58 protein-coding genes and 3 tRNA genes (2 of these 61 running past the window's edge) are annotated in these 55206 nt (G+C 64.2%); 21 read left to right on the plus strand and 40 right to left on the minus strand.

Going from position 1 to position 55206, the window contains the following annotated elements:
- The 3 genes from BA022_RS10540 to BA022_RS10550 form a co-directional block, all read left to right on the plus strand.
- Positions 1-661, plus strand: the 3' end of a protein-coding gene (locus BA022_RS10540; RefSeq protein WP_088887475.1) for an N-acetylmuramoyl-L-alanine amidase. The gene continues 791 nt to the left of window position 1, outside the view; the window shows 661 of its 1452 coding nt (coding positions 792-1452); its start codon lies off the left edge, out of view; its stop codon occupies positions 659-661.
- A gap of 34 nt (positions 662-695) precedes the next feature.
- Positions 696-1034, plus strand: a complete 339-nt coding sequence (locus BA022_RS10545) for a cupin domain-containing protein (protein WP_088887476.1) — start codon at positions 696-698, stop codon at positions 1032-1034.
- Positions 1035-1147: 113 nt separating this feature from the next.
- Entirely contained in the window at positions 1148-1378 is a 231-nt protein-coding gene (locus BA022_RS10550; RefSeq protein ID WP_015912630.1) for a glycine zipper domain-containing protein, read from the plus strand.
- Between the two features lie 108 nt (positions 1379-1486).
- Here BA022_RS10550 and BA022_RS10555 read toward each other — a convergent pair whose 3' ends face one another.
- Positions 1487-2149 (minus strand): DedA family protein, encoded by a 663-nt coding sequence (locus BA022_RS10555; RefSeq protein WP_015912629.1) that lies wholly within the window; start codon positions 2147-2149, stop codon positions 1487-1489.
- 213 nt (positions 2150-2362) lie between these two features.
- Between BA022_RS10555 and BA022_RS10560 the strand changes: the two genes are divergently transcribed.
- The 3 genes from BA022_RS10560 to gdhA all read left to right on the plus strand — a co-directional run bounded on the left by BA022_RS10560 (position 2363) and on the right by gdhA (position 6317).
- Positions 2363-2614 (plus strand): glycine zipper domain-containing protein, encoded by a 252-nt coding sequence (locus tag BA022_RS10560; protein ID WP_088887477.1) that lies wholly within the window; start codon positions 2363-2365, stop codon positions 2612-2614.
- 43 nt (positions 2615-2657) lie between these two features.
- Entirely contained in the window at positions 2658-4631 is a 1974-nt protein-coding gene (gene mutL, locus BA022_RS10565; protein ID WP_088887478.1) for a DNA mismatch repair endonuclease MutL, read from the plus strand.
- Positions 4632-4973: 342 nt separating this feature from the next.
- On the plus strand, positions 4974-6317 hold the full coding sequence (gene gdhA, locus BA022_RS10570; protein ID WP_088887479.1) for an NADP-specific glutamate dehydrogenase: 1344 nt from the start codon (positions 4974-4976) through the stop codon (positions 6315-6317).
- 66 nt (positions 6318-6383) lie between these two features.
- Here the strand turns inward: gdhA and BA022_RS10575 are convergent, their stop codons facing one another.
- Both BA022_RS10575 and BA022_RS10580 read right to left on the minus strand, forming a co-directional pair.
- The gene (locus BA022_RS10575; protein WP_088887480.1) at positions 6384-7013 is read right to left on the minus strand and encodes a LysE family translocator; all 630 of its coding nucleotides are present in this window, start codon (positions 7011-7013) and stop codon (positions 6384-6386) included.
- A 43-nt stretch (positions 7014-7056) separates the two neighbouring features.
- Positions 7057-7713, minus strand: coding sequence for an ABC transporter ATP-binding protein (locus BA022_RS10580; RefSeq protein WP_088887481.1), 657 nt, complete (start codon positions 7711-7713; stop codon positions 7057-7059).
- 48 nt (positions 7714-7761) lie between these two features.
- Between BA022_RS10580 and BA022_RS10585 the strand changes: the two genes are divergently transcribed.
- Positions 7762-8130, plus strand: a complete 369-nt coding sequence (locus BA022_RS10585) for a hypothetical protein (protein ID WP_088887482.1) — start codon at positions 7762-7764, stop codon at positions 8128-8130.
- A gap of 32 nt (positions 8131-8162) precedes the next feature.
- On the plus strand, positions 8163-9965 hold the full coding sequence (locus BA022_RS10590) for an ABC transporter transmembrane domain-containing protein (protein WP_088887483.1): 1803 nt from the start codon (positions 8163-8165) through the stop codon (positions 9963-9965).
- A 51-nt stretch (positions 9966-10016) separates the two neighbouring features.
- Here the strand turns inward: BA022_RS10590 and BA022_RS10595 are convergent, their stop codons facing one another.
- The 22 genes from BA022_RS10595 to rpsO all read right to left on the minus strand — a co-directional run bounded on the left by BA022_RS10595 (position 10017) and on the right by rpsO (position 30485).
- Positions 10017-10478, minus strand: a complete 462-nt coding sequence (locus BA022_RS10595; RefSeq protein ID WP_187305961.1) for a DUF1178 family protein — start codon at positions 10476-10478, stop codon at positions 10017-10019.
- 12 nt (positions 10479-10490) lie between these two features.
- On the minus strand, positions 10491-10814 hold the full coding sequence (locus tag BA022_RS10600; RefSeq protein ID WP_015912621.1) for a DUF2818 family protein: 324 nt from the start codon (positions 10812-10814) through the stop codon (positions 10491-10493).
- An 18-nt stretch (positions 10815-10832) separates the two neighbouring features.
- Positions 10833-12326: an NADH-quinone oxidoreductase subunit NuoN gene (gene nuoN / locus BA022_RS10605; RefSeq protein WP_015912620.1), complete on the minus strand. Its 1494-nt coding sequence runs from the start codon at positions 12324-12326 to the stop codon at positions 10833-10835.
- A gap of 24 nt (positions 12327-12350) precedes the next feature.
- The gene (locus tag BA022_RS10610; protein ID WP_088887485.1) at positions 12351-13826 is read right to left on the minus strand and encodes an NADH-quinone oxidoreductase subunit M; all 1476 of its coding nucleotides are present in this window, start codon (positions 13824-13826) and stop codon (positions 12351-12353) included.
- A gap of 13 nt (positions 13827-13839) precedes the next feature.
- Positions 13840-15855, minus strand: coding sequence for an NADH-quinone oxidoreductase subunit L (nuoL, locus tag BA022_RS10615; protein ID WP_015912618.1), 2016 nt, complete (start codon positions 15853-15855; stop codon positions 13840-13842).
- A 33-nt stretch (positions 15856-15888) separates the two neighbouring features.
- The gene (gene nuoK / locus BA022_RS10620; protein ID WP_015912617.1) at positions 15889-16197 is read right to left on the minus strand and encodes an NADH-quinone oxidoreductase subunit NuoK; all 309 of its coding nucleotides are present in this window, start codon (positions 16195-16197) and stop codon (positions 15889-15891) included.
- Complete coding sequence (locus tag BA022_RS10625) at positions 16194-16859, minus strand: NADH-quinone oxidoreductase subunit J (protein WP_015912616.1); 666 nt, start codon at positions 16857-16859, stop codon at positions 16194-16196. The genes nuoK and BA022_RS10625 overlap by 4 nt, the downstream gene beginning before the upstream one ends.
- Positions 16860-16903: 44 nt before the next feature.
- On the minus strand, positions 16904-17416 hold the full coding sequence (gene nuoI, locus BA022_RS10630; protein ID WP_015912615.1) for an NADH-quinone oxidoreductase subunit NuoI: 513 nt from the start codon (positions 17414-17416) through the stop codon (positions 16904-16906).
- Between the two features lie 12 nt (positions 17417-17428).
- Entirely contained in the window at positions 17429-18505 is a 1077-nt protein-coding gene (gene nuoH, locus BA022_RS10635) for an NADH-quinone oxidoreductase subunit NuoH (protein WP_088887486.1), read from the minus strand.
- Positions 18502-20634 carry an NADH-quinone oxidoreductase subunit NuoG gene (gene nuoG / locus BA022_RS10640; RefSeq protein WP_088887487.1) on the minus strand — a complete coding sequence of 711 codons (2133 nt, stop codon included), beginning with the start codon at positions 20632-20634 and terminating at the stop codon, positions 18502-18504. Before nuoG ends, nuoH begins: the two co-directional genes overlap by 4 nt.
- A 15-nt stretch (positions 20635-20649) precedes the next feature.
- Positions 20650-22011, minus strand: a complete 1362-nt coding sequence (gene nuoF, locus BA022_RS10645) for an NADH-quinone oxidoreductase subunit NuoF (protein WP_088887488.1) — start codon at positions 22009-22011, stop codon at positions 20650-20652.
- Positions 22008-22499 (minus strand): NADH-quinone oxidoreductase subunit NuoE, encoded by a 492-nt coding sequence (nuoE, locus tag BA022_RS10650; protein WP_011804402.1) that lies wholly within the window; start codon positions 22497-22499, stop codon positions 22008-22010. Before nuoE ends, nuoF begins: the two co-directional genes overlap by 4 nt.
- Complete coding sequence (locus BA022_RS10655) at positions 22496-23749, minus strand: NADH-quinone oxidoreductase subunit D (protein WP_011804401.1); 1254 nt, start codon at positions 23747-23749, stop codon at positions 22496-22498. Before BA022_RS10655 ends, nuoE begins: the two co-directional genes overlap by 4 nt.
- A gap of 26 nt (positions 23750-23775) precedes the next feature.
- Positions 23776-24384, minus strand: a complete 609-nt coding sequence (locus BA022_RS10660; protein ID WP_015912611.1) for an NADH-quinone oxidoreductase subunit C — start codon at positions 24382-24384, stop codon at positions 23776-23778.
- Between the two features lie 10 nt (positions 24385-24394).
- On the minus strand, positions 24395-24874 hold the full coding sequence (locus tag BA022_RS10665) for a NuoB/complex I 20 kDa subunit family protein (RefSeq protein WP_011804399.1): 480 nt from the start codon (positions 24872-24874) through the stop codon (positions 24395-24397).
- 24 nt (positions 24875-24898) lie between these two features.
- Complete coding sequence (locus BA022_RS10670; RefSeq protein WP_011804398.1) at positions 24899-25258, minus strand: NADH-quinone oxidoreductase subunit A; 360 nt, start codon at positions 25256-25258, stop codon at positions 24899-24901.
- 76 nt (positions 25259-25334) lie between these two features.
- Positions 25335-25419: transfer RNA gene (locus BA022_RS10675), tRNA-Leu, on the minus strand.
- Positions 25420-25547: 128 nt separating this feature from the next.
- A complete protein-coding gene (gene secG / locus BA022_RS10680; protein ID WP_015912609.1) occupies positions 25548-25928 on the minus strand; it encodes a preprotein translocase subunit SecG in 381 nt (126 codons plus the stop codon).
- A 38-nt stretch (positions 25929-25966) separates the two neighbouring features.
- Positions 25967-26728, minus strand: a complete 762-nt coding sequence (tpiA, locus tag BA022_RS10685; protein ID WP_418236084.1) for a triose-phosphate isomerase — start codon at positions 26726-26728, stop codon at positions 25967-25969.
- Positions 26716-27720: an NAD(P)H-quinone oxidoreductase gene (locus BA022_RS10690; protein ID WP_015912607.1), complete on the minus strand. Its 1005-nt coding sequence runs from the start codon at positions 27718-27720 to the stop codon at positions 26716-26718. Before BA022_RS10690 ends, tpiA begins: the two co-directional genes overlap by 13 nt.
- A gap of 99 nt (positions 27721-27819) precedes the next feature.
- Positions 27820-30003, minus strand: coding sequence for a polyribonucleotide nucleotidyltransferase (gene pnp / locus BA022_RS10695; protein WP_088887489.1), 2184 nt, complete (start codon positions 30001-30003; stop codon positions 27820-27822).
- 215 nt (positions 30004-30218) lie between these two features.
- Positions 30219-30485 (minus strand): 30S ribosomal protein S15, encoded by a 267-nt coding sequence (rpsO, locus tag BA022_RS10700; protein ID WP_011804393.1) that lies wholly within the window; start codon positions 30483-30485, stop codon positions 30219-30221.
- Between the two features lie 249 nt (positions 30486-30734).
- Here rpsO and BA022_RS10705 point away from each other — a divergent pair, with 249 nt between their 5' ends.
- The 3 genes from BA022_RS10705 to greB all read left to right on the plus strand — a co-directional run bounded on the left by BA022_RS10705 (position 30735) and on the right by greB (position 31864).
- Positions 30735-31007, plus strand: a complete 273-nt coding sequence (locus BA022_RS10705; RefSeq protein ID WP_088887490.1) for a hypothetical protein — start codon at positions 30735-30737, stop codon at positions 31005-31007.
- Between the two features lie 141 nt (positions 31008-31148).
- A tRNA-Arg gene (locus BA022_RS10710) sits at positions 31149-31225 on the plus strand.
- A gap of 78 nt (positions 31226-31303) precedes the next feature.
- A complete protein-coding gene (greB, locus tag BA022_RS10715; RefSeq protein ID WP_088887491.1) occupies positions 31304-31864 on the plus strand; it encodes a transcription elongation factor GreB in 561 nt (186 codons plus the stop codon).
- A 13-nt stretch (positions 31865-31877) separates the two neighbouring features.
- Here the strand turns inward: greB and BA022_RS10720 are convergent, their stop codons facing one another.
- The 4 genes from BA022_RS10720 to BA022_RS10735 form a co-directional block, all read right to left on the minus strand.
- Positions 31878-34142, minus strand: a complete 2265-nt coding sequence (locus BA022_RS10720) for a RelA/SpoT family protein (RefSeq protein WP_047350016.1) — start codon at positions 34140-34142, stop codon at positions 31878-31880.
- Between the two features lie 101 nt (positions 34143-34243).
- Positions 34244-34447, minus strand: coding sequence for a DNA-directed RNA polymerase subunit omega (gene rpoZ / locus BA022_RS10725; protein ID WP_011804389.1), 204 nt, complete (start codon positions 34445-34447; stop codon positions 34244-34246).
- Positions 34448-34462: 15 nt separating this feature from the next.
- On the minus strand, positions 34463-35083 hold the full coding sequence (gene gmk / locus BA022_RS10730; RefSeq protein ID WP_011804388.1) for a guanylate kinase: 621 nt from the start codon (positions 35081-35083) through the stop codon (positions 34463-34465).
- Positions 35084-35119: 36 nt separating this feature from the next.
- Positions 35120-36013 (minus strand): YicC/YloC family endoribonuclease, encoded by an 894-nt coding sequence (locus BA022_RS10735; protein ID WP_041835906.1) that lies wholly within the window; start codon positions 36011-36013, stop codon positions 35120-35122.
- Positions 36014-36109: 96 nt separating this feature from the next.
- Here BA022_RS10735 and BA022_RS10740 point away from each other — a divergent pair, with 96 nt between their 5' ends.
- The 5 genes from BA022_RS10740 (at position 36110) to hemW (ending at position 40836) form a co-directional block, all read left to right on the plus strand.
- Positions 36110-37126 carry a serine/threonine protein kinase gene (locus BA022_RS10740; RefSeq protein ID WP_015912601.1) on the plus strand — a complete coding sequence of 339 codons (1017 nt, stop codon included), beginning with the start codon at positions 36110-36112 and terminating at the stop codon, positions 37124-37126.
- Positions 37123-38025 carry a PP2C family protein-serine/threonine phosphatase gene (locus BA022_RS10745; RefSeq protein ID WP_011804365.1) on the plus strand — a complete coding sequence of 301 codons (903 nt, stop codon included), beginning with the start codon at positions 37123-37125 and terminating at the stop codon, positions 38023-38025. Before BA022_RS10740 ends, BA022_RS10745 begins: the two co-directional genes overlap by 4 nt.
- 76 nt (positions 38026-38101) lie before the next feature.
- Positions 38102-38836, plus strand: a complete 735-nt coding sequence (gene rph, locus BA022_RS10750; RefSeq protein WP_088887492.1) for a ribonuclease PH — start codon at positions 38102-38104, stop codon at positions 38834-38836.
- A gap of 45 nt (positions 38837-38881) precedes the next feature.
- On the plus strand, positions 38882-39499 hold the full coding sequence (gene rdgB, locus BA022_RS10755; protein ID WP_088887493.1) for an RdgB/HAM1 family non-canonical purine NTP pyrophosphatase: 618 nt from the start codon (positions 38882-38884) through the stop codon (positions 39497-39499).
- Between the two features lie 92 nt (positions 39500-39591).
- Positions 39592-40836 carry a radical SAM family heme chaperone HemW gene (gene hemW, locus BA022_RS10760; protein ID WP_088887494.1) on the plus strand — a complete coding sequence of 415 codons (1245 nt, stop codon included), beginning with the start codon at positions 39592-39594 and terminating at the stop codon, positions 40834-40836.
- Between the two features lie 80 nt (positions 40837-40916).
- Here the strand turns inward: hemW and BA022_RS10765 are convergent, their stop codons facing one another.
- The 6 genes from BA022_RS10765 to BA022_RS10790 form a co-directional block, all read right to left on the minus strand.
- Positions 40917-41249, minus strand: a complete 333-nt coding sequence (locus BA022_RS10765) for an I78 family peptidase inhibitor (RefSeq protein WP_088888594.1) — start codon at positions 41247-41249, stop codon at positions 40917-40919.
- Positions 41250-41338: 89 nt separating this feature from the next.
- The gene (locus tag BA022_RS10770; RefSeq protein ID WP_047350010.1) at positions 41339-41806 is read right to left on the minus strand and encodes a DUF421 domain-containing protein; all 468 of its coding nucleotides are present in this window, start codon (positions 41804-41806) and stop codon (positions 41339-41341) included.
- 18 nt (positions 41807-41824) lie between these two features.
- Positions 41825-42409: a cysteine hydrolase family protein gene (locus BA022_RS10775; protein WP_012655823.1), complete on the minus strand. Its 585-nt coding sequence runs from the start codon at positions 42407-42409 to the stop codon at positions 41825-41827.
- A gap of 9 nt (positions 42410-42418) precedes the next feature.
- On the minus strand, positions 42419-43027 hold the full coding sequence (locus tag BA022_RS10780) for a hypothetical protein (RefSeq protein WP_047350008.1): 609 nt from the start codon (positions 43025-43027) through the stop codon (positions 42419-42421).
- Positions 43028-43288: 261 nt separating this feature from the next.
- Entirely contained in the window at positions 43289-43912 is a 624-nt protein-coding gene (locus tag BA022_RS10785) for a YdeI/OmpD-associated family protein (protein WP_088887495.1), read from the minus strand.
- A gap of 129 nt (positions 43913-44041) precedes the next feature.
- The gene (locus BA022_RS10790; RefSeq protein ID WP_088887496.1) at positions 44042-44974 is read right to left on the minus strand and encodes a LysR family transcriptional regulator; all 933 of its coding nucleotides are present in this window, start codon (positions 44972-44974) and stop codon (positions 44042-44044) included.
- 111 nt (positions 44975-45085) lie between these two features.
- Between BA022_RS10790 and BA022_RS10795 the strand changes: the two genes are divergently transcribed.
- Positions 45086-45478: a Rid family hydrolase gene (locus BA022_RS10795; RefSeq protein ID WP_088887497.1), complete on the plus strand. Its 393-nt coding sequence runs from the start codon at positions 45086-45088 to the stop codon at positions 45476-45478.
- A gap of 276 nt (positions 45479-45754) precedes the next feature.
- Here the strand turns inward: BA022_RS10795 and BA022_RS10800 are convergent.
- A tRNA-Ile gene (locus BA022_RS10800) sits at positions 45755-45831 on the minus strand.
- Positions 45832-45882: 51 nt separating this feature from the next.
- A complete protein-coding gene (gene hrcA / locus BA022_RS10805; protein ID WP_088887498.1) occupies positions 45883-46887 on the minus strand; it encodes a heat-inducible transcriptional repressor HrcA in 1005 nt (334 codons plus the stop codon).
- Positions 46888-46915: 28 nt separating this feature from the next.
- On the opposite strand from hrcA, the gene BA022_RS10810 reads away from it, so the two are divergent.
- From BA022_RS10810 to rapZ, 3 genes are read left to right on the plus strand one after another with little or no spacing between them, the layout of a single operon-like run.
- Complete coding sequence (locus BA022_RS10810; RefSeq protein ID WP_012655803.1) at positions 46916-47812, plus strand: NAD kinase; 897 nt, start codon at positions 46916-46918, stop codon at positions 47810-47812.
- Positions 47813-47814: 2 nt separating this feature from the next.
- Entirely contained in the window at positions 47815-49479 is a 1665-nt protein-coding gene (gene recN / locus BA022_RS10815; protein ID WP_088887499.1) for a DNA repair protein RecN, read from the plus strand.
- Positions 49480-49482: 3 nt separating this feature from the next.
- The gene (gene rapZ / locus BA022_RS10820) at positions 49483-50346 is read left to right on the plus strand and encodes an RNase adapter RapZ (protein ID WP_088887500.1); all 864 of its coding nucleotides are present in this window, start codon (positions 49483-49485) and stop codon (positions 50344-50346) included.
- A 110-nt stretch (positions 50347-50456) separates the two neighbouring features.
- Here the strand turns inward: rapZ and mutY are convergent, their stop codons facing one another.
- The 3 genes from mutY to mutM form a co-directional block, all read right to left on the minus strand.
- Positions 50457-51530 (minus strand): A/G-specific adenine glycosylase, encoded by a 1074-nt coding sequence (gene mutY, locus BA022_RS10825; protein WP_088887501.1) that lies wholly within the window; start codon positions 51528-51530, stop codon positions 50457-50459.
- Positions 51527-53509: a dynamin family protein gene (locus BA022_RS10830; RefSeq protein ID WP_012655799.1), complete on the minus strand. Its 1983-nt coding sequence runs from the start codon at positions 53507-53509 to the stop codon at positions 51527-51529. Before BA022_RS10830 ends, mutY begins: the two co-directional genes overlap by 4 nt.
- A 93-nt stretch (positions 53510-53602) precedes the next feature.
- Positions 53603-54418 (minus strand): bifunctional DNA-formamidopyrimidine glycosylase/DNA-(apurinic or apyrimidinic site) lyase, encoded by an 816-nt coding sequence (mutM, locus tag BA022_RS10835; protein WP_088887502.1) that lies wholly within the window; start codon positions 54416-54418, stop codon positions 53603-53605.
- Positions 54419-54447: 29 nt separating this feature from the next.
- Between mutM and BA022_RS10840 the strand changes: the two genes are divergently transcribed.
- On the plus strand, positions 54448-55206 hold the 5' end (the start) of the coding sequence (locus BA022_RS10840) for a tetratricopeptide repeat protein (protein WP_088887503.1). It continues 1041 nt past the right edge of the window; the window shows 759 of its 1800 coding nt (coding positions 1-759); it begins with the start codon at positions 54448-54450; the stop codon falls past the right edge of the window.

Here is a 55206-nt window from a genome sequence, read left to right on the forward strand (position 1 = left end):
GCGCGGCACGCGCGAAAAGGACGTGGTGCTGAAAGTGGCGCACCTGCTGCGCGACCGCATCAATGCCACGCAGGTGGGCGGCAATCCCATGCGCGCCTTTCTCACGCGCGACGGTGACTTCTTCGTCCCGCTGGCGGCGCGCGTCGACAAGGCGCGGCGCGTGCAGGCAGACCTGTTCGTGTCCATCCACGCCGACGCCTTCACCACCCCGTCGGCACGCGGCGCCAGCGTGTTCGCGCTGAGCCAGGGCGGCGCGTCCAGCTCGGCCGCGCGCTGGCTGGCCAACAAGGAGAATGAGGCCGACCTGATCGGCGGCGTGAACCTGGGCGCACAACAGGACCGCCATGTGCAGCGCGCGCTGCTGGACATGAGCACCACGGCGCAGATCAACGACAGCCTGAAGCTCGGCAGCGTGCTGCTGGGCGAGATCGGCGGCATGGCCAAGCTGCACAAGCCGCGCGTGGAGCAGGCGGGCTTTGCCGTGCTCAAGGCGCCCGACATTCCCAGCGTGCTGGTGGAGACGGCCTTCATCAGCAACCCCGAGGAAGAGTCCAAGCTGCGGTCCGCCGGGTATCAAGAGCAGTTGGCCGACGCGCTGATGCGCGGCATCGTCCGATACTTCGCGAAAAACCCGCCGCTGGCGCGCAGCCGCACCGTCTGAGCAGCGCGGCCGTGCCGGCGGCCAGGAGACCGCCATGGCACTGCCCCACGCCCAGTCCTGCGAAGTCGTCAGCCTCCGGCCCCTGGGGCCGCGCCTGCACGACACCCCCACCAGCGCCCTCATCAAGGCCGGCCAGCTGGAAGTGATCCGCGTGGTGCTGCCCGCCGGTAAAGAGCAGCACCAGCACGACGCACCGGGCGAAATCACGCTGCTGTGCCTGGAGGGCGAGGTGCTTTTCCAGGCCGGCGCGCAGTCGCATACCCTGCGCGAAGGCGACTTCCTGCACCTGGTGCCGCGCATTCCGCATGTGCTGCGGGCGCTGCAGGACGCCTCGCTGCTGGTGACGATCTGTCTCGTGCCGGTTAGGGCCTAGGGCCGCCGCGTCCTACACGCGCCGGCAAGACGGGCCTACACCGGCGCCGGGCCTGCGGGGTGACAGTTGAGTCACGGCCCCACACCGGGGTCTGTTGACCATAAGGAGCCACCATGCAATACCGCCACCTTCTCTCCGCCGCCGCCTGCGCAGCCGCCCTGGGCCTGGTGGGCTGCTCGTCCAATCCCACCAACGCCCAGATCGGCACCGGTGTCGGCGCCGTGGCTGGCGGCGCACTCGGTAGCGCCGTGGGCGGCACGGCCGCCACCATTGGCGGCGCCGCTGCTGGCGCGCTGATCGGCCACGAACTGGGTGAGGACCGGGACCGCGATCGCCGCCGTTGACGGCCCGCCTGAGAGCCTCACCATGCAGAACGCCACCCTTCTCGCGAGGCGGTGGCGTTTTATATGGAATATGGCCTTAACGCGCTTCTAGCAAGCGCGACTAGCTATCTATTCAATAGCAACCGCAGTTCCCTGTGCCTTGCGCCCGGCGCGCCATGCGCCAAAGATGGCAATCAGGCCGGGGATGAAGATCATGGCCCAGATGATCTTGTCCAGATGCCGCTGCACCCAGGCCATGTTTCCAAAGAAGTACCCCGCCGTGCAGATGCCCACGACCCACAGTACTGCACCACCGACGTTGTAGGCCGTGAACTTGCCTCGCCCCATCGCCGCCACACCGCCCACGAAGGGAGCGAACGTGCGAATGAAGGGCATGAAGCGCGCCAGCACGATGGTGATGCCGCCATAGCGCTCGTAGAACGCATGGGCCTGGTCGAAGGCCTTCTTGTTGAACCAGCGCGAGCTTTCCCACTGGAATACCTTGGGTCCGAAATAGCGCCCGATGCTGTAGTTGCACTGGTCGCCCAGGATCGCCGCAGCCAGCAGAACCGCGCAGGCCAGCGGGAAGTTCATCAACCCTGCACCGCTGAGCGCCCCCACCACGAACAGCAGCGAGTCACCCGGCAGAAAGGGCATGACCACCACGCCCGTCTCCACGAACACGATGATGAACAGCAGCGCGTACACCCAGGGGCCATAGCTGGCCACGAAGGCGGCGAGATGCTTGTCCACATGCAGGATGAAATCGATCAGGAACGCAAAGACTTCCAAAACACAAACCTCCCGTTGGCGAAGTGCGCCGTAATGTACCCGCGCCCCCAATGCCCCTGGTTGCACCACACCACCATTGGCAATTGCTCACACTTGTTGGCAATTGGCAAACAAACCGCGGGGCACACTTCACACGGCCGCGCCATAGTGCACCCACGGCGTGCGCACCGCGCCGCACCTCATTACAAGACCATCTCCCCGAAAGGAACCGCCATGACCGTCCTCCGCCACAGCCGCCTGATCGCCACTGCCGCACTGCTCACGGGCGCCCTTGCACTGGGCGGCTGCGCCCACCGGCCCAGCAACGCACAGATCGGCACGGGCGTCGGCGCCGTGGCCGGCGGCCTGGTGGGCAGCGCGGTGTTCGGCTCCACGCTGGGTACCGTGGGCGCCGCCGCCGCCGGCGCGCTGATCGGTAACGAGGTCGGCCGCAACAACGACCGCGGCTACCGCCACCGCCACTGACCCTTACAGCACCCGCGGTCGCATCGCCACCTAAAATCCCCGCGTGACCGCACAGCCTTCCGACACCGCCCTCGCCCCCGCGCCCCGGCGCCCCATCCGCGACCTGCCCGATGAGCTCATCAGCCAGATCGCGGCGGGCGAAGTGGTGGAGCGCCCCGCGTCTGCCGTGCGCGAGCTGGTGGACAACGCCCTGGATGCGGGCGCCACCCAGATCACCGTGCGCCTGCTGGCCGGCGGCGTGCGCCTGATCGCCGTGGAGGACGACGGCAGCGGCATCCCGCAGGATGAGCTGCCGGTGGCCCTGCGCCGCCACGCCACGAGCAAGATCACCAACCTGCACGACCTGGAATCGGTCGCCACCATGGGTTTTCGCGGCGAGGCTCTGGCCGCCATCGCGTCGGTGTCCGAGATGGCGCTGCTGTCGCGCACCGCGCAGCAGGCCAGCGCCTTTCTGCTGGATGCGCGCAGCGGCGAACTGCGCCCCGCGGCACGCAGCCGTGGCACGACCGTGGAGGTCAAGGAGCTGTTCTTCTCCACCCCCGCGCGGCGCAAGTTCCTCAAGACCGACGCGACCGAGCTCGCCCACTGCATCGAGGCCGTGCGCCGCCATGCGCTGGCGCGGCCCGATGTGGGCTTTGCCATCTGGCACGAAGGCAAGCTGGTGGAGCAGTGGCGCGCCACACTGGCTCCCGCTGCCACAGCGGACGAGGGCAAACGCCAGCAGGCCCTGCAGCAGCGCCTGAGCGACGTGCTGGGCGAGGACTTCATTCGCGACTCCGTTCCTGTGCACCTGCGCCTGGGCGCGGTCACGGTGACGGGCCGCGCCGGGCTGCCCGATGCCGCCCGTTCGCGTGCAGACCAGCAGTTCTGCTACGTGAACGGCCGCTTCGTGCGCGACAAGGTGCTCACGCATGCCGCGCGCAGCGCCTACGAGGACGTGCTGCACGGCCACAAGCAGCCGGTATACGCGCTGTACGTACAGATCGACCCGCAGCGTGTGGACGTGAACGTGCACCCGACCAAGATCGAGGTGCGCTTTCGCGACAGCCGCGAGGTGCACCAGGCCGTGCGCCACGCGGTGGAGAACGCTCTGGCGGCGCCGCGCGCGCAGGCGCTGGTGGCTGCCGCCGCTTCAACTTCTGTAGCGCCTGCCGCTCCATCCGTGGGCGATTCAGATAGAAACCCGGCTCATCCCCCCTATTGGCAAGCGCAAGCAGCTATCAAATTTGAAGAGCGCGCAGGCCACAAGGTCTCTGACCTGCAAGCTCTATGGGGCACCTCCACGGCTGCGCCACAGCCCGGTATGCCGGCAACCGCCGCCATGGCACCGGTCGCTCCAGGCGCGCCCACGGCGCCGTCCTTCCCCCCCGCCAACGCGGCTGCACTGGCTGCCGTCGACATGGCGGCTGCGCCCGTCGAGGATGCTCACACCTGGCCGCTGGGCCGCGCCGTGGCGCAGGTCCATGGCGTGTATATCCTGGCCGAAAGCGCACAAGGCTTGGTGGTGGTGGACATGCATGCGGCGCACGAACGCATCGTGTACGAGCGGCTCAAGGCCCAGGTGGACCAAGGTGCACGCATCGCCAGCCAGCCACTGCTCATCCCCGCCACCTTTGCCGCCACCCCCGAAGAGGTGGCGACCGCCGAGGCGCATGCCGACACGTTGGCCCGGCTGGGACTGGAGGTCGTGCCGTTCTCGCCGCGCACCCTGGCCGTGCGCGCCGTGCCCACCACGCTGGCCCAGGGCAACCCCGTGGAGCTGGCGCGCAGCGTGCTGGCCGAGCTGGCCACCCATGACGCCAGCACCGTGGTGCAGCGCGCGCAGAGCGAGATCCTTGCCACCATGGCCTGCCATGGCGCCGTGCGGGCCAATCGCCGCCTGACGCTGGACGAGATGAACGCCCTGCTGCGCCAGATGGAAGTCACCGATCGCTCCGACCAGTGCAACCACGGCCGCCCCACCTGGCGCCAGCTCAGCATGAAAGAGCTGGACGCGCTGTTCCTGCGCGGGCGCTGAGCGCATCCACACACCCTCTCACGCCGCTACCACCCAGCGGCATTCCTTTCTCCCCTCCCTTCTCCCCCGACTGCCTTGCACTGCCAGCGCTGCCTTGGCGGTGCCCAGGGCGGCGCAGCCGTGCCCCTGTCAAACCGTTGCGCAATCCCGCGCAACAGGGCATTCGCCGCCGACTTCGCACCAAAAGCGCGCAAGAAAACGCACCAGCAACGCGCGACAACCCCGAAAACCTGTCCCATTGCGGGGCATCAAATCCAAAATGGTGCATAACCACATGTCTTTTTGACATAATTCGATGCTGCATTGCCGCATCGCTAAATTTCCCTTGAGCAGAAAGTCCTTATGAAGCACCAATCCGTGGGCCATTTCCTTGAACAGGTTGCACAGCGCAACCCCGGCCAGCCCGAATACCTGCAAGCCGTGACCGAGGTCATGGAAAGCCTGTGGCCGTTCATCGAAAAGAACCCGCGCTATGCCGAGCAAGGCCTGCTGGAGCGCCTGGTGGAGCCCGAGCGGGTGGTGATGTTCCGCGTGTCCTGGTTCGACGATCACGGCAATGTGCATATCAACCGCGGCTATCGCATCCAGCACAGCATGGCGATCGGCCCTTACAAGGGCGGCCTGCGCTTTCACCCCTCGGTAAACCTGTCGGTGCTGAAGTTCCTGGCCTTCGAGCAGACCTTCAAGAACGCGCTGACCACGCTGCCCATGGGCGGCGGCAAGGGTGGCTCGGACTTCGACCCCAAGGGCAAGAGCCCGGCCGAAGTCATGCGCTTTTGCCAGGCCTTCGTGACGGAGCTGTTCCGCCACGTGGGTCCCGACACCGACGTGCCTGCGGGTGATATCGGCGTGGGCGGCCGTGAGGTTGGTTTCATGGCGGGCATGTACAAGAAGCTGGCCAACAACGCCGCCAGCGTGTTCACGGGCAAGGGCCTGGCCTTCGGCGGCTCGCTGATCCGCCCCGAGGCCACCGGCTACGGCACGGTGTACTTCGCCGACGAGATGCTCAAGACCCGCGGCCGCAGCTTCGACGGCCTGCGCGTGTCCGTGTCCGGCTCGGGCAACGTGGCCCAGTACGCCGTGGAAAAAGCCATGCAACTCGGTGCCAAGGTCATCACCGTGTCGGACTCCAGCGGCACCATCATCGACGAAGACGGCTTCACCCCCGAGAAGCTGGCCATCCTGATGGACGTGAAGAACCACCATTACGGCCGCGTGAGCGACTACGCCGCCCGCACCGGCGTGAAGTTCGAAGCCGGCGTGCGTCCCTGGCATGTCAAGGTGGACGTGGCCCTGCCCTGCGCCACGCAAAACGAGCTGGACGAAAACGACGCCCGCACCCTCATCAAGAACGGCGTGCTGTGCGTGGCAGAAGGCGCCAACATGCCCTCGACCAACGAGGCAGCCAAGCTGTTCGAGCAGGCGGGCGTGCTGTACGCACCGGGCAAGGCCAGCAACGCCGGTGGCGTGGCCACCTCGGGCCTGGAAATGAGCCAGAACGCGATGCGTCTGTCGTGGACCCGCGACGAAGTGGATGCGCGCCTGCTCCAGATCATGCAGGGCATCCACGCCGCCTGCCTGCAATACGGCAAGCGCGCCGATGGCAGCGTGAGCTACATCAACGGTGCCAACGTGGCTGGCTTCGTGAAGGTGGCCGACGCCATGCTGGCGCAAGGCGTGGTCTGATACCCCTGCGCAGGCCCCGCGCCTGCGGCACACCGCGCAAGCCGGCCCCTGGGCCGGCTTTTTCTTTCAGCGGTTGGCCGTCAGCAACAAGCCGCCTGCTCCCATGAAGAAGCCACCTGTGGCACGGTTCAGCCGCACCACGCCGCGCTGCGTGCGAATCACGCGGCGGATCTGCCGCCCGCACGTGGCATACACCGCTGTGGCCACGAATTCCGCCATCAGGTAGATGCTGCCCAGTACCAGGAACTGCCGCGCCGCGGGCTGTGCCGGATCGATGAACTGCGGGAAGACGGCCGCAAAGAGGATGATGGCCTTCGGGTTGGTGATACCCAGCAGGAACTCCTGTGCCATCAGGGCGCGCACCGAGGCGCGCGCGGGTGCGGGTGCCTCATCTCCCTCGACCAGCGCCGGGCCACCGAACTCCCGGCTGCGCCATGCGCGCCAGCCAATCCAGAACAGATAAACGGCGCCGGCCCATTTGACGGCCGTGAATGCGGCCTCCGAAGCCAGCAGCATGGCCCCCAATCCCACGGCCGAGACACTGAGGAAAATGGCGAATGCGGCCACCCGCCCCACGGTCGCGATCAGCGCGGCTGCGACACCGGCGCGGATGCCGTTGTTGAGCCCGCAGAAATTGTTGGGGCCGGGCGTGAGCGCAATGGCAACGGCGGCGGGGGCAAACAGCAGGGCTTCCACGACAACTCCTTGCGCCAGCGGGCGCGGGAAAAGGTGCGCCAGTTTATTCCGGCAGTACCACCCGGTGGCGCCAGGGCAGATCGCCCAACGCATCGTAATGCGCCACCACCAACACGCGCCCAGAGGTGCGGGGTGCACTTGCCTCCCGCTGCAGCGCCTGCAGCAGGTAGGTGATGGACGCCTTGTCCAGGCCGGACAGCGGCTCATCCAGCAATGTCAGTGGGGCGCCGCTGGCCAGTGCGCCGGCCATCAGCACCTTGCGCTGGCTGCCTGCGGAAAGCTGGTGCATGGCCTTGTGCAAATGCCCGGCAATGCCCCAGCCCACGACGTGGGCGTGCCAGTCCTCCTCGGACCAGCGCGCATGGACCGTGCGCAGCCCGGCGGCCCAGTCCTGCGCCGTCATCGCCTGCGGCCACGGCGCGCGCGGGTCGCGCCAAAAGACCTGTGCCCGGTATTGCGCAGGCTGCTGCGTCGCGCTCGTGCCATGCAGCAGCATCCGCCCGGCCTGCGGCGCCCACTCTCCGGCCATCAGGCGCAACAGGCTGGTCTTGCCCGCCCCGTCCCCACCCTGCACCAGCACCAGGCCTGCGGGAAAATCCGCGCTCCAATGCTGGAACAAGGGCCGTTGCGCAAAGCCGAAGCAGATTCCCTCGGCCCGCAACGCGGGCGGGGATGCAATAGGCTCGGGGCACTTCAGCATGACGTCTCCTGAAGAAACAGCGCCCGCATCACAGGGCTGGGTTGTCGCATGACTTTGCATTTTCTGGATTTTGACTACAGCGAGGATGAGGAAGGCACGGGCACCTGGGATGCTATGGCCAGCGTGCCCACGGATCGCCTGCCCGAACTGCTGGCGGAGATTACGGCGCTTCTGGACTGGGCGCACGCCGAGTTCGGCGCACTGCGGGGCCCGGTCGAGACGGGAGGACTGTGGGACTACGACCTGCAGTGCGAGCGCGACGGGTTGCCCTTGCTGGCGCTGGCGTTCGACATCCACGAACGGCAAATTCATCCACGACCACAATCCCAGCCCCAGGCGTGGGTGACCTTGACGCTGACCCTCAGTGGTGGCCCGGCCTTTGCAGCGGCGTTCGTGGACCGCTTCGGCGCCGCGTAACCCAGCGACTCTTCCGCCCTACACTGGGGCGCATGGCAAGGACGACCAACGCCCAGAAAAGACCCCAGGACATGCGCCACCTGATGAGGGAACTGGCGCCGTTCCTGCGTCCCTACCGGATACACCTCGCTGGCGCGATGGCGTTTCTGCTGCTCGCCGCCTTGGCGACGCTGGCCTTTCCCACGGCCCTGCGTCAATTGATCGATGGCGCGATTAGCGCAGCCACCCCCGGGGGAAAAGGCGTCGGCGCACCCGCGTTGCGCACGCACTTTGCGGTGCTGTTCGCGGTCGCCGTGGCACTTGGATTGGCGTCGGCCGCACGCTACTACCTCATGAGCTGGCTGGGCGAACGCGTCACGGCAGATCTGCGCAACGCCGTCTACGCACACGTGCTGCGGCAGAGCCCGGAGTTCTTTGAAACCACGCAAACGGGGGAAGTGCTGTCGCGCCTCACGGCCGACACGACACTGGTGCAGACCGTCGTGGGCTCATCGCTGTCCATGGGGCTGCGCAATGCCGTGCTGGGCGCCGGGGCGCTGGGCATGCTGATCTGGAGCACACCCTACGTGATGGCGCTCGCCTTCGGGGCCATCGTCGCCATCGTGCTGCCGTCGATGTGGATCGGACGGCGTGTTCGGCGTCTGTCACGCGCAAGCCAGGACCGCGTGGCAGATGCCAGCGCCATCGCCGCAGAGGTGTTGGGCGCCATTCCCGTGGTGCAAAGCTACACCGCAGAAGCGCGCGAGGCCGCCCGCTTCGCGGCGGCTACGGAGAGTGCGCTGCGCGCAGCCCTGCGCCGCAGCGGCGCCCGTGCAGCGCTGATGGCCTTCATCATCATTGCCAGCGCCGCGCTGTTGCTGTGGGGGTTGTATCTCGGGGCCCAGGCGGTCCTTGCAGGGACGCTCTCGGCCGGGCAACTGGGGCAGACCATTCTCTATGCGATGTTTCTCGCGGGTGCCGTAGCCGTGCTGGGCGAGGTCTATGGCGACCTGTTGCGCGCCGCGGGTGCGATGGAGCGGCTGATGGAACTGCTCGCAACACGCCCCACGCTTGCCGCACCATCCCGGCCCGCCATGCCGCGGGCCACAGACCTTTCGATCGAGTTCACGGGCGTAGGCTTCTCCTATCCCTCGCGCCCCGTGCCACCCGCGCTGCGCCACTTCGACCTGCGCCTGCTGCCAGGAGAAACCGTTGCGTTGGTGGGCAGCAGCGGCGCCGGCAAGTCCACCGTCTTTCAATTGCTGCAACGCTTCTACGACGTGAGCGAGGGCCGCATCACGTTGGGTGGCGTGGATTTGCGCGACATGGACCCGCAGGTGCTGCGAAGCCACATTGGCGTGGTTCCGCAAGACGCCGAGATTTTTTCCGCATCGGCCCTGGACAATATCCGCTATGGCGATCCGCAGGCGAGCCGGCACGCGGTGGAAGCAGCGGCACGCGCCGCATTTGCCCATGAATTCATCGACGCGCTGCCGCAGGGGTACGACACCTTTCTCGGCGAGCATGGCGTGCGCCTCTCAGGAGGCCAACGCCAGCGCATTGCCATAGCCCGCGCGCTGCTGAAGAACGCCCCCGTACTGCTCCTGGACGAGGCCACAAGCGCCCTGGACGCGCACAGCGAGCGTGCCGTGCAGCTTGCGCTGGACACCGCGCTTCGCCAGCATTCCCGCCAACGTATTACCCTGGTCATCGCCCACCGGCTGGCCACCGTCCAGCATGCGGACCGCATTGTGGTCATGGACCATGGAAGCATGGTCGAGCAGGGGCGGCACGAGGACTTGCTGCATCAGGGCGGCGTCTATGCCCGCCTGGCAGCGCTGCAGTTCTCGCGTTGAAGGGTCATTGGGGGCGGCGCCGACGCGCTAGAGCCAGCCAAAGCCAGAACCCTAGTGCAGAGGCTCTTTCGCTGCCTGCGGCAACGCCAGCGGCAGCACTGCAATGCCCTCATCCAGCAGCTCGGCGGTTTCCTGAGGCGTCGCTTGGCCGCGTATGCCGCGCTCTTCCGTCTCGCCGTAGTGCATGCGGCGTGCCTCGGATGCGAAGCGGTCTCCCACGTCCTCGGTCTGCGCCATGACCCGGCGCGCCATGGCAAGCCATGCAGCCTGAAAGGCGGCAGATACCCCTTCTGGCGGAACGGGAGCGGGAGCCATCGCAGCGGCTTCCCGTGATGTGCAGGCCCCAGTGCTCAGGTTCAACCGGGGAGCGCTGACCCCCTTGCGCACCTGCGAGTCTCCGCACATCGGACACTGCACCAGGCCACGGGCCTGCTGGCTGTGAAAGTCGCCCTCACTCGCAAACCAGCCTTCAAACGTGTGGTCGAGCGAACACAGCAGGTCGAGTACTTTCAAGGCCAACCCTCATCAGTCCTCGGCGGCACTGCGGTCGCGGCGACGCATCAGGTAGCGGTAGACGAACCCCGGAAATGCCAGCGTCACGAACAGCGCCCCGGTGACCGCGTAGAACTCCCAGCCCTGGGGCGCAATCTGCCCCGCCCGTTTTTCGAGCGCCAACGCCAGACCACCGACCAGGAAGTACAGCAACACCAATTCCAGCGCGCGGACGAAGAAGGGTTTGCCTTCCCGGGCGCGCGCGCCGACGACCAGCCACCGGTCATTGATGAAAGGGAGATTGGCCGCCACAAGGGCGGCCAAAATTACCAGCCAGATGGCCCCCGTCTGGGTCATGGCAGCCGCGGCGCCCGGTCAGGTGGCGAGGGCGCGCACGATGGCGTCGGCGCACAGGGCCATCAGCCCACCCGGCAGCAGTCCCAGGACCAGGACCAGAGCGCCATTGATGGTCAGCACCACACGCACGTCCAACGGTGCGGACACGCTGGTAGCAGTCAATGGTGCGTCGAAGTACATCACCTTCACCACGCGCAGGTAGTAGAACGCGCCGATCAACGACATCATGACGGCGAATACCGCCAAGGCGATGTGCAGTACCTGCCCGGACGCGACCAGCGCTTGCAGCACGGCCAGCTTGGCATAGAAACCGACCAGCGGCGGAATGCCGGCCATCGAGAACAGACACACGGCCATCACGCCTGCGTACAGCGGGCTGCGCTGGTTCAGACCGGCCAGGTCGGAAATTTCTTCGCTTTCAAAACCTTCGCGCGCCAACAGCAGGATCACACCGAAGGCCGCCAACGTGGTGAGCACATAGGTCACCACGTAGAACATGGCGGAGCTGTAGGCGTTCTCCACAGCGGTGGCGTCCACGTTGCCATGCACCACACCCGACATCAGGCCCAGTAGCACGAATGCCATCTGCGAGATCGTCGAGTACGCCAGCATGCGCTTGAGATTGGTCTGCATGATCGCAGCCAGGTTACCCACCAGCAGCGACCCGATGGCCAGTACCGCGAGCATCTGCTGCCAGTCGATGGCCAGCGGCAACAGGCCGTCCACCAGCAGGCGGATGGTCATGGCGAACGCGGCCAGCTTGGGGGCGCTACCGATGAACAGCGTCACGGCCGTGGGCGCGCCCTGGTACACGTCAGGCACCCACATATGGAACGGAACCACGCCCATCTTGAAAGCCAGCCCGGCGACCACGAACACCAGACCGAACACCAGTACCTGGTGACGGATCTGCCCCGCGTTGATGGCCTTGAATACCTGGCCGATGTCCAGCGAACCGGTGGCGCCGTAGAGCATGGACAGGCCATACAGCAGGAAGCCGCTGGCCATAGCACCCAATACGAAATACTTCATCGCGGCCTCGGTGGCCGTGGTGTTGTCGCGCCGCAGGGCCACCAGGGCATAGCTGGAGAGAGTGAGCAGTTCCAGGCCCAGATAGATCAGCAGGAAGTTGTTGGCCGAGATCAGCACAAACATCCCCAGCAGAGCGAGCATGGTCAGCGTGAACAACTCACCACCACGCAACATGTCGCGGTCCGCGGCATAGGGACGGCCATAAACGAGCAGGACCATCACGGCCACGGTCGCGAAGCACTTGAGCCAATTGCCCATGGCATCGCTGACCACCATGTTGCCCCAGGCATAGAAGGTGTTGCCACTGCTCGCGTACATGGCCTGGAGCGCCGCCACCACCGCCAGGGTGAGCATGGTGAGCACGTAGGTTCCCGTGCGGCGCGCGCTGCTGACGCCCAGATCCACCAGGGCAATCACGCAAGCCATGACCAGCAGCACGATCTCGGGATAAATCGCCAGCCAGCTGATGTTGTCAATCATCTCGTATCTCTCGGTTCAGTCTGGTCAGTTGAGCTTGGATTGCGCCACATGCTTGAGCAACTCTGCCACGGACACATCCATCACGTCCGTGAAGGGCTTGGGATAGACGCCCATGTACAGCACGGCAATCGCCAGCAATCCCAGCACAAGGAATTCCCGTCCGCCAATATCCGTCAGGCCGCGCACGTTGTCGTTCGTGACGGGGCCCAGATAGACGCGCTTGTACATCCACAGCGAATAGCTGGCGCCCAGGATCAACGCCAACGCCGCGCCAAGGCCGACCCAAAAGTCGAACTTCACGGCGGCGATGATGACCATCCATTCACCGACGAAGCCCGCCGTAGCCGGCAGCCCGCAATTGGCCATGGTGAACAGCAGCGCAAAGGCCGCGAACTTGGGCATGGTGTTGACCACGCCGCCATAGGAAGCGATCTCGCGCGAATGCACGCGGTCGTACAGCACGCCAATGCACAGGAACATGGCGCCGGACACGAAGCCGTGCGCAATCATCTGGACCAGGCCACCCGAGACACCCATGTCATTGAAGACGAAGAAGCCCAGCGTGACAAAGCCCATGTGCGCAACCGACGAGTAGGCCACGAGTTTCTTCATGTCCTTTTGCACCATGGCCACCAGCCCCACGTAGATCACAGCCACCAGCGACAACGTGATCATCAGCCAGGCCCATTCGTGCGACGCGTCCGGCGCGATCGGCAGCGAGAAGCGCAAGAAGCCATACGCGCCCAGCTTCAGCATGATGGCGGCCAGCACTGCGGAGCCGCCCGTGGGCGCTTCCACGTGCACATCGGGCAGCCAGGTATGCACCGGCCACATTGGCACCTTCACGGCAAATGCCGCGAAGAAGGCGAAGAACAGCAGGGTCTGCGCGGTCGCCGACAGGGGCAGCTTGTGCCACGTAGCGATGTCAAAGCTGCCGCCGGACTGGTTGTACAGGTAGATGAACGCAATCAGCGTGAGCAGCGAGCCCAGCAGCGTGTACAGGAAAAACTTGAACGCCGCGTAAATCTTGTTCGGCCCGCCCCAGATACCGATGATCAGGTACATCGGGATCAGCGTGGCCTCGAAGAACACGTAGAACAGCATGCCGTCCATGGCGCTGAAGACGCCGACCATCAGACCCGAAAGGATCAGGAACGCGCCCATGTACTGATTCACCCGCTCGGTGATCGATTCCCAGGAGGCAATCACGACGATGACGGTGATGAACGCCGTCAGCGGCACGAACCAGAAAGCGATGCCGTCCACACCCAGGTGGTAGTAGACGTTGAAGCGCTCGATCCACATGGACTTTTCGACAAACTGTGCAGCCGCGCTGCCGTTGTCGAAGCCGCCCATGAGCGGGAGCGTGACGGCCAAACCCAGCAGCGCGCCGATGAGCGCCAGCCAGCGGACCATGCGTGCATGCTCGTCGCGCCCCAAGGCCAGCAGAAGGGTGCCGAAAGCAATGGGCACCCAGATGGCAAGACTCAACAAACCCATTTTCTTTTTTCTCCTACTTGTTGAGCCAGACGAAATAAGTCATGAGCGCGAACACACCCAGGATCATCACCAGCGCATAGTGGTAGACATAGCCCGACTGGAGCCAGCGCACCAGGCCTGCGATACGTCCCACGAGCTTCCACGAGCCGTTCACGAGGGCCCCGTCGATCACGCCTTGGTCGCCGCCCTTCCACAGGGCAATGCCCAAGCCGCGGGCACCACGCGCGATGATGTTCTCGTTGATCCAGTCGAGGTAGTACTTGTTTTCGAACAAGGTATAGATCGGCTGGAACATACGCTTGATGGCCGCGGGCAGCGCCGGGTTGACCATGTACATGTAGTACGCCATCGCGACGCCAGCCAGTGCCAGCCAGAACGGTGCCGTCTGCAGGCCGTGCAGAGCCATGGCCAACGGACCGTGGAAGATCTCCGCCAGTTCCGCCATCGCGGGGTGCTTGGCGGCGTCCACGAAGATCACGTCCTTGAAGAAATCGCCAAACAGCATCGGCTGGATGGTCATGAAGCCGATCAGCACGGAGGGAATGGCCAACAGAATCAGCGGCACGGTCACCACCCACGGGGACTCATGCGGCTCATGATGGTCATCGTGGCCATGGTGGTCGCCGTGGTGCGCATCGGGATTTTGGTCGTAGCGTTCCTTGCCGTGAAACACAAGAAAATACATACGGAAGGAGTAGAACGCCGTCACGAACACGCCGGCCAGCACGGCGAAATGGGCGAAGCCCGCAGCCGGCAGCGTGCTGGCATGCACCGCCTCGATGATGCTGTCCTTGGAATAGAAGCCTGAGAACAGCGGCGTGCCGATCAGGGCCAGAGATCCCAACAGAGAGGTAATCCAAGTGATGGGCATGTACTTGCGTACGCCTCCCATCCAGCGGATATCCTGGTTGTGGTGCATGCCCATGATCACCGAGCCGGCGCCCAGGAACAGCAAGGCCTTGAAGAACGCATGCGTCATCAGGTGGAAGACGGCCACCGAATAGGCCGATGCGCCCAGGGCGACGGTCATGTAACCCAGCTGCGACAGCGTGGAATACGCCACCACCCGCTTGATGTCGTTCTGGATGATGCCCAAGAAACCCATGAACAGTGCGGTGATCGCGCCGATCACCAGAATGAAGTTCAGCGCGGTATCCGACAACTCAAACAGCGGCGACATGCGCGACACCATGAAAATGCCGGCCGTCACCATGGTGGCCGCGTGAATCAGCGCCGAAATCGGTGTCGGGCCTTCCATCGAATCGGGCAGCCACACGTGCAGCGGGAACTGAGCAGACTTGCCCATCGCGCCGATGAACAGGCAGATGCAGATCACGGTGATCAGCATCCAGTCGGTGCCGGGGAAGCCAATCGCGCCCAGTTCGCCCGACTTGGCGAAGATCTCGCTGTAGTTGAAGGTGCCCGCGTAGGCAGCGATCAAGCCAATGCCAAGGATGAAGCCGAAGTCGCCGACGCGGTTGACCAGGAAGGCCTTCATGTTGGCGAAGATCGCCGACTGCTTGTTGAACCAGAAGCCGATCAACAGGTAGGACACCAAGCCCACCGCCTCCCAGCCAAAGAACAGTTGCAGCAGGTTGTTGCTCATGACAAGCATGAGCATGGAGAACGTGAACAGCGAGATGTAGGCGAAGAAACGGTTATAGCCTTCGTCCTCCTCCATGTAGCCGATGGTGTAGATGTGCACCATCAAGGAGACGAAGGTCACCACGCACATCATCATGGCGGTGAGGCTGTCGATGAGGAAGCCCACCTCCATCTTCAGACCGCCCACCACCATCCATGTATAGATGGTCTCGTTGAAACGGGCGCCATCCACAGCCACGCTCTTGAGCGTCATCGCCGAGAGCACGAAGGCGACCAACACCCCCAGGATGGTGAGCGAATGGGAAGCACGGCGACCGAACCAGTTGCCGCCGAAGGCCGTGCCAAAGATGCCCGCAAGCACGGAGCCGACGAGCGGCGCCAGGGGCACCGCCAGCAGCGTCGAAGCAGAAAGGGTTTGACTCATTCTTGAGAACCTTGCAAGTACCGGGGCGACCCATCAACCCTTGAGGGTGTTGAGATCTTCCGCATCAATGCTGGTCTTGTTACGGAACAGCAGCACCAGGATGGCCAGGCCAATGGCGGACTCAGCAGCCGCCACCGTGAGGATGAAGAACACGAATACCTGACCGTGCATATCGCCCAGGTAATGAGAAAACGCCACGAAGTTGATGTTGACCGCGAGCAGCATCAGCTCGATCGCCATGAGCAGGACGATGAGGTTCTTACGGTTCAGGAAGATGCCAATCACCGCCAGGGCGAACAGCATGGCGCCCAGCGAGAGAAAGTGGCCCAGAGTCAATGTCATTGCTTCTTCTCCTCTGCGGACTCGGGGACTGCTGGCGCGGCGGCCTGCTGCGTGACGGGCAACTGGACCATGACAAGGCGATCACGGGCACGCACGCGCACCTGCTCCGAAGGGTCAATGGCCTTGGAGTCCTTGCGCTGGCGCAAGGTCAGGGCGATGGCTGCAATCATGGCCACCAGCAGGATCACCGCAGCCACCTCAACGGGGTACAGGTACTCTGTGTAGAGCAGTTTGCCCAAGGCTTTGGTGTTCGAGTAAGGCACCACCTGCCCCGCAGCATTCACCAGCACTTCGACGGCCTTGGGCTCTTCGATGCCACGAAAACCAGTCATGAGCACAGCGGCCATCTCGAATGCCACCAGGGCACCGATGAATGCCGCCAAAGGAAAGTGCTTCCAGAAACCGCGTCGCACGGTATCGATGCGGATGTCCAGCATCATCACGACAAAGAGGAACAGCACCATCACGGCGCCCAGGTAGACGAGCACCAGCGTGATGGCGAGGAATTCCGCCTTCAGCAGAAACCACACGCCGGCGGCCTGCGAGAAGGCAAGAATCAGATGCAGCACGGCATGCACGGGGTTGCGCGCCGTTATGACCCGGAAGGCCGCGTACAGCAGCACTACCGAGAACAAGTAGAAGAAACCGGTTTTGGCGTCCATGAATCGGGTCTTTTCAAAAAGTCAGGTGCGGTGAGGCAACCCGATCAACGGTACTTGGCGTCCGCCGCCTTGGCGGCTGCGATCTCGGGCTCGTAGCGGTCGCCCACGGCCAGCAGCATGTCCTTGGTGAAGTACAGATCACCGCGCTTCTCGCCGTGGTATTCGAAGATCTGCGTTTCCACAATGGAATCCACCGGGCAGCTCTCTTCGCAAAAGCCACAAAAAATGCACTTGGTCAGGTCGATGTCATAACGGGTGGTACGGCGCGAACCGTCCTCACGCACGTCGGACTCGATGGTGATCGCCAGCGCCGGGCACACCGCTTCGCACAGCTTGCAGGCAATGCAGCGCTCTTCGCCGTTGTCATAACGGCGCAGCGCGTGCAGGCCGCGAAAGCGCGGCGACAACGGTGTCTTCTCCTCGGGGAACTGCACAGTGACCTTGCGACGGAAGGTATAGCGACCGGTCAGGGCCATGCCCTTCGCCAGTTCCCAGAGCATGAAGCTCTTGAAGAAATCCTTGATTGAAAAGGATGCAGGAGCAGCAACAGCAGCCATGGATGTCCCCGCTTATTTCCAGATGTTCCAGGGCGACAGCAACCAGGCGCCCACGATCAACAGCCATACCAGCGTGACCGGAATAAAAATCTTCCAACCCAGACGCATGATCTGGTCATAGCGGAAGCGCGGGAACGTGGCGCGAATCCAGATGAACATGGATACCACCAGGAACGTCTTGATGCCCAGCCAGATCCAGCCCGGAACGAAGCCCAGGGCTTCGATCGGCGGCAGCCAGCCGCCCAGGAACATCACCACCGCCAGGATGGAAACCAGCCACATGCTGGCGTATTCGGCCAGGAAGAAGATGGCGAAACCCATGCCTGAATACTCGACCATGTGACCGGCGACGATTTCCGCCTCACCTTCCACCACGTCAAACGGGTGGCGGTTCACTTCGGCCACGCCCGAGATCAGGTAGACCAAGAAGATGGGCAGCAGGGGCAGCCAATTCCACGACAGGAAGTTCAGGCCCATGGCCGCCATCGTGCCCTGCCCTTGGCCCAGCACGATCTCGGTCAGGTTCATGCTGCCCGATACCATGATGACGACCAGGAAGCAGAAACCCATGGCAATTTCGTAGCTCACCATCTGCGCAGACGCACGCAGCGCGCCCAGAAAGGCGTACTTGGAGTTGGACGCCCACCCCGCAATGATCACGCCGTAGACCTCGATGGAGGTGATGGCCATGATCAGCAACAGACCCGCATTGACGTTGGCAAGCGCTACATCGGGTCCGAAGGGAATCGCCACCCAGGCCGCCAGGGCAGGCATGATGGCCATGACCGGGCCGAGGTAGAACAAGCCCTTGGCCGCGGCCGTGGGCTGGATCAACTCCTTCGAGAGCAATTTCAGACCGTCAGCCAGAGGTTGCAGCAAACCAAAGGGACCCACGCGGTTGGGGCCCATGCGCACCTGCATGAAGCCCAGCAGCTTGCGCTCCCACAGCGTCAGGTAGGCCACGGCACCCATCAGGGGGCCCACGATGCAGACGATCTTGATCAGGATCCAGAGTACGGGCCAAGCCACCCCGGTCCACCATCCGGCGGCAACCAGATTGAGGCCGCCGTTGTAGATTGCATCGATCATGCGGCGACTCCTTCACGTGCCGCGCGCGCGTCGGCAGTCAGTTGCAGCGACGGTGCGCGGCGCACCAGGCTGTCGAGCTGATAGATGGCTGCCACGACGGGTTCAGCACACTCGCCGCCCAGCTTCGGCTCGGCCGATGTGGCGTTGCTCAGGCGCTCCGCCGGCAGCAGCGTGCACTCACCTGCGGGCTTGCCGGTCGCACGGACCAGCACGTCCTGGGACGTCTCGTAGTCCATGCCTTCCAGCCCGAGCAGATTGCCCAGCACGCGCAATACCTTCCACGCAGGACGCGCCTCGCCGGCCGGCTTGACCACGGCATGGAAGCTCTGCAGGCGCCCTTCGGCGTTGACGAAACTGCCTGAGGTCTCGGAGAACGGAGCTATCGGCAGCAGCACGTCGCTGAACTCGAGGTTGGTCTTGAACGGGCTCAGCGTGACGACCATGTCGGTCTGCGCCAAAGCTTGAGCCGCTGCAGCACCCAAGGCGGAGTCGTGCTCAGGCTCCACATTCAGCAGCAGGGCTGCCTTCAGGCGGCCATCCAGCATTTGTGCAGCGTTCAGCCCGCCCTCTTGGGGTTGCGCACCGACGAACTGCGCACCGACCGTATTGGCGGCCTCCGTCAGGTAACCCACCGTCGCTCCGGTCTGCGCGCCAATCCACTGCGCCAGCGCCAGCAGGCTGGACGCTTGGGCATGATGGGCAGCACCATTGCCCAGCAGAATGGCTTTGCGCTCCCCCGTCAGCAATGCAGCGGCAATGGCCCGGGCGTCTTCGCTGGTGGCAGCCCCTTGCACGGGGGCAGCCACACCCTTTTCTGCAGCGATGGCGGCTGCGACTTCCGCCAGCGCCGTGCTCCAGCCGGCCGCTGGGGCCAGCTTGGTGCGGACATTCGGAATAGCCCAATCATTTGCTACTGAATTAATAGCGCTTACCGCACACCCATGGCGCGCTGCCTGCCGAATTCGCTGTGCAAACAAGGGATGGTCCTTGCGCAGATTCGAGCCAACGACCAACACGGACTGCAGCGTGCTCAGGGATGCGATGGACGTCCCCAGCCAGCGCACACCTTCGGCCTTGCCGAACTCCGCATGGCGCAGACGGTGGTCGATGTTGTCGCTACCCAACCCGCGCACCAGCGCGCCGGCCAGGAACAACTCTTCTACTGTGCTGTGCGGGCTTACCAGCGCTCCGATGCTCTGGGCGCCGTGCTCGGTTTTGACGCACCGCAGACCGTTGGCCACATATTCCAGGGCTGTCTGCCAATCGACTTCCTTCCACTCCCCGCCCTGCTTGAGCATGGGACGTGTCAGGCGGTCGGGGGAATTCAATGCCTCATAGGAAAAACGGTCGCGGTCAGCAATCCAGCACTCGTTGACATCCTCGTTCTCGAACGGGACGACGCGCATGACCTTGTGGTTCTTGACCTGCACAATGAGATTGGCGCCCGTGGAGTCGTGCGGACTCACGGATTTGCGGCGAGAAAGTTCCCACGTGCGGGCGCTGTAGCGGAAGGGCTTGCTGGTCAGCGCCCCCACCGGGCACAGGTCGATCATGTTGCCCGACAGTTCCGAGTCGACGGTATCGCCGATCACGGTCGTGATCTCCGAATGCTCGCCGCGGTTCACCATGCCGAGTTCCATCACGCCCGCGATTTCCTGGCCGAAACGAACGCAACGCGTGCAATGGATGCAGCGGGTCATCTCTTCCATGGAGATCAGTGGGCCCACGTCCTTGTGCGCCACCACGCGCTTTTCCTCGCCGTAGCGCGAGGAATCGCCGCCATAACCTACGGCCAGATCCTGCAACTGGCATTCGCCGCCCTGGTCGCAGATGGGGCAGTCCAGCGGGTGATTGATGAGCAGGAACTCCATCACCGATTGCTGGGCCTTGATCGCCTTGTCGCTCTTGGTGCGCACGATCATGCCCTGCGTCACGGGTGTGGCGCATGCTGGCAGGGGTTTGGGGGCCTTCTCCACCTCCACCAGGCACATGCGGCAATTGGCGGCAATGGAAAGCTTCTTGTGGTAGCAGAAATGGGGAATGTAGGTACCCACCTTCTCGGCCGCATGCATCACCATGCAGCCTTCGGTGACTTCTACCTTCTTCCCGTCCAGTTCGATTTCAACCATATGCTGTACTCGCGTTCAGGCGCTGGCCGGGGTGGAACCCGATGGGTGGGCGTTTCGGATCAGCGCTTCAAACTCCGGACGGAAATGCTTGAGCATGGCGCGCACCGGCATGGCTGCCGCATCGCCCAGCGCGCAGATGGTCCGGCCCTGAATGTTGTCCGCGACGGAATTGAGCAGGTCCAGATCGCTCTCCCGCCCGGCTTGGTGCTGGATACGATTGATCACGCGCCACATCCAGCCCGTGCCTTCGCGGCAGGGTGTGCACTGACCGCAGGATTCATGCGCGTAGAAATACGACAGGCGCAGCAGGCTCTCCACCATGTTGCGGGAATCGTCCATCACGATCACGGCGCCCGAGCCCAGCATGGAGCCGGCCTTGGCGATGGAGTCGTAGTCCATCGTGCATTCCATGATGATGGACGCCGGCAACACGGGAGCGGAAGAACCGCCCGGAATCACCGCCTTGAGCTGGCGACCCTTGCGCACGCCACCCGCCAGTTCCAGCAGCTTGGCAAATGGCGTGCCCAAGGGCACTTCATAGTTGCCTGGACGCTCTACGTCGCCGGACACCGAGAAGATCTTGGTGCCACCGTTGTTGGGCTTGCCACACTCGAGGTATGCCTGGCCGCCATTGCGGATGATCCACGGCACCGCAGCGAACGTCTCGGTGTTGTTGATCGTGGTGGGTTTGCCGTACAGGCCAAAGCTGGCCGGGAATGGCGGCTTGAAGCGCGGCTGGCCCTTCTTGCCTTCCAGCGATTCCAGCAACGCGGTTTCCTCACCGCAGATATACGCCCCAAAGCCATGGTGCGCATGCAGTTGGAAGCTGAAGCTGCTGCCCAGGATGTTGTCACCCAGATAGCCTGCAGCGCGCGCCTCTTCCAGCGCCGCTTCAAAGCGCTCGTAGACCTGGAAGATCTCGCCGTGGATGTAGTTGTAGCCCACAGAGATGCCCATCGCGTAGGCCGCGATGATCATGCCCTCGATCACGATGTGCGGGTTGTACATCAGGATGTCGCGATCCTTGCACGTGCCCGGCTCCCCCTCGTCGGAATTGCAGACCAAGTATTTCTGGCCAGGGAACTGACGCGGCATGAAGCTCCACTTCAGGCCAGTCGGGAAGCCCGCACCACCACGGCCGCGCAGACCGGATTCCTTCATGGTGGCGATCACCTGGTCCTGGGTCAGGCCTTCACCACCATCCTTGCCCAGCAGCTTGCGCAGGGCCTGGTAGCCTCCCCGGGCCTCGTAATCCTTGAGGCTCCAGTTGCTGCCGTTCAAGCCCGCATAGATCTGCGGATTGATATGGCGGTCATGGAAGCAGGTCTGTACGCCCGTCGCCTGAAACTGCGACAGCACTTGTGCAGCCGTGGTCATTGTTTGCCCTCCGCAGCGCGCAGGCCATCCACCATCTGGTCGAGCTTGTCGTCGTCCATGAAACTGCACATGTTGCGGTCATTGACCAGCATCACGGGCGCGTCAGCGCAGGCCCCCAGGCATTCGCATTGCTGCAAGGTGAAAAGGCCATCGGCGGTGGTTTCGCCCATGGAAATGCCCAGCTTCTTCTCAAGGTGGTGCAGCGCATCCTGCCCACGGCGCAGCTGACATGGCAGGTTGGTGCAGACGGCCAGCTTGTACTTGCCCACCGGCTGCTGGTTGTACATGTTGTAGAACGTGGTGACCTCGTGCACGGCGATCTGGGGCATGCCCAGGTACTCGGCGATCACGGCCTCGCTCTCGGCGCTGACCCAGCCCTGTTCCTGCTGGACGATGGACAGGCACGCCATGACCGCCGACTGCTTCTGGTCTGCGGGGTATTTCGCCACTTCGCGGGCAAAACGTTGCTTGGTCGCTTCGGTAATCATCGGTCAATCTCTCCGAACACGATATCCATGGTGCCGATGATGGCCACGGCGTCGGCCAGCATGTGGCCCCGCGCCATTTCGTCGAGTGTGGCCAGATGCGCGAACCCGGGTGCGCGGATCTTCAGGCGGTAGGGCTTGTTCGCACCGTCGCTCACCATGTAGATACCGAACTCCCCCTTGGGGTGCTCAACGGCCGCGTAAGCCTCGCCGGCCGGCACGCGGAAGCCTTCCGTGAAGAGCTTGAAATGGTGGATCAGCTCTTCCATGTTGGACTTCATGGCCTCGCGTGAGGGCGGCGCGATCTTGTGGTTGTCCGTGATGACGGGGCCGGGGTTGGCCCTGAGCCAATCGACGCACTGCTTGATGATGCGATTGGACTCGCGCATCTCTTGCACGCGAACGAGATAGCGGTCATAGCTATCGCCCGTCACCCCGACCGGCACATCGAAGTCCACACGGTCATAAGCGTCATACGGCTGCTTCTTGCGCAGGTCCCATGCAATGCCCGAGCCGCGCAGCATCGGGCCGGTCATGCCCAGGTTCAACGCGCGCTCAGCCGGCACCACGCCGATACCCACCGTACGCTGCTTCCAGATCCGGTTGTCTGTCAGCAGGGTCTCATACTCGTCTACGCACTTGGGGAAGCGCTGCGTGAAATCGTCGATGAAATCCAGCAGCGAACCCTGGCGGTTACGGTTGAGCTCCTCGATAGCCTTGGCGTTCTTGATCTTGCTGACCTTGTACTGGGCCATGCTGTCCGGCAGGTCCCGGTACACGCCTCCCGGACGGAAGTAGGCCGCGTGCATGCGAGCGCCAGAAACGGCCTCGTACATGTCGAACAAGTCCTCCCGCTCACGGAAGGTATAGATGAGGATCGTGGAGCTGCCGCAGTCGTTGCCGTGCGAACCCAGCCACATCAGGTGGTTCAGCAGGCGCGTGATTTCGCCGAACATCGTTCGGATGTACTTCGCGCGCAGCGGCACCTCGATGCCCAGCATCTTCTCGATGGCCAAGCAGTAGGCCTGCTCGTTGCACATCATGGACACGTAATCGAGACGGTCCATGTAGGGCAAGGACTGGATATAGGTCTTGTGCTCTGCCAGCTTTTCGGTGGCACGGTGCAGCAGCCCGATGTGCGGGTCGGCCCGTTGTACGACCTCGCCATCCAGTTCCAGCACCAAGCGCAGCACGCCGTGTGCTGCCGGGTGCTGCGGTCCGAAGTTCAGGGAGTAGTTCTTGATTTCAGCCATGGTCGATCACCAAGCGGCATGCCGCCTCAGTGCAGGCCTCCGTACTTGTCTTCGCGGATGATGCGCGGCGTCACTTCGCGCGGCTCGATGGTCACGGGCTCATAGATCACGCGACGCTGGTCGGCGTCATAGCGCATCTCGACATGGCCGGACAAGGGGAAATCCTTGCGGAACGGGTGGCCGATGAATCCGTAATCGGTCAGGATGCGGCGCAGATCGTTGTGCCCATCAAACACGATGCCGAACAGATCGAATGCCTCGCGCTCAAACCAGTTGGCCGAGTTCCAGATGTCGGTAACCGAGGCGACGATGGGGAAGTCGTCGTCGGAGCAGAACACCTTCACGCGCAACCGCTGGTTGAGGGAAACGGACAGCAAATGGGAAACCACGGCGTAGCGCGGTCCTTCCGAGCCCGTGGCGCCATAGGCAGAATAGTCGACGCCGCACAGATCAATCAATTGCTCGAACTTGCAATCGGGCGCATCGCGCAGGATTTGCATGGCTTCGAGATAGCGCGCAGCGGACACCACCACGGTCACCTCATCCAGCGCCACCGAGATCTGGCGCACGCGGTCACCCAGAGCGGAGGCAACCACGTCCCGCAGGCTCTCGGGGTGAATGGCAATAGCAGTCATCTTCGTCCCTTCAGGCGCGCGCAATGGTGTGGGTGCGGCGGATCTTCTGCTGCAGCTGAATGATCCCGTAGATCAGCGCCTCGGCCGTCGGAGGACAGCCGGGAACATACACATCCACAGGGACGATGCGATCACAGCCACGCACCACCGAATAGCTGTAGTGGTAGTAACCCCCGCCGTTGGCACAAGAGCCCATGGAGATGACCCAGCGCGGCTCGGCCATTTGGTCGTACACCTTGCGCAGAGCGGGCGCCATCTTGTTGCACAGCGTGCCGGCCACGATCATCAGGTCCGACTGTCGCGGGCTCGCCCGGAACACTTCCGCGCCAAAACGCCCCAGGTCATAACGTGCGGCGGCAGCATGCATCATCTCGACAGCGCAGCAGGCCAGTCCGAAGGTCATGGGCCAAAGGGATCCGGTCTTGGCCCAGTTCACCACGGAGTCATAACTCGTGGTGATGAAGCCTTCCTTCATCACACCTTCAATCATTGCGTCATTCCTTTGAGCGGCGGCTCATTCCCAGTTGAGGGCGCCTTTTTTCCATTCGTAGGCAAAGCCCACCACGAGGATGGCCAGGAAAACCAGCACAGCGACAAACCCCGTCACCCCCACCTCTTGCAGAGTCACCGCCCAAGGGAAGAGGAAGGCAATTTCCAGGTCGAACAGAATGAAGAGGATGGCCACCAGGTAGTAGCGCACGTCGAACTTCATACGCGCGTCTTCAAATGCCTCGAAGCCGCACTCATAAGGGGAGTTTTTCGCCGGATCCGGGCGATTGGGGCCAAGCACATAGCCCAGAAGAAGCGGCACCACACCGACACCGATGCCGACCAGAATGAACAATAGGACAGGGAGGTATTGATCGAGGTTCATCTGGCAGATGTGCTCACCGCTGAAAAACCGCCTCGCATGCCCCGCAACGCGGACCAGGGAGGCGGCTTCTTGTGATTGGTGCCGTCGGCGAGACTCGAACTCGCACAGCTTTCGCCACTACCCCCTCAAGATAGCGTGTCTACCAATTTCACCACGACGGCTGCTGTATGCATCTGGATGGCATGAGGACCGGAAATAACGGTTTTGGCTTTCCAGACAATCCGGGATTCTACCCCGGAAAAACCCTGTCACAAACGGATGAGGCGTTTTTTTGCGACGCCTCAAACGTTCACTTGGTCGGGATCTGAGCGGCGCCGGAGGCAGGCTCCACCGCCGGCGCTGGGGCCGCCGCAGAGGCATCGACCGCAGGCGCCGTCGAGGCGGGGACAGCGGCTGCGGGCGTCTCCAGAACACTACCAGTGCTCACCGGACGCTGGTTGCCAAAGTATGCCAATGCCAGGGTTGCCACGAAGAACACCGTCGCCAGGACCGCCGTGGTGCGCGAAAGGAAGTTGGCGCTGCCGCTGGCCCCAAACAAGCTGCCGGAACTGCCACTACCGAAGGCTGCCCCCATGTCCGCACCCTTACCGTGCTGGATCAGGATCAACCCAATCATCCCGAGGGCGGTCAGCATCTGCACCGCCAGAATCACGTTCACAACCAGTCCCATAATCCCATCACTCCTAATTTAATAGCTACCAGCGCTTGTCAGCTATGCGCTGCAGCGATAATTTTCAAGAAATCCGCGGCCTTGAGCGACGCACCGCCCACCAGGCCCCCATCGATATCCGGCTGCGCCAGCAGTTCGGCTGCGTTGGCAGCATTCATGCTGCCGCCATACAGGATGAGCACGCGATCCGCGCTCTCGGTCGCGGCGGCGAGCTGAGCGCGCAGTACCGCATGCACCTGCTGCGCCTGCTCTGGCGTTGCCGTGCGACCGGTGCCGATGGCCCAGACAGGCTCGTAGGCCACCACGATCTCGCTCACGCAGTGCCCCACGGCATGGATCACAGCCGCCAGTTGGCGCTTGACGACGGTCTCGGTCTGGCCCGCCTCGCGCTCCGCCAGGGTTTCCCCCACGCATACGATCGGCGTGACGCCGCCCGAGAGCGCCCGCTGGGCCTTGGCCGCGACCACGGCATCGGTTTCGCCATGGTATTGGCGACGCTCGGAGTGCCCCACAAGCGCGTAGCGTGCACCAAAGTCGCGCAACATACTCACAGAGACCTCGCCGGTGAACGCGCCCCTTTCATGCTGCGACACATCCTGGGCGGCCAGAGCGATTTCGCTGCCCGCGACCAAGGCCTGCACCTGCGCCAGGTAGGGCGCCGGCACGGCCACCGCCACGCCACAGCCGGGCACACCCAAGCCGTCGCGTAGCGCCTGCAACAGCGCCGCATTGGCCTGCAGGCTGCCGTTCATCTTCCAGTTGCCGGCAATGAGTTTCTTTTTCTGTGTCATGTCGTCCATGTCAAAACAATCTTGCCCACGTGCTGGTTGGATTCCATCAGCGCATGCGCCTGCGCGGCCTGCGCGGCCGGGAAGGTGCTGTGGATGACCGGCTTCACCGCGCCCGACGCCAGCAGCGGCCAGACATGCTCACGCAATGCCTGCGCAATGGCGCCCTTGAACGCCACGGGACGCGGCCTCAGCGTGGAGCCCGTGATGGTCAGCCGCCTGCGCAGCACCAGCCCCGCATTGAACTGCGCATCCAGCCCGCCCTGCACCGCGATGATGACCACGCGGCCGTCCTCGGCCAGGCACTCAACCTCGCGCGCCACGTAGGAGCCGGCCACCATGTCCAGCACTACGTCCACGCCGCGCCCATCGGTAAGGCGCCGCGCCTCGGCCACGAAATCCTGCGTCTTGTAGTTGATCGCGTGGTGCGCACCCAGCGCCAGGCAGGCTGCGCACTTTTCGTCCGAACCCGCCGTGACGATGACCGTGGCGCCGCGTGCACGCGCCAACTGAATAGCCGTAACGCCAATGCCGCTACTGCCGCCCTGCACCAGCAGGACCTCTCCCGCCTGCAGGCGGCCGCGGTCGAACACATTGCTCCAGACGGTAAAGAAGGTTTCCGGCAGCGAGGCCGCCTCCACGTCGCTCAAGCCCTGCGGCACCGGCAGGCATTGCGCAACAGGCGCGACGCACCACTGCGCATAACCGCCGCCCGCAACCAAAGCGCACACCCGGTCGCCCACGCGAAGGCCCGCCTGCGCCATGGCGGCGGCATCGCCGGACTCGACAACGCCCGCCACTTCCAGCCCCGGCAGATCGGAGACGCCCGCGGGTGGCGCGTAGTTGCCCTTGCGCTGCAGCACGTCGGGGCGGTTCACCCCGCTGGCCGCCACGCGGATCAACAACTCGCCGTCTCCCGGCTGCGGCACCGGGCGCTCGGCGAGACGCAGCCCCTCAGGCGGGCCAAACGCCGCAATCTCTACGGCCTGCATCACGTCATTCATGGCAGTTTTGAATCATTTGAGCCGCTAGCGCCCGTCCATCGGGCGTTAGCAGCTCTCATTTCAATAGCAAACAGGTATTCCCGAAGGAACACCCCCGGCTTACTGCTGCTGTTGCTCGGAAGCACCGCCATCACGGCGCTCACGACGCTCGCCCCGCTCCGCAGGGGCGGGACGGCCGCTGTCGCCGGCGGGGCGGTCAGCCAGCGCCTTCATGGACAGCTTGACGCGGCCCTTGTCGTCGGTCTCCAGCACCTTGACCTTCACGATCTGACCTTCCTGCAGGTAGTCGCCCACCTTTTCCACACGCTCGTGGGCGATCTGGCTGATGTGCAGCAGGCCGTCCTTGCCGGGCAGCAGGTTGATCAACGCGCCGAAGTCCAGGATCTTGGTGACAGGGCCTTCGTAGATCTTGCCCACTTCAACCTCAGCCGTGATCTCTTCGATGCGGCGCTTGGCTTCATCAGCCTTGGCAGCCTCGGTGGCTGCGATGGTGATGGTGCCGTCTTCCTCGATGTTGATCTGGCAGCCGGTCTCGTCCGTCAGGGCACGGATGGTGGCGCCGCCCTTGCCGATCACGTCGCGGATCTTCTCGGGGTTGATCTTCATCGTGTAGAGCTTGGGCGCGAAGGATGAGATCTCGGTCTTGGCTTCACCCATGGCTTCCTGCATCTTGCCCAGGATGTGCATACGTGCTTCCTTGGCCTGCGCCAGGGCGACCTGCATGATTTCCTTGGTGATGCCCTGGATCTTGATGTCCATCTGCAGGGCGGTGATGCCGTTGGTCGTACCAGCCACCTTGAAGTCCATGTCGCCCAGGTGGTCCTCATCGCCCAGGATGTCGGTCAGCACGGCGAAGCGGTTGTCTTCCTTGATCAGGCCCATGGCGATACCGGCCACGTGCGCCTTCATGGGCACGCCGGCATCCATCAGCGACAGGCAGCCGCCGCAGACCGATGCCATGGACGAGGAGCCATTGGATTCGGTGATCTCCGACACCACACGGATGGTGTAGGGGAACTCGTCCTTGCTCGGCAGGCAAGCCACCAGGGCGCGCTTGGCCAGGCGGCCGTGGCCGATTTCGCGGCGCTTGGTCGAGCCCATGCGGCCCACTTCACCCGTGGCGAAGGGAGGCATGTTGTAGTGGAAGATGAAACGGTCTTCGAACTCGCCGGCCAGTGCGTCGATGCGCTGCGCATCGCGCTCGGTGCCCAGCGTGGACACCACCAGCGCCTGGGTCTCGCCACGCGTGAACAGGGCGGAGCCGTGGGTGCGCGGCAGCACGGAGTTGCGGATCTCGATGGGGCGCACGGTGCGCGTGTCGCGGCCGTCGATGCGGGGCTCGCCGGCCAGGATCTGGCTGCGCACGATCTTGGCTTCGATGTCGAACAGCAGGGCCTCGACCTTCACGGCGTCGAACTCCACGCCCTCGCCCTTCAGCGATTCCAGCACCGAGGCCGATGCCTCGCGCAAGGCCTGGGTGCGGGCCTGCTTGCTGCGGATCTGGTAAGCCGCGCGCAGCTTGTCCTCTGCCAGGGCCGTGACCTTGGCAATGAAAGTCTCGTCCTTGGCAGGCGGCTGCCAGTCCCACACGGGCTTGCCAGCGTCGCGCACCAGCTCATGGATGGCGTTGATCGCCACCTTGCCCTGCTCGTGGCCGAACACCACGGCGCCCAGCATGATCTCTTCGGACAGCTGCTGCGCTTCGGACTCCACCATCAGCACAGCGGCCTCGGTGCCCGCCACCACCAGGTCCAACTGCGAGCTCTTGCGCGCAGTCTGCCCGGGGTTCAGCACGTATTCGCCATTGACGTAGCCCACGCGTGCGGCGCCGATGGGGCCATTGAACGGAATACCGGAAACGGACAGCGCTGCGCTCACGGCGATCATGGCGGCGATGTCAGCGTCCACTTCGGGGTTGAGCGAGATGGTGTGGATGACCACATGCACCTCGTTGTAGAAGCCCTCGGGGAACAGCGGGCGGATCGGTCGATCGATCAGGCGGCTGGTCAGCGTCTCCAACTCGCTGGGCTTGGCCTCGCGCTTGAAGAAGCTGCCGGGGATCTTGCCGGCGGCGTAGGTCTTCTCGATGTAGTCCACCGTCAGCGGGAAGAAGTCCTGGCCAGGCTTGGCCTGCTTGGACCCCACCACGGTAGCGAGCACTACGGTGTCGTCAATGTTCACCAGCACGGCGCCTGAGGCCTGGCGGGCGATCTCACCCGTTTCCATGACAACGGTCTTGTCACCCCACTGGAACGACTTGGTGACCTTGTTAAAAATGCTCATAATGACTCCTTGCTCTCAAAATAATAGCTGGCAACGCTGTACCAGCAAGGCTTGGAGCGCAATTCAGAACACGATGCCATTCCAGCGACCCTGCCCTGCCCATCGGAAGGCAAGGCCCCTGGAATGACACAGCTTCGCTCTGCAGTTGCGTCTCCGAAGTAAAAAACGCCTGAGCTAGACAGAGCTAACCCAGGCGTCTCGGCATGCCGGCGCGCTTACTTGCGCAGGCCCAGCTTGGCGATCAGTGCCGTATAACGGTCGGCGTCCTTGGCCTTGAGGTAGTCCAGCAGCTTGCGACGACGGCTCACCATGCGCAGCAGACCACGGCGGCCATGATGGTCCTTGGCATGCTGCTTGAAGTGAGGAGTCAACTCGTTGATGCGGGCGGTGAGCAATGCCACCTGGACTTCCGGGCTGCCCGTATCGTTGGCGGAACGGGCATTGGCCTTGACGACTTCGGCCTTGACGGATGATGCGATCATGTTTTTCCTTGATAGAAGAGCCCAAGCAGGCAGTCGCATTGCTGCACCAACTGCCTATGGCTCTGGTTGTACTTGCGCCGCGACTGGAAGGGGTCGACAGCGTGCGTCTTGCACCATGCAAAACCTTGCGATTATACCGCTGCGCTTTTCCCCACTTCTTCGCCGCCGTCCAACCCCTGTGCAACGGGCTTTCGGGCATGATGCAAACCGTACTGCAAAACGTTGCAACGCCCTTTTTGAAAGACCACTATGCGCTTCATGGATACGTTTGTCCGCCGGTCTCTTTCCCTGCCAGTGGGTGTCGGCGTGGCCGCGCTCTTGTTGTCATTTGCGTCACTTCACAGCCATGCCGCAGCCACACCCGAGAAGGCAGCCAGCGCTTCGAAGAGGTCCAAAGCCATCCGGATCAAGAACACGCAGAACCATTCCGGCGAAAGCCAGGCAGAGCGCGACCGGCGCCTCTACCGGGAGTGCAAGGGCATGCCCAACGCAGGCGCCTGCCTGGGCTACACACGCAAGTGAGCAACATCGAGCGATTTCGCAAAACCGGGCGAAAACTCCGCTACAATCACGCCATCGTCACAATGCGCTGATCGACTGATTAATTAGCCAGTGACGATTTTTGATATAGCTTGAAAACTTCGTGCTATAATTCAAAGCTTAGCGGCTGTAGCTCAGCTGGATAGAGTACTTGGCTACGAACCAAGGGGTCGTGGGTTCGATTCCTGCCAGCCGCACCAAACGGTAAGCCCTGGAACTGCAAGGTTCCAGGGCTTTTTCGTTTTTGGCATTTGCTCCCTTTCAGGCACGATAAGCATATGAGCAAGGCATTCACCAAGGAAACCGATACCGACGACGAACCGTCCCTCCCCCCGCAGGCGCCCGTGGGGCCCGGCAAGAACTACATCACACCCCAGGGATATGCGCGCCTTCGCCGCGAGTTGCTGGACCTTATCGATGACGAGCGCCCCAAGGTGGTGGAAATTGTCCATTGGGCTGCCAGCAACGGAGATCGCTCGGAGAACGGCGACTACCTGTACGGCAAAAAAAGGCTGCGCGAGATCGACAGGCGCATCCGTTTCCTGACGAAACGGCTGGAAATCGCGGATGTCGTGGACCCATCGGTACACGCGGGCAGTGACCAAGTCTTCTTCGGCGCCACGGTCACCTACGCCGAGGAGGACGGCGTGGAGCGCACGGTGACGATTCTGGGCATTGACGAAGCCGACAACAGCCTGCAGCAGATCAGCTGGATTTCTCCCGTGGCGCGCGCGCTGCTCAAAGCCCGGGAGGGAGACGAAGTGACCCTGCAGACTCCCGCCGGCCTACGTACCTTGGAAATCCTGCGTGTCGAATACCCCGTCGCGGCGCCTCGGTGACGAACCCAAGCCCTCAAGCGGGCTGGGGAAGCACGCGGAACGCTCGCAATACGGAATGCGTGCGGCGCAGATTGCGCAACACGGCCTCTACATGGTGTTGATCACGCACCGCTGCCACAAAACGCAGATCAGTGGTGTCCATCGCATCGTCCATGTCCACACGGACGATATCTGCCTCTGAGTTGGCAAATTCGGATGCGATGCGAGCCAGTACCCCCTTGCCATTGGTCACGGTCACGGTGATACCGGTCTCGAATTGGCGGGTAGGCTCATCGGACCAGTCGACGGCAATGAAGCGCTCGCCATCTTTGTGCTGCAGTTTCTTGGCTACCCCGCATTGCGCGTGATGGACCACCAGGCCCTCGCCGCGGCCCAGGTATCCCACGATGGGGTCACCCGGCACCGGGCGGCAACACGCTGCATATTGAACAGATGCATTCTCGCTGCCGTCGAGGGTGATGCTCCCTTGCGAGACTGTTTCATGGGAGCTGTAGCGCTCGCGGGTCAGCAGCAATGCATCAGGCCGCTGGCCGTCTTCCGATAGCAACACGACCAGGCGCTTGGCCACGATGCCGGCAATGCGCTTGCCCAGTCCCACATCGGTCATGAGTTCCGCGCGGCTGCGATTGCCCGTAAAGCGCAGCAGTTTTTCCCAAATGGGCGCTTGGGTCTGCACGTCAGGCAGTTGTTCGATGCCCTCGGCGCGCAGCGCCTGGGTCAGCAGTTTCTCGCCCAGGCCCGCCGACTCGTTCTGCGCCAGCGTCTTGAGATAGTGGCGAATCTTGGAACGCGCGCGCCCTGTGCGCACGAACCCCAGCCAAGCCGGGTTGGGCCGGGCGCCCTGTGTGGTAACGATTTCCACCACATCCCCGTTCTTGAGTTCGGTGCGCAGGGGCACCTGTTCGTTGTTGATGCGCGCCGCCGTGGTGCGGTCGCCCACGTCGCTGTGGATCGCATAGGCAAAGTCCACCGCCGTGGCCCCGCGGGGCAAGGCCATGATCTGGCTCTTGGGCGTGAAGACATAGACGGCATCTGGGAACAGGTCCACCTTGACGTGGTCCCAGAATTCGGCCGCGTCGCGCGTTTCATTCTGGATGTCGAGCAAAGACTGCAGCCATTTGGTGCCCAGGCGTTCTGCCACCGCGCCATCCGCATCTTTCGCCTTGTAGAGCCAGTGCGCCGCCACACCCGCTTCCGCCACGATGTGCATTTCCTCGGTGCGAACCTGAAACTCAATATTCAGGCCAGCAGGTCCCACCAGCGTCGTATGCAGCGACTGATAGCCATTGAGCTTGCCAATGGCGATATGGTCCTTGAACTTGCCGGGCACCGGTTTGTACATCTGGTGCAACACACCCAAGGCGGTATAGCAGTCCGTCACCGAATGCACGATGACACGGAAGCCATAGAGATCCGTCACCTGCGCAAAGCTCAGGTGCTTGGTGATCATCTTCTGGTAGATCGCAAAGAGTGTCTTCTCACGTCCCGCCAGCCGCACGTGCATGCCCAACCGCGCAAATGCGGCATCCACTTCCGTCTGCACCTTCTGCACGATGTCGCGGCGTCGGTTGCGCGACTTCGTGACCGCTTTGGACAGCGTGGCATAGCGCCATGGATGCAGGTGGCGAAAGGCGAGGTCCTGCAGTTCGCGGTAGGTCTGGTTCAGCCCCAATCGATGCGCGATGGGGGCATAGATCTCCAGCGTCTCCGACGAAATGCGGCCCCACTTGCTGCGCGGCATGTCGGAGAGCGTGCGCATATTGTGCGTGCGGTCCGCCAGCTTGATGAGGATGACGCGCACGTCGCGCGCCATGGCCAGCAGCATCTTGCGAAACGACTCGGCCTGGTTCTCCTCACGGGTATTGAACTGCAGCTTATCGAGTTTGGTGAGACCATCCACCAGTTCCGCAACAGGCGCACCAAACCGGTCGATGAGATCGGACTTGGTGATGCCGCAATCTTCCATGGCGTCGTGCAGCAAGGCTGCCATGAGGGCCTGGACATCCAGCTTCCAGCTCGCGCACAGCGCCGCCACGGCAATCGGGTGCGTGATGTAGGGCTCGCCACTGCTGCGCAACTGCCCCAAGTGCGCTTCATCGGCGTAACGGTACGCCTGGCGCACCTGCTCGACGCTGGTTTCGTCAAGGTAGTCGAGTTTTTCCAGCAGCGCAGCAAAGCTCGCCGCCGCGGCGTTGGCGGCCGCAGCAGAAGAACTGTCAACCGCCACAGGGACGGCCTGCGGATTGTCAACAGCTGCCTTGTTCAACACGACGTTCATGGCTTAAATGTAGCGCGCCCCGCCCGAGCGGCAAGCGCAGGCAAAAAAAAGCACCGCCACGCGGTGCTCTTTTACCGGGATCACCGGAGGCTGACGATCGCTCAGCCCGGAACCTTCTTGAGCATTTCCAGGCCGACCTTGCCAGCGGCGATTTCGCGCAGTGCCGTCACGGCTGGCTTGTTGCGGCTCTCGATCTTGGGGGCGTGGCCCTGGCTGAGCATGCGGGCACGGTAGGTGGCGGCGAGCACCAGTTGAAAACGGTTGGGAATCTGCTCGAGGCAGTCTTCCACGGTAATGCGGGCCATGGTGTTCTCCAGGGATCAGGGAATATTGAGCGACTCGAAGGTTTCGGCCCGGGCGCGGCGCTGGGCGGCGTACTTGAGACGCTGGGCATGAACGATGGTTTTCAGGTCGAAAAGCGCTCGCTCAAAGACCTCATTGATTATAACGAAGTCGAATTTGCTGGCCTGCGCCATTTCCTCTGCCGCGTTCTCCAGGCGCAGGTCGATCACGTCGGGCGCATCTTCGCCCCGGCGTTCCAGCCGGGCGCGCAACTCGTCCCAGCTGGGCGGCAGCACAAAGACCAGCACGGCGTTCGCGAAGGCCTGCTTGATCTGCAGCGCGCCCTGAAAGTCGATTTCCAACACCACGTCCGCCCCCTGGGCCACGCGCTCCTCGATCACCTTGCGGGAGGTTCCATAACGGCGTCCATGGACGTTCGCCCACTCGACGAAACCGTTAGCCGCCACCATCGCGTCGAACTCCTGCTCGGAAGCGAAGAAGTACTCGCGGCCGTGCTTTTCCTGCCCGCGCGGCGCGCGAGTCGTGTGCGACACGGAGGGCTGCACATGTGAGTCCAGCTCCAGCAGGGCCTTGACCAAGCTGGATTTACCCGCCCCGCTGGGGGCAGAGACTACAAACAAATTTCCGGGATAGTCCATATGGGGTGTGCGTGAGCCGCTATCAAAACAGGATTATCACTCGATGTTCTGCACTTGCTCGCGCATCTGCTCGATCAGCACCTTCATGTCCACGCTGATGCGCGTGAGGTCCATGGCAGCCGACTTGGAGCCCAGCGTGTTGGCTTCACGGTGCAGTTCCTGGATCAGAAAATCCAGCCGCTTGCCGACCTCGCCGCCTTTTTTGAGCAGGCGGGCAATCTCGTCCAGGTGCGACTGCAGCCGCGTGACTTCCTCCGCGACGTCGATGCGGATGGCAAAGGCCGTGGCCTCGGTCAGGGCGCGGTCCTGGGCCGCTTCGGGCACCACCGCGCCTTCGGCCAGCGACATGGCCTCCTTCCAGCGCTCCATGAAGCGCTGGCGCTGCTGCTCCACGAGCTGCGGAACCAGCGGCACCGCCTGGCGGGCCAGCTCGCGCAACTGCGCGATGCGCTCCTGCAGCATGGCGGCCAGGCGTTCGCCCTCGCGTTGGCGCGCGGCCACCAGGTCGTCCAGCGCCTGCTCGGCCGCGCGCGCTGCCGTTTCGCTCCAGTCCAGCGCAGGAGCACCGGCATTGGCGCACAAGCGCAGCGCGTCGGCCACCGACAGCGGCCTGGCGTCGGGCAGCCACGAACGCACCGCATCCTGCACCGCGCCTACCCGTTGCAAGATGCGCGGGGATGGCTCGGCGAGCGCGGCGGAGTCGTCGTTGTCCACGAAAGCGCGCACCTCGACCTTGCCGCGCTTGAGGCGCTGCGTGAGCAGGGCGCGCAGCGCCGGCTCCTGGGCGCGCAGTTCATCGGACAGGCGGAAAGACAGGTCCAGAAAGCGGCTGTTGACCGCACGTATTTCCAGGCCCAGGCGCCGTACGGGCCCGTCCTTGTCGTCCCCTGCAGTAGCCACGCCGCGCTGCACGCTGGCGTATCCGGTCATGCTGTAAACTGCCATTGGACTTTTCGGTGGTTGGTTGCTTGCGATCCAGCGATTATCCGGGTTCCCCACCCGCGCCCACGACTGCCTTCGCTTCCTATGTCAAAAATCAAGCCGGCCCCCCTGCCCCCCGATACCGCCATTGGCGGCTACCGCGTGGTGCGACGGCTGTCCTCCGGTGGTTTTGGCGTGGTGTACCTCGCCATTGACGCCGAAGGCCAGCAAGTGGCCATCAAGGAATACCTCCCCGCTTCTCTGGCTACGCGTGCACCGGGCGAACTACTGCCCAAGGTGCCGCCCGAGAAGCTCTCGCTCTACCGCCTGGGCCTCAAGAGCTTCTTCGAGGAAGGCCGTGCGCTCGCGCAGATCTCGCACGCCTCCGTGGTGAGCGTGCTCAACTTCTTCCGCGAGAACGAGACCGTCTACATGGTGATGAACTACCTGGAGGGCGCGACCCTGCAGGACTTCATCATCACCGCACGCGACCTCAAGACACAGAAGGTGTTCCGCGAGTCCACCATCCGCTCACTGTTCGATGAGGTGCTGCGCGGCCTGCGCATCGTGCACCAGCACAAGATGCTGCACCTGGACATCAAGCCCGCCAACATCTTCATCACCGACGACAACCGCGCGGTGATGATCGACTTCGGCGCCGCGCGCGAGGTACTCTCCAAAGAGGGCAACTTCATCCGCCCGATGTACACCCCCGGCTTTGCTGCGCCCGAGATGTACCGCCGCGACTCGCAGATGGGCCCTTGGACGGACATCTACGCCGTTGGCGCCTGCATCTATGCGTGCATGCAGGGATTTCCGCCCAACGAGGCGCCGCAGCGCCAGGAGAAGGACCGCCTGTCGCTGGCGCTGAACAAGCTGCGCGGCGTGTATTCGGACAACCTGATCGAGGTGGTCGAATGGTGCATGGCGCTCGATCCGCTGTCGCGCCCGCAATCGGTGTTCGCGCTGCAAAAGGAGCTGAGCCGCGAGGGCGAACGCCGCTATACCAAGCTGTCGGTGGCCGAGAAGATGCGCATGCAGCTCGACACCCTGGTGTCGGACACCAAGAAAAACGTGCAAAAGGTGGGCGAAGCCACCGGTCTGGGAGCGCGGCCTAAATGAAGTTCTCTGTCTTTCAGATCAGCCGCCGCGGCGGGCGCGAGAAGAACGAAGACCGCATGGGGTACTGCTACACGCGCGAGTCGGTGCTGTTCGTGCTGGCTGACGGCATGGGCGGCCACCCGGAGGGCGAGGTCGCCGCGCAGATCGCCATCCAGACGGTCTCCGCGATGTTCCAGCGCCAAGCCAAGCCCACGCTGAAGGATGTGCAGGAGTTCCTCTCCACCGCACTGCTGGGCGCGCACCATCAGATCCTGCGCTATGGCACCACCAAGGACATGCTCGACACGCCGCGCACCACGCTGGTGATCGCCGTGGTGCAAGACGGGCGCGCCAGCTGGATCCACTGCGGCGATTCGCGCCTGTACCTCGTGCGCGGGGGCGAGCTGCTCATGCGCACGCGTGACCACTCCTACCTGGAGTTGCGCAACGCCGCCATCGCCGGGCTGGAGCGCGTGAACCGCAACGTGCTGTTCACCTGCCTGGGCTCTCCCACGAAGCCGCTGTACGACGTGGCCGGCCCCGTGCTGCTGGAGCAGGGTGACCGCATCCTGCTGTGCTCCGACGGCCTGTGGGGCGCACTGGACGACGAGACCATCGCACGCCAGCTGGGCCGCCAGACCGTCTCCAACGCCGTGCCCGACCTGGTCGAGGACGCCCTGCGCAAGGCCGGGGACGGCAGCGACAACGTGACCGTGGTGGCCATGGAGTGGGAAACCCCCGACACATTCGAGTCCACCCAGGGCATTTCCACCGACAGCATCAGTGACGACGTGTTCGCCTCCACCATCCAGGCCGGCCCGCTGGAGAGCTTTGCGGACGACCTGGACGACGAGACCATCGAACGCTCGATCGCCGAAATCAACGAAGCCATCCGGCGCTCTGCCGCGCGCAAGCTGTAGGCTGCGGCCCGGGCGCACCGCCTCCTCCGCTCTCCGCCAGGAGCGCGGGGAGCCCCTTCTTTGACCTGGACCTGCCATGAACACCACCCCCTTTGCCCGCAGCGGCGGCCGCGCCCTGGACCAGCTGCGCTCCATCCGCATCACGCGCCACTACACCATGCATGCCGAGGGCGCGGTACTCATCGAGTTCGGCAACACGCGCGTGCTGTGCACCGCGTCGGTCGAGGAAAAGGTGCCGCCGCACAAGCGCGGCAGCGGCGAAGGCTGGGTGACGGCCGAGTACGGCATGCTGCCCCGCTCCACCCACACCCGCAGCGACCGCGAGGCCGCGCGCGGCAAGCAAAGCGGACGCACGCAGGAGATCCAGCGCCTCATCGGCCGCAGCCTGCGGGCAGTCTTTGATCTCAAAGCCTTGGGTGAGCGCACGATCCAGATCGACTGCGACGTGATCCAGGCCGACGGCGGCACACGCACCGCCGCGATCACGGGCGCCTGGGTGGCGGCGCAGGACGCGGTCAACACCCTGCTGGCTGCGGGCAAGATCAGCGCATCGCCGCTCACCGGTGCGGTGGCCGCCGTGTCCGTGGGCATCGTGCAGGGCCAACCGCTGCTGGACTTGGAATATGTGGAGGACGTGGCCTGCGACACCGACATGAACGTGGTGATGACCGGCACCGGCCACTATGTGGAGGTACAAGGCACGGCCGAGGGCGCGACCTTCTCGCGCCAGGAAATGGACCAACTGCTGGCGCTGGCCGAGAAGGGCATCGCCGAGCTGGTCGCCCTGCAACGGCAGTCGCTACGCAATTGATAGCTGTTTGCGCTTGACTGATATGCGCTAAAGACCTTTTTGACCATGAAACTCGTACTCGCCTCCAACAACCGCGGCAAGCTCGCCGAACTGCAGGCCATGCTGGCCCCGCTGGGCGTGCAGCTCATTCCCCAGGCCCAACTGGGCGTGGGCGAGGCCGAGGAGCCGTTCCACACCTTCGTCGAGAACGCACTGGCCAAGGCCCGCTTTGCCAGCGCCCACACCGGCCTGCCCGCGCTGGCGGACGACGCCGGCCTGTGCGTGCAGGCCTTTGGCGGTCAGCCCGGCGTGCAGACGGCCTACTACGCCACGCAGTTCGGCTACGACAAGGGCGACGCCAACAACGTGCGCGCGCTGCTGGAGCAGATGCAGGGCATCGACGACCGCCGCGCCGCGATGGTCAGCACGCTGGTGGCCGTGCGCAGCCCGCAGGACCCCGAGCCACTGATCGCCGTGGGCCGCGTGGCCGGCGAGATTGCACGCGCGCCGCGCGGCACGGGCGGCTTCGGCTTTGACCCGGTGATGGTGCTGCCCGCCTTCGGCAAGACCTTTGCCGAGCTGCCGACCGAGGTGAAGAACGCCCACAGCCACCGCGGCCGCTCGTCGCGCCAGATGCTGGAGCTGATGCGCGAGCATTGGTTTGCCGGAACCTCAGAAAGGTGAGCGGTTAGCGCTTTCCAGATAAGGGTTTCAATGTCTTTTGATACTGAAACGGTTGTCAGGAAAGCGCCAGCAGCTATGGTTTTTAGACTCGTATGACCATCCCCATCCTCCCCGCCGCGCAGTCCGGCGCGCCGCTGCGCGACGTGCAGCACTACATGCGCCCCGGCCTGCTGCAACTGTCCAGCCTGCCGCCGCTGTCGCTGTACGTGCACCTGCCGTGGTGCCTGCGCAAATGCCCGTACTGCGACTTCAACTCGCACGAGGCGCGCGGCGGCATGGGCGGCGATGGCGGCGTGCCCGAAGCGCGCTACATCGACGCCCTGCTGGCCGACCTGGAGGCCGCCCTGCCGCTGATCTGGGGCCGCACGGTGCACAGCATCTTCATCGGCGGCGGAACGCCCAGCCTGTTTGCACCCGAGTCCATCGACCGGCTGCTGGGCGACATCCGCGCGCGCCTGCGGTTGGACGCGGGGTGCGAGATCACGCTGGAGGCCAACCCCGGCACGTTCGAGAAGGAGCGCTTTCGCGCTTACCGCGGCGCGGGGGTCACGCGGCTGTCCATCGGCGTGCAGAGCTTCAACGACCGGCACCTGCAGGCGCTGGGCCGCGTGCACAACCGCGCACAGGCGCTGGCCGCGGTGGAAGAGGCCGCACAGGCCTTCGACACCTTCAACCTCGACATCATGTACGCCCTGCCCGGCCAGACGCCGGCTGAGCTGGACGAGGACATGCGCACCGCGCTCGCGCTGCAGCCGCCGCACATCTCCATCTACCACCTGACCATCGAGCCCAACACCTACTTCGCCAAGTACCCCCCACCGCTGCCCGAGGACGATGCCGCCTATGCCATGCTCGACCGCATCACCGAACTGACGGGCGCGGCAGGCCTTGCACGCTACGAGGTATCGGCCTATGCACGCGAGGGCCACCAATGCGTGCACAACCGCAACTATTGGCAGTTTGGCGACTATCTGGGCATTGGCGCGGGCGCGCACAGCAAGCTCAGCTTTGCGCACCGGGTGGTGCGCCAGGTGCGCCTGCGCGATCCGCAGCTCTACATGGCCGGAGCACTCGCAGGGCGCGCCATCGCGCAAGACGACGACGTGCGCCGCGCGGACCTGCCGTTCGAGTTCATGCTCAATGCGCTAAGGCTGCAGGAGGGTTTTGCGCTGCAGGACTTCACCGCCCGTACGGGCTTGGCGATCACGGCCATAGCCGCTGGCCTGCAGCAGGCCGAGGCGCAGGGCCTGATCACGCGCGACATGGAGCGCGTGCGTCCCACGCAGCGGGGCTTTGACTTTCTAAGCGACCTGCAGGCGCTCTTCCTGGCGGACTGAGCGGGCGCCGAAAGCACACCGACGAAGCGTGCCCGGTCACAGCCGCGCACACTTCATCAGCGCCACATTCCTGCGGCTGATCAGCCGCAGCGCACGGCAATGATCTTGCCGCTGGCGTCCACCTCCAGGTTGAGGCGTTGGCCATCGAACTCCTTGGTGATCATCTGGCCCGGGCGCAGTACGCGCGCCAAGCGCGCGCCGGAGCGCACGCGCGCGTCCTCCACCACCTTGGCCGTGGCATTCTTACCCACCGCCGCCTGCGCGCCCTGGGCGTTGCATTCACCGCCCACCGGGGCCGTGCTGGCGCCAATGGGCGCGGGCGCCGGGCTGCTGCCCGGTCCGATCGACGAACAACCTGCCATCATCAGCCCCACCACGGCCACGGCGCCGCCTGCCTTTAAGAAATAACGCATGCCTGTTGCCTCCTGCTCCGAAAAATGCAGCACCATACCGCAGCCGCGGTGCACGGGCCGTCACCATCGGTAACCCGGCGGCGACGCGGCTAATCCTCGCGGTGCTTTTGCACGCTCAAGCTGCCGTCGGCTTCCAGGAAGAGGTAGCGCATGTCCTTCCTGTCGCAGTCGGCCTCTCGCAACGCCCGCTCCACGTCGTTCTCCGATACGCGATGCCGCTTGCGCACCGTGTCAAAGACATGCCCATTGCGCCCCAGCAGGATCGCCTCGCCCTCCAGCAGTTTCTCGGCCATGCGAAAACGCGCCGTGAGTATCCCCACCAGGATGTTCAATCCGATCAGCACCAGGCAGACGATGAGACCGCCCCACAGCGACTGGTCCTTGCCCGTCATGGACGGACCCGCGGCCTCGCTGACCAGCATCACCACCAGCAGGTCGAACGGCGTGAATTGCCCGACGGTGCGCTTGCCGCTGACGCGCATGAGCGCCAGCAGCAGGCCGTAGACCATGGCGGCGCGCAGCACCAGCTCTGCGGCGGGTAAGTCCAGGTTGAACATAGCGGTCGCTCCGGTCAGTCAGGGTGCAGCCGCCCGTACCGCAGGCCGTACGGCGCACTTGAACACCTCATGCAATTGCCGCAGGGCCTCCGTCTTGCGGTGTTCCGATTCCGCGGCGGTGCAATCCGACGGCACCCACACCTTGTAGCCCAGCATGCGCGCATCGGTGGCCGTCAGCATCACGCACATGTCGGCGGCCAGGCCCACGATGATCAGCTGCTCGGTCTGCATCTTGTCCAGCAAATGCTGCAAGGGAGTCGAATGGAACGCCGAATGCTGTGGCTTGAGGATCACCAGATCCTGCGGCGCGGGCGCAAGCAGGCAGGCCATCTCGCCGCGCGCCCCCGGCAGCGCGCGGCAGGCCGTGAGAATGTCACGGAAGTCGCTGTGCCACGTGCCATAGTTGTCGTTGGCATAGATCGCCGTGACCCCGCGCCGCGCCAGGCGTGCCTTCAGCCGCGCAATGGCGTTCGCGGCGCGTACCGCTCCGGGCAGCAGGTCTGCCGCTGTAGGGAAATTCAGCGGATTGATCACATCCACCAACAGCAGCACGTGTTTGCTGCGCGGCAGCGGCGTGCGGCGCAATGCGGCGGGGCGCGCCACGCAGCCTCCTCAAAGCATCGCGTCGCGTTGCTGCTCCGCGCGCGACGCGCCAATGGCGGTCTCCACCTGTTTGACCTCTTCCGGCGGAGGCAGCACCGCCGGCATGCCCAGGCTTGCAATCCACAGCTCGCGGCACCAGCCCTTGGTGTGGTACAGGTGGTGGTCCTCGTCTTTCTCCACGCGCTCGTGGGCATCTTTCAGGGCGCGACCGACATCCCCGGTCGCCACCTCCGCCACCTTGCCCAGCAGCTCCCAGTTGGCGTGGTCCTTGGTCTCGGCATGCACCACGCATTCGCAGGCGACCAACTGGGCCTGCGCAGGATTGCCGGCCTGCCGGGCCAACTCGATCGCCTTGACCAGCGAATCGCCGATGTGCTTGACCACCAGGCGCGAAGGCACCACCTCGTCGGGGTCGATTCCCAGGTTTTCGCAGGTTGTGCGTACCACGTTTTGGTGCGATAGCGTCTCGTCGAGGTAGCCCTCCCATTCCTTCTTGAGGTCTTCATTGGTCGCGCAGTCGATCGCCGCACGGTACACCTGCTCACCACCCAGCTCGGTTTCCATCATCTGCAACAGCAGATCCTTGAGTTGGGCTTCGTCATAACGTGGCTTGGGCATGGGTCTTCTCCAGGTTGTGGGGTTGGAATGCAAGAGAAGCCCATGGTGTGAGGCGGACCGGTTCCGCGCCGTAGGCAACGGCCTATTTGCGCGTAATGCAATTTCCGAACAAAGCAGGCGCGCAGCCGACCGCTGTCACGTTGATCGCAGACGAAAAGACAAAACCCCGCTATCAACGCGATAGCGGGGTGTGACATTGGGGTCAGGTAGTGCTTGAAGGACTGGAGCCGACAGCAAGCCGGCGCGCCATGCGCGTGGCATTCACTGTCCGGCGCGAGAACGAGCTTTGAAAAGGTGGATGGTTTCGCCGCGTGCGAGCATATCAACCAACTGGGCGATTCGTCTGGCGCGCGTTTCTGCTTTCACGGCTGTCTGGATACGCCACAGTACCGCGTAACGATTGGCCGCATTGATCGTTGCAAAGAAGGCTTTGGCCTTTGGATCGATTTCCAACGCGGCCAACAGATCCTCGGGTACGGTAGACGTACGAGCGCTGTCGTAAGCCCGTGCCCAGCGCCCATCGGCCTTGGCCGCTTCGATCTGGGCGTAGCCAGGCGCCTGCATGCGGCCCGCCACTATGAGTGCCTCGACCTTGTCGATGTTGACTTTCGACCAGATGCTGCGCGCGCGCCGCGGCGTGAAACGCTGGAGGTAGTGCTGATCGTCGAGAGCTTTTTTCTGACCGTCGATCCAGCCCCAACAGAGTGCGATTTCCACCGCCTGGGGGTAGGAAACGCTGGGTTCTTGAGCGCCCTTTTTCGCGATCTTGAGCCAGAGGCCGCCCGAAGCGGCATGGTTCTTCCTCAACCATGCATCGAAACCCTTGGCGCTCTTGAACGAGGCCGGGGCAGATTCAAGTTGAATGCTGGATCTGGCGACAGTCATCGATCAGAGTGTGCCCCAAGAGCGCCGCTTGTCGTTATGGCCAGAGAAGCTGTGAGCTGCAGGCCGTGCCGCCGCACCCGTTGGCTGCCAGGTGGCGCAATCCCCTGGCGCAGTCCAACGCCCCTCCTCTCAGCGCCGACGCGGATACGCCCCGGACAGCGGAGCATGCGTCTTCATCAGTTCAACCATCCAATCCATGAACACCCGCAGCCGAGCGCCCACATGACGGTTGGGAGGAAACGCGATATACAGCGGCATCGGCGCAATGGACCAGTCCTCAAACAGCGGCGCCAGTTCACCCCGCGCCAGATGAGGCGCTGCCATGTACTGAGGCAACCAGAGCGCTCCCAGACCGGCAACGCCTGCCGCCAGGTAGGCATTGCCATCGTCGGTGGCAATCGCGTAACGGCCCATCACGCGCACTTGTTCGTCACCGCGGTGCAATACGCAGGATAAGACGCGTCCGGTGCTTGATCCCAGAAAACCCACGATGTGGTGCGGTGCGGCCTCCAGGTTCTTGGGGTGCAAGGGCATTCCGGCATTCGCCAAGTATGTAGGTGCCGCATACAGCCCCATGGAAAGATCGCCTACATGCCTTGCCACAAGCGAGGCGTCGCCCGGCTCACCTCCCCGCACCACGCAATCGACGTTTTCATCGATCAGATCGACCACTCGGTCACTTACACCCATGTGCAGCTGGATGTCCGGATAGCGCGCATGGAATGCAGCAAAAGCCGGAACAAGGACCATGCGTGCCAGAGGGCTGGGCACGTCCACCCGCAGGCGGCCTTGAGGCGCGCTTGAGGCACTGGTCAGACTGGTCTCCGCATCATCCAGGTCACCCAACAGACGCACGACACGCTCGTAATAGGCGGCACCTTCGGCTGTCACGTTCACTTTGCGGGTGGTGCGGTTCAAAAGCCTGACCCGTAAACGCGCTTCCAACTGCTGCACAAGCTGAGTTACCGTAGTTTTGCTCATGTGCAGCGTTTGAGCGGCCTGGGTAAAGCTGCGTGTCTCTACCACGCGAGCAAAGGCCACCATAGCGTCGAAACGATCCATAGAGGTCAGGAGATTGTCCAGATTCTGCAAACAGTCTTGATGATACTTTCCTGTTTATCCAAACAGATACAGTGCCTACAGTGGGTTCTTTTATCCAATGAAAGATGTCCCATGCCTCCACGCGACGTTGTCTTCCCGCCAGGCCGCCAAGCTCTTTACGAGAAGAACCGCTACTCACCAGCGATCCGGTCCAACGGCTTTCTATTCGTCTCGGGCCAAGTGGGCAGCCGTGCAGATGGCACGCCAGAGCCCGATCTGGCATCTCAAGTCCGCCTCGCCTTCACTCACCTGAACGCTGTGCTGGAGGCAGCCGGGTGCAGCTTTGACGACGTAGTCGACGTGACGGTGTTCGTAGTGGATCCCGAGAAGAATTTCGAGCGCATTTGGCAGATCGTGCCGGACTATTGGGGCAATGCCCCCTATCCCACGCTGACCGGTATCGGCGTAACCTGGCTTTACGGCTTCCAGTTCGAAATCAAGGTAATCGCGAAGCTTCCAAGCTAAACACTGAGTCCTTGGGGAAAGGCTTTGCCCTTGGAGTCTTTGCGATCCAGGCCAGAGAGTCGGTCGTCGCGGTACTTGGCGATCAGTTCCGGTGTCAGCGCAGCCAGCGAATACTCGCCGGCATCGAGCTTCGGGGAAAAGTCCAGCGACTAGAGGTCGATCGACAGCGATGGGTGAACTGACGGCCAGCCACTCAAAACCATTGACTGATGGCTACATGAACCCCCAAAGAAAAAATCCCGCTACCAGATTGATAGCAGGATTTTTTTATCTACTTGGTAGGGCGTGTTGGACTTGAACCAACGACCAAAGGATTATGAGTCCTCTGCTCTAACCAACTGAGCTAACGCCCCAGGGTGCACTGCCCTGCCTCGTAGGCGGCGCAGCGGCGCGTATTGTAGGGGCTACTTCCGGTGGCTCAGGGCGTTGGAGACCAGCTTGGAGGTGATGTCCACGATCTGGATCATGCGGTCATAGGGCATGCGCGTGGGGCCGATCACGCCCAGGGTGCCCACCACCTGACCGTCGACCTCATAGGGTGCACTCACCACGGACAGCTCTTCAAATGGCACCACCTGGCTCTCTCCGCCAATGAAGATGCGCACCCCTTCTGCCCGGCTGGAAATGTCCAGCAGGCGCAGGATCTGCGTCTTTTGCTCGAACAGGTCGAACGCACGGCGCAAGTGGCTCATGTCGCTGGAAAAATCGCTCACGGACAGCAGGTTGCGCTCGCCCGAGAACACCACCTCGTCCTGCGACCCGGACATGGCCTCCGAGCCCACGCTCACCGCGGCCTGCATCAGCGCCGCGATTTCTCCGCGCAGCTTGTCCACCTCCAGCTTCAGGCGCTCGCGCACCTGCTCCATGGTGAGGCCCGCGTAGTTGGCGTTGAGGAAGTTGGCGGCCTCCACCAGTTGCGACTGGGAGTAATCGACCTCGGTAAAGATCACGCGGTTCTGCACATCACCGTCGGGCGAGACGATGATCACCAAAAAGCGCTTCTCGGACAGCCGCAGGAATTCGATGTGGCGAAACACCGAGGCGCGCCGCGGCGCCATCACCACCCCCACGAACTGCGACAGGCTCGACAACAGGTGGGCGGCGTTGGCGATCACCTTCTGCGGCTGCTCGGGCATGAGCTGGACTGTCGGCAACTGCTCCTGCTGCACGGTGAGCATGGTGTCGACGAACAGGCGATAGCCCTTGGCGGTGGGCACGCGGCCCGCGGAGGTGTGGGGGCTGGCAATAAGCCCCAGGTCCTCCAGGTCTGCCATCACATTGCGTATGGTGGCGGGCGACAATTCAAGCCCTGATGCCCGCGACAAGGTTCTGGAGCCGACTGGCTGCCCCTCGGCTATGTAGCGTTCCACCAAGGCCTTGAGTAACAACTTGGAGCGGTCATCAAGCATTGAATCATTTTAATGATGTAATTTCTGCATGAAGCCCATCTTCCGCCGCGTTGCAGTCATAGGCAAATACCCGGGGCCTGGCGCCGTTTCAGCGTCCGACAGCGCACGGCAGATCATTGAGAGCATTGCCCAGTTCGTCACCCAGCAGGACTGCGAGTTGACGCTGGAGGCCGAAACCGCCGCCCACACGGGCCTCACGCAATACCACACGCTGGATGTGGAGGGGATCGGCCGGCAATGCGACCTGTGCCTGGTCGTAGGCGGCGACGGCACCATGCTGGGCGTGGGCCGGCGGCTGGCCGGCTACGGCACGCCGCTGGTGGGCATCAACCAGGGGCGGCTGGGCTTCATTACCGACATTCCGCTGGAGGGCTACCAGGACGCGCTCACGCCCATCCTGCACGGAGACTACGAAGAAGACGTGCGCCCGTTGATGCAGGCTTGCGTGATGCGCGGTGGCGAGTGCGTGTTCGAGGCGCTGGCCCTCAACGACGTCGTGGTCAACCGCGGCTCCACCTCCGGCATGGTGGAGCTGCGCGTGGAGGTGGACGGCGTATTCGTTTCCAACCAGCGCGCCGACGGCCTGATCGTCGCGTCGCCCACCGGCTCCACGGCGTATGCCCTGTCTGCGGGCGGCCCGATGCTGCACCCATCGATCCCCGGCTGGGTGCTGGTGCCGATCGCGCCGCACACCCTGTCCAACCGGCCGATCGTGCTTTCCGACGCGACTGAAGTGGCCATTGAGGTGGCGGGCGGGCGCGACATCAGCGCCAACTTCGACATGCAGTCGCTCGCATCGCTGCAACATGGCGACCGCATACTGGTGCGCCGTTCCGCGCACCGGGTGTGCTTTCTGCACCCGCGCGGCTGGAGTTACTTTGCCACCTTGCGCAAGAAGCTAGGCTGGTACGAGGGAGGTTCCTGACCATGGCCCTGAGGCGGATCGCCCTGAGCGATTTCGTGATCGTGCGATCGCTCGAGCTGGACCTGCATGCCGGCTTCACCGTGCTCACCGGTGAAACCGGAGCCGGCAAGTCGATCCTGATCGACGCGTTGCAACTGGTGCTGGGCGCGCGTGCCGACTCCGGTGTGATCCGCGAAGGCGCGCAGCGCACCGACGTCTGCGCCGAATTCGACGGTGGCACCATCGCGCTGGCAGCCTGGCTGGACGAGGCGGGCTTTCCGCGCGACGACACGCTGCTGCTGCGCCGCACCGTCGATGTGCAGGGCAAGAGCCGCGCCTGGATCAACGGCATCCCCGCCACGGCAGCGCAGATGCGTGCCGTGGGCGAGCATCTGCTGGACATTCATGGGCAGCACGCCTGGCAGAGCCTGACGCGGCCCGACGCCGTGCGCGGCCTGCTGGACGCCTATGCCGGCGCGCAGGTGCAACCCTTGGCCGCGCTGTGGACGAGTTGGCGCGACGCGCAGCAGGCGCTGACCCACGCCCGCGCTGCCCAGGACACGCTGCAACAGGAACGCGAGCGCCTGCAGTGGCAGATCGGCGAAGTGGACAAGCTGGCGCCGCGGGATGGCGAATGGGAGGAACTCAATGCCGAGCATGCGCGACTATCCAACGCCCAGTCGCTGCTGGACAACGCCCAGGCCGCCCTGAGTGTGCTGGAGGACGAAGACGCAGGCGGCGCGCTGCGGGCCCTGGCGCAGGCACAGCACCTGCTGCAGGACTACGAGCATGTGGACCCGTCGTTTCGCACCATGAATGAGGTGCTGACCTCCTGCATCGCCCAGGCGGGCGATGTGGCGCACTCTCTGCAAAGCTACCTGCGCCACGCCGAGCCCGACCCGGATCGGCTGCAGCAGCTGGACGCCCGTGTATCGCAGTGGATGCAGCTCGCGCGCCGCTACAAGCGCACCCCACCCGAACTACCCGCGCTGCTGCAAGACTGGAAGGACACGCTGCACCGTTTGGACAGCGCCACTGACCTGGCCGCATTGCAGGCTGCCGAGCAAACCCATGGCGCCGCTTACCAGAAGGCCGCACGCGCCCTGTCGCAAAAGCGCGCCAAGGCTGCGCCGCTACTGGCGCAGGCCATCACCCGCGCCATGCAGGGCCTGGGCATGGCGGGCGGGCGCTTCGAGGTGCAACTGGACAAGGCCGAGCCTGGGCCGCACGGCATCGACCAGGTGGCTTTCCTGGTCAGCAGCCACCCGGGCATGACGCCGCGGCCCATCGGCAAGGTGGCGTCGGGGGGCGAGCTGTCGCGCATGGCGCTGGCGATCTCGGTCACCACCAGCGAGCTGGGCGAGGCGCCCACGCTGATCTTTGACGAGGTGGACTCGGGCGTGGGCGGCGCCGTGGCGGAGACCGTGGGCCGTCTGATGCAGCAGCTCGGGACGGCCCGGCAGGTACTGGCCGTCACCCACCTGCCCCAGGTGGCCGCGTGCGCGGACCATCACCTTGTGGTGGCCAAACACAAGCACGCCGAGGGCACCACCAGCAGCGTGGCCGCCGCCAACGAGGAGGCGCGCGTGGCCGAGATTGCGCGCATGCTGGGCGGCGAGCGTCTGTCCCCTACCACCCTGGCGCATGCACGCGAGATGCTGCAGGGCGCCGCCAAACCCACACCCTGAGCCATGGATCTGGAAGTCGTCGTCATCACCGGTATGTCCGGCTCGGGCAAGTCCGTCGCGCTGCATGCGCTCGAAGACGCGGGCTACTACTGCGTGGACAACCTGCCGCCGGAACTTTTGACCTCCTTCGTGGAGCTGGAGCATGCGCACCACGGCCACCGCGTTGCCGTGGCCATGGACGTGCGCAGCGCCACCGCACTGCCCCTGGTGCCGCAGCAGTTGGCCGGCCTGCGTGCGCAGGGCGTGCAGGTGCGCCAACTGTTCCTGGACGCCACCAACGACGTGCTGGTGCGGCGTTTTTCAGAAACCCGGCGCCGCCACCCTCTGTCCCAGGCCGAGATGCGCGAAGGTCCGCGCCCGCTTTTGCACACCATGCGGTTGGAGCGCGAGCTACTGGCCCCGCTGCGCGAGCAGGCACACGTTATCGACACCAGCACCCTGCGGTCCGCGCAATTGCTGAGCTATGTGAAGGACCTGCTGTCGGTGCCGCCGAGTCGGCTGACCCTGGTGTTCCAGTCGTTTGCGTTCAAGCGCGGCATCTCCATGGACGCCGACTATGTGTTCGACGTGCGCATGCTGCCCAATCCCCACTACGAGCCGCTCTTGCGCGCCCTCACGGGCAAGGACGCGCCGGTCATCGACTACCTGCGTCAGCAGCCCGAAGTAGCGCTGATGCTGGCGCACATTGGCGACTTCCTGGACCACTGGCTGGACGCGCTGGCCCACAACCACCGCAGCTACGTGACCGTGGCCATCGGTTGCACGGGAGGACAGCACCGCTCCGTCTACCTGGTGGAGCAGCTGGCGGCGCGCTTCGAGGGCCGCTGGAATACGCTGCGCCGCCACCGCGAGCTCGACGGCATCTAGCATGCACCGCTAGGTGACAGCTATTGTTTTAGTAGCTTCTAGCGCTTGCTATTGAACGACTTGCAATAGTTTTCTACCGGAAGTCGCCTATCTACGGGCGCTACCAGCTCTCATTTTTGACAGTCGTCCCCAAGGGAGGCGAGCAGCTTGCGCACGGGCGCGGGCAGCCCCAGCGCCGGCCATTGCGCCGGAGCGAACCACCCCGACTGCTGCTCAGCGCAATGCGCGTCCGGCCGCAGCGTTGCATCGCGCGCCAGCACCGGATGCAGGTGCAGGTCGCGGTGCGTCAGCACGTGGGTGAAGGCCGGCAGATCCCGCGCATCGCAGCTGGCGTGCAGCTGCAGCGCCTCGTCCAGCGCCGCGCGGCTGTCATAGACCGGCGGACAGTACAGCCCCGCCCAGATGCCGATGGGCGGACGCCGCTCCAGCCACAGCCGGCCCGCACCGTCCTGGCGCAGCAGCAGCCACCAGGCCTGCGCGCTGCGCTTGAGCTTGCGCGTGCGCACCGGGTAGTCCTGCGGGTTGCCGTCGCGGCGCGCCACGCAGGCCTCTTGCAAGGGGCACAGCAGGCAGTTGGGGTTGCGGGGCAGGCAGATGCCGGCACCCAGGTCCATCAGGCCCTGCGTGTAGCGCGGCATGGCATGGGACAGGTCCTGCCGTGGCAACAGCGCCTCGGCCTGCTGCCATAGCGCGCGCTCGTTCTTCGCCTCGGCCAGGTCGGCGCCGAACCCCAGCACCCGCGTGAGCACGCGCCGCACGTTGGCATCCAGGATCGGCGCCCGTGCGCCGAAGCAGAAAGCGGCTATCGCCCCTGCCGTGGAGCGGCCGATGCCCGGCAAGGCCGCCAGCTCATCCACCGTGCGGGGGAATTCCCCGCCGTGCTGGTGCACGACGATCTGGGCGCAGCGGTGCAGGTTGCGCGCGCGGCTGTAGTAACCCAGGCCGCTCCACAGCGCCAGTACCTCGTCTTGCGGCGCAGCAGCCAGTTGGCGCACGTCGGGAAAGCGCGCCAGAAAGCGCGCGTAGTACTCCAGCACCGTGGCCACCTGGGTCTGCTGCAGCATGATCTCCGACAGCCACACGCGGTATGCATCGCGCGTGTTCTGCCAAGGCAGGTGGTTGCGCCCATGCGCTGCCTGCCAGCGCACCACCTGGGTCGCCAGCTCTGCGGACGGACCGCTCATGACGCCGCGAGCGGCTGGGGTTCGGTAAGGGGTATGTCGATGTCCACGCCCTCAGGCGCTTGCGGCTGCCGCACGAGGTCGGAGGTCAGCTCGGTCAGCCGCTGCTCCAGTTCGGCGAGGTGCTGCTCGGCCTCTTCGATCTCGGCGATGCGGTCCACCAGCCCGTTGGCGGCCTGCTGGATGCGGTTCACCGCCTCGATGCGCCGCGAGAAGCTGCGCTTGCGCTCACGCAGCTGCGCGTCCAACTGCGCTGTGGCCGTCTTGCTCCACAGCTCCAGCTCGTTGGCCGCGGACTCGAACACGGTGCGCAGGCGCAGGCCCATGGCCCGCAACAAGCGCTGCGCGAACTCCGGCTGCGCCAGGCGCAGCGTGTTGCCCATGCCCACGTATTGCAGGTGCCGCTGCTCGATGGCCACGATCTCCTGCACATAGTTACCCAATTGGGGCGCCGCAGGTACTTGCAACGAGAAGCCGAACTCCGTGTTGAGCTGGCGGAAGGTGCCGCCCAGCATGGCCTGGATCTCGATGCCCGTGGACTGCGCGGCCTCCATGATGGTGCGCACCTTGGCGAAGGTGTCGCCATATACCTTGCGCACGCCCAGCTTGAGCCCTTTGGGCTGAAGCGCCTCGGTGAGCTCCACCAGTTGCGCCTTGAGCGAACGCGGCCCAAGCTGGTGGAACACCTCGCGCAGCATCTTCAGGTGAACTGCCCGCACGGCCTGGATCTTGGCCGTGCTGGCTTCAAACTCCTGCTGCTCCTGCTCGATGCGCCCGCGCATGGCGTCGATCACCGAGGCATTCTTGCCGCGCAGGCTGCGCAACTCCAGCATCTGATCATCCAGATCGCGCCGGCGGATGTTGATCACCCGCCGCGTCTCGGACTGCAGGCTTGCCACGCCGCTGGCCACCGTGGCCCGCAGGATGGCCTGGCGCCGGCCCATGATGCCCTCGGCCAGCGCTTCCTCCAGCAGCGGCAGCCCACTGGACTCCAGCAGGATGTCGTCACAGTTGATCTTGGCCACCAGGCCCTTCTGGGCCGACACGGGCACGACATGGCTGAGCGGCACGCCCAGCAATTCGGCCGATGTCTGGCGCTGGCGCTCCAGCTGCGCTTGCACTTGCGACGGGGAACTGAGCGTGTCCCACAGCGTGTCGATCTTGTTCAGCACCACCAGCCGCGCATCGGTCGCGTCTTCAGCCGTGCCCAGGTGGTCGCGCCAGATGGTCAGGTCCGAGCGCGTCACGCCCGTGTCCGCGCCCAGGATGAACACCACGGCGTGGGCCTGCGGGATGAGGTTGATGGTGAGCTCGGGCTCCGCGCCCACGGCGTTCAGGCCCGGCGTATCCAGAATCACGAGCCCCTGCTTGAGCAGCGGATGCGGAATGTTGATGACCGCGTGCCGCCACATCGGCACCTCGACCATGCCCGCAGCGTCCAGCACGGGGTTCTCGTCGGCGGCCTCATCGCTCCAGAAACCCAGCGCACGCGCCTCATCCACGGACACGCGGCGCACTTCCGATACTTTTTCAAGCGCCTGGGCGAGTTGGGCCGGGTCGTCCATGTCCAACGGCACCTTCACCCAGCGGTCTGCCTTCAGGCGCCACTCGGCCAGTCCCAGGGACTGCATGCGCGTGTCGATAGGCAGCAGGCGCAGGCTGGGGGCGGTGCCGTTTTCATAGCCCAGCTCGGTCGGACACATGGTGGTGCGCCCCGCACTGGCCGGCATGATGCGCCGGCCATAGCCGGCGAAGAAGATCGCATTGATGAGCTCGGACTTGCCGCGCGAAAACTCCGCCACAAAAGCGACGGTCACCTTGTCGCTGCGCACCTGCTCTTCCAGCCGCTGCAGACGCTCCTCCACAGCCGCGTCCATGAGGTCGTGCGAACCCATCCATTGCCCCAGGCGCTTGAGTTGCTGGGCGAAAGCACGCCTCCATGCGCCGTGCTGGTCAAACTGTTCGTTGAATGAAGGTCCCACTTTGCTCCCGGATATCAATGCAAGCGCCCGCGTGGGCGGGAGATGGCGCAATATAGCATCGCCATTGCGCCGATCCGCCGCCACGCAGCCCGGTCAGGCGCGCTGGCAGTGCGGACAGAAATAGGTGCTGCGCTGCCCCTGGCGCAACAGACGCACGGGCGTACCGCACTGGCGACACGGCAGGCCCGCGCGGCCATAGACATTGGCCTCCAATTGGAAATGCCCGGCGCTGCCGTCGGCGCTGGAGAAATCACGCAGCGTGCTGCCGCCCCGCTCCACCGCGCGCGCCAGCACCTCGCGGATTGCACCGTGCAGACGCCGGGCACGCTGGGGGCCGATCGCGCAAGCGCGGGTGGTTGGCCGGATGCCCGCGAGGAACAGCACCTCGCAGGCATAGATATTGCCCACGCCCACGACCACCGTGCCAGCGAGCAGCAGTTGCTTGATGGGCGTGCGTTTGGCGCGCAGCCCCGCGTGGAAGGACTCGAAGGCGAAGTCCTCGCCCAGCGGCTCCAATCCCCACCCATCGAGCAGCTTGCGTGCACGGGGATCGGACTCACCCGCCGCCCAGACCACGGCGCCGAAGCGCCGCGGGTCGTGCAGCCGCAGCGTGCCGTGGTCCGTTATCAGTTCGAAATGATCGTGGGCGCCGCGCGCGGGCAGATCGCGTGCAAAGCGCAAGCTGCCCGACATGCCCAGGTGAATGAGCAGCAGCCCTTCATCCAGATCCAGCAACAGGTATTTGCCGCGCCGGCGCACGCCGCACACCCGCCGTCCGACCAATACTGCGGGCTCCATGCCCAGCGGCCAGCGCAGGGGCTTGCCCACCGCAATGCCGCAGACAGTCGCGCCCTCGATCGCGCCCGCGAAGCTGCGCCGCGTGACTTCCACCTCCGGCAGCTCAGGCATCGCAATACTCGTCAAGAAGTTCAAGAGCCATGGATTATTATGGGCCGATGGTGCAATCTCTTCGTTTCAGGGCTGTCGCACTGGCATGTTGGGCTGCGGCGAGCATGCTGCCGGCCATGGCCCAGACGCCTGCCCAGTCCACCGTCCCCGCCCCTCCAGCCGAGCTGGAAGATACCGATGCGGCTGCCAGCGACGATGCAGCCGCCTTGAATGCCGAGCTGTTCTACGAATTGCTGTTGGGCGAGATGACCACCAGCCGGGGCGACCCCGGCACCGGTTATGCCCTGATGCTGGACGCTGCACGCCGCAGCGGCGACCCACAGTTGTACCGCCGCGCCACGGAGATCGCCCTGCAGTCGCGCTCGGGCGAATACGCCTTGATGGCCGCGCGCGCGTGGAAGGAGGCCCTGCCGCAGTCGCGCGATGCCAATCGCTACATGCTGCGCATCCTAGTCTCCCTCAATCGCATCGGCGATAGCGCCGAACCCTTGAAGCAGGAATTGAGCACCGCGCCGACGCGCGACAAGATATCCACCATCCGCGCACTGCCTCAGCTCTATGGCCGTGCCAGCGACAAGGCACTGGCCGCGCAGGTGGTGCGCCAGGCCCTGCAGGCAGAACTGAACCACCCGGCCATCGGCCCCATTGCCTGGACCACCGTGGGGCGCATGGACCTGGCAGCCAGCGACAAGGCGGGCGCCCTGGAGGCGGCGAGCCAAGCCCATGCACAAGACCCCGCCGACGATGGCGCCGCCATGCTGGCGCTCGAGCTGCTCGCAGAGGGCGTC

It is taken from the genome of Diaphorobacter nitroreducens, from assembly GCF_002214645.1.
GTDB lineage: Bacteria > Pseudomonadota > Gammaproteobacteria > Burkholderiales > Burkholderiaceae_C > Diaphorobacter > Diaphorobacter nitroreducens.

What these genes read in the sequence shown, in the direction of transcription:
- BA022_RS10545 (WP_088887476.1), top strand. Translation starts at nt 696, where the DNA reads ATGGCACTGCCCCACGCCCAGTCCTGCGAAGTCGTCAGCCTCCGGCCC.
- BA022_RS10550 (WP_015912630.1), top strand. Translation starts at nt 1,148, where the DNA reads ATGCAATACCGCCACCTTCTCTCCGCCGCCGCCTGCGCAGCCGCCCTG.
- BA022_RS10560 (WP_088887477.1), top strand. Translation starts at nt 2,363, where the DNA reads ATGACCGTCCTCCGCCACAGCCGCCTGATCGCCACTGCCGCACTGCTC.
- gdhA (WP_088887479.1), top strand. Translation starts at nt 4,974, where the DNA reads ATGAAGCACCAATCCGTGGGCCATTTCCTTGAACAGGTTGCACAGCGC.
- BA022_RS10580 (WP_088887481.1), bottom strand. Translation starts at nt 7,713, where the DNA reads ATGCTGAAGTGCCCCGAGCCTATTGCATCCCCGCCCGCGTTGCGGGCC.
- BA022_RS10585 (WP_088887482.1), top strand. Translation starts at nt 7,762, where the DNA reads ATGACTTTGCATTTTCTGGATTTTGACTACAGCGAGGATGAGGAAGGC.
- BA022_RS10590 (WP_088887483.1), top strand. Translation starts at nt 8,163, where the DNA reads ATGGCAAGGACGACCAACGCCCAGAAAAGACCCCAGGACATGCGCCAC.
- BA022_RS10600 (WP_015912621.1), bottom strand. Translation starts at nt 10,814, where the DNA reads ATGACCCAGACGGGGGCCATCTGGCTGGTAATTTTGGCCGCCCTTGTG.
- nuoN (WP_015912620.1), bottom strand. Translation starts at nt 12,326, where the DNA reads ATGATTGACAACATCAGCTGGCTGGCGATTTATCCCGAGATCGTGCTG.
- BA022_RS10610 (WP_088887485.1), bottom strand. Translation starts at nt 13,826, where the DNA reads ATGGGTTTGTTGAGTCTTGCCATCTGGGTGCCCATTGCTTTCGGCACC.
- nuoL (WP_015912618.1), bottom strand. Translation starts at nt 15,855, where the DNA reads ATGAGTCAAACCCTTTCTGCTTCGACGCTGCTGGCGGTGCCCCTGGCG.
- nuoK (WP_015912617.1), bottom strand. Translation starts at nt 16,197, where the DNA reads ATGACATTGACTCTGGGCCACTTTCTCTCGCTGGGCGCCATGCTGTTC.
- BA022_RS10625 (WP_015912616.1), bottom strand. Translation starts at nt 16,859, where the DNA reads ATGGACGCCAAAACCGGTTTCTTCTACTTGTTCTCGGTAGTGCTGCTG.
- nuoI (WP_015912615.1), bottom strand. Translation starts at nt 17,416, where the DNA reads ATGGCTGCTGTTGCTGCTCCTGCATCCTTTTCAATCAAGGATTTCTTC.
- nuoH (WP_088887486.1), bottom strand. Translation starts at nt 18,505, where the DNA reads ATGATCGATGCAATCTACAACGGCGGCCTCAATCTGGTTGCCGCCGGA.
- nuoG (WP_088887487.1), bottom strand. Translation starts at nt 20,634, where the DNA reads ATGGTTGAAATCGAACTGGACGGGAAGAAGGTAGAAGTCACCGAAGGC.
- nuoF (WP_088887488.1), bottom strand. Translation starts at nt 22,011, where the DNA reads ATGACCACGGCTGCACAAGTGCTGTCGCAGTTTCAGGCGACGGGCGTA.
- nuoE (WP_011804402.1), bottom strand. Translation starts at nt 22,499, where the DNA reads ATGATTACCGAAGCGACCAAGCAACGTTTTGCCCGCGAAGTGGCGAAA.
- BA022_RS10655 (WP_011804401.1), bottom strand. Translation starts at nt 23,749, where the DNA reads ATGGCTGAAATCAAGAACTACTCCCTGAACTTCGGACCGCAGCACCCG.
- BA022_RS10660 (WP_015912611.1), bottom strand. Translation starts at nt 24,384, where the DNA reads ATGACTGCTATTGCCATTCACCCCGAGAGCCTGCGGGACGTGGTTGCC.
- BA022_RS10665 (WP_011804399.1), bottom strand. Translation starts at nt 24,874, where the DNA reads ATGATTGAAGGTGTGATGAAGGAAGGCTTCATCACCACGAGTTATGAC.
- BA022_RS10670 (WP_011804398.1), bottom strand. Translation starts at nt 25,258, where the DNA reads ATGAACCTCGATCAATACCTCCCTGTCCTATTGTTCATTCTGGTCGGC.
- secG (WP_015912609.1), bottom strand. Translation starts at nt 25,928, where the DNA reads ATGGGACTGGTTGTGAACGTGATTCTGGCGGTGCAGATGCTGACCGCC.
- tpiA (WP_418236084.1), bottom strand. Translation starts at nt 26,728, where the DNA reads ATGGACGACATGACACAGAAAAAGAAACTCATTGCCGGCAACTGGAAG.
- BA022_RS10690 (WP_015912607.1), bottom strand. Translation starts at nt 27,720, where the DNA reads ATGAATGACGTGATGCAGGCCGTAGAGATTGCGGCGTTTGGCCCGCCT.
- pnp (WP_088887489.1), bottom strand. Translation starts at nt 30,003, where the DNA reads ATGAGCATTTTTAACAAGGTCACCAAGTCGTTCCAGTGGGGTGACAAG.
- rpsO (WP_011804393.1), bottom strand. Translation starts at nt 30,485, where the DNA reads ATGATCGCATCATCCGTCAAGGCCGAAGTCGTCAAGGCCAATGCCCGT.
- BA022_RS10705 (WP_088887490.1), top strand. Translation starts at nt 30,735, where the DNA reads ATGCGCTTCATGGATACGTTTGTCCGCCGGTCTCTTTCCCTGCCAGTG.
- greB (WP_088887491.1), top strand. Translation starts at nt 31,304, where the DNA reads ATGAGCAAGGCATTCACCAAGGAAACCGATACCGACGACGAACCGTCC.
- BA022_RS10720 (WP_047350016.1), bottom strand. Translation starts at nt 34,142, where the DNA reads ATGAACGTCGTGTTGAACAAGGCAGCTGTTGACAATCCGCAGGCCGTC.
- rpoZ (WP_011804389.1), bottom strand. Translation starts at nt 34,447, where the DNA reads ATGGCCCGCATTACCGTGGAAGACTGCCTCGAGCAGATTCCCAACCGT.
- gmk (WP_011804388.1), bottom strand. Translation starts at nt 35,083, where the DNA reads ATGGACTATCCCGGAAATTTGTTTGTAGTCTCTGCCCCCAGCGGGGCG.
- BA022_RS10735 (WP_041835906.1), bottom strand. Translation starts at nt 36,013, where the DNA reads ATGACCGGATACGCCAGCGTGCAGCGCGGCGTGGCTACTGCAGGGGAC.
- BA022_RS10740 (WP_015912601.1), top strand. Translation starts at nt 36,110, where the DNA reads ATGTCAAAAATCAAGCCGGCCCCCCTGCCCCCCGATACCGCCATTGGC.
- BA022_RS10745 (WP_011804365.1), top strand. Translation starts at nt 37,123, where the DNA reads ATGAAGTTCTCTGTCTTTCAGATCAGCCGCCGCGGCGGGCGCGAGAAG.
- rph (WP_088887492.1), top strand. Translation starts at nt 38,102, where the DNA reads ATGAACACCACCCCCTTTGCCCGCAGCGGCGGCCGCGCCCTGGACCAG.
- rdgB (WP_088887493.1), top strand. Translation starts at nt 38,882, where the DNA reads ATGAAACTCGTACTCGCCTCCAACAACCGCGGCAAGCTCGCCGAACTG.
- hemW (WP_088887494.1), top strand. Translation starts at nt 39,592, where the DNA reads ATGACCATCCCCATCCTCCCCGCCGCGCAGTCCGGCGCGCCGCTGCGC.
- BA022_RS10765 (WP_088888594.1), bottom strand. Translation starts at nt 41,249, where the DNA reads ATGCGTTATTTCTTAAAGGCAGGCGGCGCCGTGGCCGTGGTGGGGCTG.
- BA022_RS10770 (WP_047350010.1), bottom strand. Translation starts at nt 41,806, where the DNA reads ATGTTCAACCTGGACTTACCCGCCGCAGAGCTGGTGCTGCGCGCCGCC.
- BA022_RS10780 (WP_047350008.1), bottom strand. Translation starts at nt 43,027, where the DNA reads ATGCCCAAGCCACGTTATGACGAAGCCCAACTCAAGGATCTGCTGTTG.
- BA022_RS10785 (WP_088887495.1), bottom strand. Translation starts at nt 43,912, where the DNA reads ATGACTGTCGCCAGATCCAGCATTCAACTTGAATCTGCCCCGGCCTCG.
- BA022_RS10790 (WP_088887496.1), bottom strand. Translation starts at nt 44,974, where the DNA reads ATGGATCGTTTCGACGCTATGGTGGCCTTTGCTCGCGTGGTAGAGACA.
- BA022_RS10795 (WP_088887497.1), top strand. Translation starts at nt 45,086, where the DNA reads ATGCCTCCACGCGACGTTGTCTTCCCGCCAGGCCGCCAAGCTCTTTAC.
- hrcA (WP_088887498.1), bottom strand. Translation starts at nt 46,887, where the DNA reads ATGCTTGATGACCGCTCCAAGTTGTTACTCAAGGCCTTGGTGGAACGC.
- BA022_RS10810 (WP_012655803.1), top strand. Translation starts at nt 46,916, where the DNA reads ATGAAGCCCATCTTCCGCCGCGTTGCAGTCATAGGCAAATACCCGGGG.
- recN (WP_088887499.1), top strand. Translation starts at nt 47,815, where the DNA reads ATGGCCCTGAGGCGGATCGCCCTGAGCGATTTCGTGATCGTGCGATCG.
- rapZ (WP_088887500.1), top strand. Translation starts at nt 49,483, where the DNA reads ATGGATCTGGAAGTCGTCGTCATCACCGGTATGTCCGGCTCGGGCAAG.
- mutY (WP_088887501.1), bottom strand. Translation starts at nt 51,530, where the DNA reads ATGAGCGGTCCGTCCGCAGAGCTGGCGACCCAGGTGGTGCGCTGGCAG.
- mutM (WP_088887502.1), bottom strand. Translation starts at nt 54,418, where the DNA reads ATGCCTGAGCTGCCGGAGGTGGAAGTCACGCGGCGCAGCTTCGCGGGC.